The sequence below is a fragment of the Nocardia sp. NPDC003726 genome (assembly GCF_053586955.1).
Genome location: NZ_JBSFNF010000007.1, coordinates 57,672 through 114,113 on the forward strand (window position 1 = coordinate 57,672; position 56,442 = coordinate 114,113).

The following is a 56,442-nucleotide window of genomic DNA, read 5'->3' on the forward strand; positions in this document are numbered from 1 at the left end:
CCGCGACCGCCGCACCGGTGTCGTCGGCGCCTTCGACGGGCGAAACGCCGGTCTCGTCCGGTCCCGCGGCCGCGACCGCGCCGGTCTCGTCGAGCTACACCGCGAGTTCCGGCGAGAGCGCCGCCACGCCGCCGGTGCACGTCGTCGTGCTGGTGGTGCACCACATCAGCGCGGACGGGGCGTCGATGGCGCCGCTGGCCGCCGATCTGGTCGCCGCCTACTCCGAGCGGGCCGGAGGCGGGCACGCCGAGCGGGTACCGCTGCCGGTGCAGTACGCCGATTTCGCGCTGTGGCACCGCGAGGTGCTCGGCGACGAAGCGAACCCGGAATCGCTGGCGGCGCGGCAGATCGAATTCTGGCGCGCGACCCTCGCGGGCGCGCCCGACGTGCTGGAACTGCCCTCCGACCGGCCGCGCCCCGCGGTGCAGACCATGCACAGCGCCGACTTCCGTTTCACCGTCGACGCCCAGACGCACCGGGCGCTGGCCGACTTCGCCACCGCCCACCACGTCAGCCCGTTCATGGTGGTGCACGCGGCGCTCGCGGTGCTGCTGGCACGCCTGGCCGGCACCGATGACGTGCTGATCGGCACTCCGGTCGCGGGGCGCGGGGAGGAAGCGCTCGACCAGCTCGTCGGCATGTTCGTCAACACACTGGCGCTGCGCACCCCGGTCGACGCCGGCGCGGACTTCGCCGCGTTCCTGGACACCGTCCGGTCCGCGGACCTCGACGCCTTCGCCAACGCGGACGTCCCGTTCGAGCGGCTGGTCCAAGTGCTGGATCCGGCGCGCTCGACCGCGCACCACCCGCTGTTCCAGGTCTCGCTGTCGCTGCAGAACTTCCTCGAACCCGTGCTGGAGCTGCCCGGCCTGCGGTTCGAGGTGGAGGACTTCGAACGTGACGCTTCCCAGTTCGACCTGACCCTGGATCTGCGCGAACGCTTCGCCGACAGCGGCCCGGCGGGCATCGAGGCCGTGCTCACCTACGCCACCGATCTGTTCGACGAGGCGACGGTGGCCGCGTTCGCCACCCGGTGGCGGCGCGTGCTCGCGACGGTGCTGACGCGGCCCGAGGTCCGCATCGCCGATATCGACATCCTCGGCGACGCCGAACGGGCGACGCTCGTGCCGGTGCGCGGCCCCGCGTCCGCGGCGACCGTCACCCTGCCGGAGCTGCTGGCCGAGACCGTGCGGCGTTACCCGGATCGCATCGCTGTGGTGTGCGACGGACAGACCACCACGTATGCCGAGATCGACGCGCACGCCGCTCGCTTGGCCCGCGTCTTGCTCGAATCCGGTGGCGGACCGGAAACGGTTGTCGCGCTGGGCCTTCCGCGTTCCGCGGAACTGCTCATCGGCATGTGGGCCGCGGCGAAGGCGGGCGCGGCGTTCCTTCCGGTCGATCCCAAGCACCCAGTCGAGCGCATCGACCACATGCTCACCGACTCCGGCGCGACGCTCGGGCTGACCCTCGCCGCGTTCCGGCCCATGCTGCCCGACAGCGCGAACTGGCTGGTGCTCGACGACCTCGCGCTGGTCGAGCGGTGGAGCGCCGCGAGCAGTCGCCCGCTGAGCGAGCGGGAACTGCCCCGCCCCATCCGGCCGGACAACGCGGCGTGGATGATCTACACCTCCGGCTCGACGGGCACGCCGAAGGGCGTCGCGGTCTCCCATCGGGGCATCGCTGATCTGGTGGCGGCGCAGAAGGTTTCGCTCGGCCTGGACGAGCATTCCCGGGTGCTGCAGGTGGCGTCGCCGAGTTTCGACGCGTCGGTGTTCGAGGCGATCATGGCGTTCGGTTCCGGTGGCGCTTCGGTGGTCGCGCCGCCGGAGGTGTTCGGCGGCAGCGCGCTGGCGGAACTGATCGACACCGAACAGGTCACCCACATGGTGATCACTCCCTCCGCGCTGGCGACCCTCGACCCGGCCGAGGTGAGCAGCGTGCGGGTGCTCGCGGTGGCGGGCGAGGCGGTCGGCGCGGAGCTGGTCGAGCGCTGGGCCACCGGACGCACCATGGTCAACCTGTACGGCCCCACCGAATCGACCATCTGGGCGACGGGTTCGGCGCCGCTGACGGTGGGCGCCCCCGTGTCCATCGGCACGCCGGTGCAGGGCGCGCAGGTGCTGGTGCTCGACGACCGGCTGCGCCCGGTTCCGTTCGGCGTCGCGGGCGAGCTGTACCTCGCCGGACCTGCGCTGGCGCGCGGCTACCACGCGCGGGCGAGCCTGACCGCGGCCCGCTTCGTCGCCGGACCGTTCGGCGCGGCGGGTGAACGGATGTACCGCACCGGCGATCTGGTGCGCTGGATTCGCGGCGACGCCGGACCCGAGCTGGAGTACCTGGGCCGCACCGACTTCCAGGTCAAGGTGCGCGGCCAGCGCATCGAGCTGGGCGAGATCGACGCGGTGCTCGGCCGCGCCGACGGCGTGGACTTCGCGGTGACGCTCGGCGTGCCCGGCCCCACCGGGGCCACCGCGCTGGCCGCCTACCTGGTCCGCACGCCCGGCCGCGACCTCGACGTGGCGACGGTGCGCGCCTTCGCCGCCGACCTCCTGCCCGGCTACATGGTGCCGTCGGCGTTCGTCGTGCTGGAGGAGATCCCGCTCAACGCGGTCGGCAAGCTGGACCGCAAGGCGCTGCCCGCACCGGAGTTCGCCGGCGACCGCACCGAGTACCGCGCGCCGGTCACGCCGACCGAACAGCAGCTGGCCGCGATCTTCGGCGAGTTGCTGGGTGTGGGGCGGGTGGGCGCCGACGACTCGTTCTTCGCGCTGGGCGGCGACAGCATCCTGGCGATCCAGCTGGTGTCGCGCGCCAAGCAGCAGGGCATCACCTGTACCCCGCTGCAGGTGTTCGAGCACCGCACGGTGGCGGCGCTGGCCGCGGCCGTCGACGCGGCGGGCGCCGCGGTGACCTTGGACGAACTGCCCGGCGGCGGTGTGGGCGAGCTGCCGCTCACGCCGATCGTGCACTACATGCTCGAACGTGGCGGGAACTACGACCGCTTCGCCCAGACGGCGGTGCTCGAATTGCCCGTGGGCATCGAGCGCGCGCAGATCGTGGCGGTGCTCGCCGCCGCGGTGGACCGGCACGACATGCTGCGCGCCCGGCTGGTGACCGACGGCGCGGACGGGCCGCGCGTACTGGTCGGCCCGCCCGGATCGGTCGACGTGGACGCGCTGGTGCACCGGGTGGAGTTCACCGCCGTGGACCCGATCGAACTGCACGAGTTCGCCATGACCGAGCTGGACGCGGCGGCCGACCGGCTCGATCCAGCCGATGGCACTGTGCTGCAATTCATTTGGCTGGACCCGGTGGGCGACGCTGGGTCGCGCACCGGAGCGGGCCGGTTGATCGTGCTGGCCCACCACCTGGTGATCGACGGTGTGTCCTGGCGCATCCTGATCCCGGACCTGGTGGCCGCGTGGGCCCAGGTGTCGGCGGGCGCCACTGCGGTGCTCGCGGAGACCGGAACCTCGATGCGGCGATGGGCCCACGCGCTGACCGACGAAGCGCATTCCCAGAAGCGGGTCGCCGAACTGGCGTACTGGCACGACGTGCTCGCCGGTTCCGATCCGCCGCTCGGCGGCCGGGAACTCGATCCCGCCGTCGACCGGACCGGCACGCTGCGCATGGTCGAGCGGGAGCTGTCCGCCGAGGTCACCACCGCGCTGCTCACCACACTGCCCGGCCTGTTCCAGGGCAGCGTCAACGACACACTGCTGGCCACCTTGGCGCTGGCGCTGGTGCGCTGGCGTGGCGGTGACCCGTCGGCGCTGCTGCGCATGGAAGGGCACGGCCGTCAGGAAGAAGTGGCTCCCGGCGCCGACCTGTCCCGCACGGTCGGCTGGTTCACCAGCATCTACCCGGTGCGCCTGGACCTCGCGCAGATCGACATCGACGACGCGCTCGCCGGTGGACCGGCGTTGGGCGCCGCGATCCGCGCCGTCAAACACCAGTTGCTCGCGGTGCCGGACAAAGGTATCGGCTTCGGCTTGCTGCGCTACCTCAACGCCGAGACCGCGCGGCAGTTGCCGGAACGGCTGCCGGGCCGGATCGGCTTCAACTACCTCGGCCGCTACTCCACCGGGGACATCCCGGCCGGACTCGAGGGCCTGGGTTGGCTGCCGACCGACGAGCTGGGTGACGTGCACGTCGCCGAAGACCCCGGTGTGCCACTGCAATCGGCGATCGACGTGAACGCCGTCGTGATCGGCGACCGCTTGCGGGCGAGCTTCGGCTTCCCGTCCACCCTGCTCGACCACGACGAGGTCGCCGAACTGGCCGATCTGTGGATCGAGGCCCTGCACGCCGCGGCCCGGTTCGCCCACACCCCGGCGGCGCGGGACGCCGCCGAAGAGGAAGCGGCGGCCACGGCGTCTCCGGCCGTTCCCGCGGCGGGCGGCCTCGGACTCGACGTGGTGCTGCCGATCCGGCTCGGCGGCGAGCGACCCGCGCTGTTCTGCATCCACCCCTCGTCCGGGATGTCGTGGACCTACTTGGGATTCGCCGACGCGCTCGCGCCGGGCCGCCCGATCTACGGGCTGCAAGCGCCCGACCTCGGCGGTCACGAACCACCCGCGCGCTCGATCGACGAGTTCGCCGAGCGCTATGTGCGGGAGATCAGGGCCCTGCAACCCGAGGGGCCGTACCACCTGCTGGGCTGGTCGTTCGGCGGGCTGATCGCCCACGCGGCGGCGGCGAAGCTGAAGGCCGAAGGCGCCGAGGTGGGCGTGGTCGCGCTGCTGGACGCCGACACCGCCGACATCGACGGCGACAGCATCGAACCGCTCACCGCGGGCTCGTTCGTGCACACCTTCGGCGCGGTGTTCGGCATCGAGGACGTCCCCGCCGACGCGACCGCGCAGCAGGCGGCGGACCTGATCCGCGAACGGCTCGGCGGCGTCTCGCTGATCGACGCCGCGACCTTGGAGCGCATGGCCGCGTCCTACAACGCCGCCGCGCGCACCAGAACCGGGTACCGCCGTCCGGTGTTCGACGGCGACATCGTGTACTTCAGCGCGATCGTCGACACCTCCGACATCTTCGGTCCCGACGGCTGGGGGCCGTACGTGACCGGCGAGATCATCAACCACGACATCGAGGCGACCCACGACGAACTGACCGCGCCGCACGTGCTGCCGGTCATCGCGCGCGTGCTCGATGCACATCTGGGAGGCCGAGGATGAATTCCGACCAAGGAGTCGTCGTCGAGGGGATCGAGAAATCCTTCGGCGCGGTCAAGGCGTTGCGCGGAGTCGACTTCGCGGCCGAGCCGGGCGAGGTGCTCGGCATCCTGGGACCGAACGGCGCGGGCAAGACCACCACGGTGAACGTCCTGTCCACGCTGATCCGGCCGGACCGAGGCCGGGCGACGGTCGCGGGCCACGACGTGCTGGCCGATCCCGCCGCCGTCCGCCGCAGCATCATGCTGACCGGGCAGTACGCCGCGCTGGACGACATGCTCAGCGGCTACGAGAACCTGGTGATGTTCGGCAGGCTGATGGGCCTGCGCAAGCGGGCCGCCCGTGCCCGCGCGGACGAGCTGCTGGCCGAGTTCGACCTCGAACGCGCGGCGGGCCGCCGGGTCGGCACCTACTCCGGCGGCATGCGCAGGCGCATCGACATCGCCTGCGGCCTGGTGGTGCGGCCCGACGTGGTGTTCCTGGACGAGCCGACCACCGGGCTGGATCCGCGCAGCAGGCAAGGGGTCTGGGATCTGGTCGCCGGCTTCAAGAAGGCGGGCATCACCACCCTGCTCACCACCCAGTACCTGGAGGAAGCCGACGCGCTCAGCGACCGGATCATCGTCATCGATCACGGAAAGGTGATCGCCCACGGCACGGCCGACGAACTGAAGGCGCGCACCGGCGGCAGCTACTGCGAGGTGGTGCCGCTGAATCTGAAGGATCTGCCCGCCATCGCCGCCGCCCTCGGTTCGCTGCTGCCGCAGGAGAACAGGGACGCGCTCGGCCCCGATTCCGACCGGATCGCCGTCCCTGCTCCGGACGGCGCGAAGACCCTGCTGGAGGCCCTGCGCCGACTGGACAGCGCCGGCTTCGACCTGGTGGACGTCGCACTGCGCCGCCCATCGCTCGACGACGTGTTCCTCCAGCTGACCGGGCATCTGGCGACGACGGAGGAACGCGCGCGGCGGGAGGTCGTGTCGTGACGGCGGCGACCTGGCTCAGCCAGACCCGCGCCGCGCCGCTGCGGCCGCAGCAGTGGTGGGTGCTGACCACCCGGCTGATCGTGCCGTCGGTGCAGACCGGCGAGGTGCTCACCTCGGTGCTGGCGCCCGTGACGTTCACCGCCAGCTTCTACATCCCGCTGAAGACCATCATGACCGTCATCGGCACCGGCTTCAGCAGTTACGCGCAGTACATGATGCCGCTGGTGATCCTGCAGGCCGCCGCGTTCACCGCGGTCTCGGCGGCCTTCCGCGCCGCCACAGATTCGGTCGCCGGGCTCAACCGGCGCTTCGGCTCGATGCCGATCGGCCCGCTGGTGCCGGTGACGGCGCGCCTGTCCGGCAGCGTCTTCCGTCTGGTGATCGCGTTGATCACGGCCTTGATCTGCGGCCACGTCATCGGCTTCCGCTTCTATCTCGGCACGGCGCACACCCTCGGCTTCGTGCTGTTCTCGCTGCTCATCGGCGTCGCGCTGATCTGGGGCGGTGATGTGATCGGCACCGTGTCGCGCAACCCGGAAGCGACGGCGCAGGCGCTGGTGCTGCCGCCGCTGATCTTCGGCATGCTGTCCACCGGCATCGCGCCCGCCGACCAGTTCCCGGCATGGGTGCAGCCGTTCGTGCGCAATCAGCCGGTGTCGCAGTGGGCCATCGCCCTGCGGGCGTTCGCCGGGGACAGCGGGCCGAACGCCGGTCAGGTGACCTGGTCGCTGCTGGGTCCGCCGCTGGCCTGGGCGCTGGCCGTTCTGATCATCTGCGTCCCGCTGTCGATCCGGCTGAGCTCGAGGAGGGCGTGATGGCGCTGCTGACCGACCACCAGGATCGCTTCCGCACCGGCTCCGAGCTGTCGGTGTCGGCGCTGGTGCGGCACACGCTGATCCAGACCCAGCGGCTGCTGCTGCGCTGGGCGCGCAATCCGGTCACGCTGCTGGAGACGCTGATCATCCCGTGCCTGCTGCTGGTCATGCTGAACACCGTGATCGGCGGGCAGATCCAGAAGTTCACCGGCGAGAGCGCGCTGTACGGCTCGGTGCCCATGGTCGCCCTGGTCGGCGCGCTGTCCGGCGCCGTCGCGGGCGGTGTGCTGCTCGGCCGCGAACGCGACTCGGGCCTGCTCGCGCGCTTCTGGGTGCTGCCTGTGCACCGCGCCTCCGGCCTGGCCTCGCGGGTGCTCGCCGAGGGCTGCCGCATCTTCGCCTGCACCCTCGCCGTCGTGCTGGTCGGCTTCGTGCTCGGATTCCGCTTCCACGAGGGCGTCGCGGCGGCGATCGCCTTCCTGTTCCTCCCGGTGCTCTTCGGACTGGCCTTCGCCACCGTCGTCACCTCGATCGCGGTGTTCACCGCGAAAGCGACGCTCGTGGAGGGCATCACGATCCTGACCTCGCTGATGATGTTCTTCAGCACCGGTTTCGTGCCGCTGGTCGCCTTCCCGAAGTGGATCCAGCCGGTGGTGCGCAACCAGCCCATGTCGGCCGGGGTCGACGCCATGCGCGCGCTCGCCTTCGGCGGGCCGCTGGCGCGTCCGCTCACGCTCACCGTTCTGTGGTCGCTCGGCGCGATCGTCCTGTTCGCGGTGCCCGCGAGCATCGGCTACCGCAGGGCCAGCAGACGCTGAGCCACACAGCGAACTCCCAGCGGGAACCCAGCCGAACCCGAGGGCCCGTTCCTAACGTCGCGGAAGACGAACCGGCGAACGGAAGGACGGACAGTGAGCGCACGACGCGATGAGGTGCACGAGCACGATCTCGGCCTCGCACACGACATGAAAGTGCTGATGTCCCGGCGGCGCGCCCTGTTCTTCCTCGGGGCGAGCGCGGGCGCGGCGGCGGTCGCGGCCGGTTGCGCGTCGGCATCGAACGACACCGCGGCCACGGCGACCGCCACGGCCGCCGCGGAATCCGGCGGCATCACCGCCGCCCCGCAGGAGACCGAGGGGCCGTATCCGGCCGACGGGACGAACGGACCCAACATCCTCGTCGAGTCCGGCGTGGTGCGCAGCGACATCACCAGCTCGTTCGGCTCCTATTCCGGTGTCGCGCAGGGCGTCCCGATGACGCTCGAACTGACGCTGCGCGACTTGGCGAAAAACGGCGCCGCCGGAGCGGGCATGGCGGTGTACGTGTGGCACTGCGACCGCGACGGCAACTACTCGCTCTACAGCGGCGGTGTCACCGAGCAGAACTATCTCCGTGGCGTCCAGGTGGCCGGCGACGACGGCAAAGTGACCTTCACCTCGATCTTCCCGGCCTGCTATTCGGGCCGGTGGCCGCACATCCACTTCGAGGTCTACGACTCGCTCGAGACCGCGGTCGCGGGCCGGAATGCCCGCCTGACCTCGCAGATCGCTTTGCCGCAGGACACCTGCGATGCGGTGTTCGCTGACGATCCCGGCTACGCGCGCAGTGTCACCAACCTCTCGCAGGTCACGCTCGCCTCCGACGGCATCTTCGGCGACGGCTGGGACGCGGAACTGGCCACCGTGACCGGCACGCCGTCCTCCGGCCTGCGCGTCGCGCTCACCGTCGGCGTCGCCGAGAAGTCACAGAACACGCTGCCGGGAAACGGTTCCGGGCCGCTGCCGGGCGGGCGCCCGCCCGGCAGCGGCGCACCCGGCGGCCGACCGCAGCGGTAACCGGCGGCGCCCGCCGGGACCTACCGACCTACAGACAGACAGACGGATCGGCTTGCCCGCGGTGCTGCCGGTCCCATGGCCGCCGTGACGACGGTGCCGATGCGGTCCCCCACGCGCGCGTGCCGCACAATAAGGGCCGCGCGCGGCGTGTCCCTGCGGTCTCCCGCCGGTAGGACACCTGCCGCGGCGACACAAGGTGTTGTGCTGAGCGGACATGTCGGCCACAAGGAGTAGTGTTCCGAAGGTAGATATTCCGTGACGGCAGCGTGCTCGGGAAAGGCGTGGAGGCAGGATGAAGCTTATCGATCGGGTGTCGGCCATCAACTGGAATCGGGTGCCCGACGAAAAGGACGCCGAGGTCTGGGACCGGCTCACCGGCAACTTCTGGCTGCCGGAGAAGGTCCCGGTCTCCAACGACATTCCGTCGTGGAACACCTTGACCGCCGACGAGAAGCAGTTGACCATGCGGGTGTTCACCGGCCTGACCCTGCTGGACACCATCCAGGGCACGGTCGGCGCGGTCAGCCTGATCCCCGACGCGCTCACCCCGCACGAAGAGGCGGTGCTCACCAATATCGCCTTCATGGAGTCGGTGCACGCCAAGAGCTACAGCTCGATCTTCTCCACGCTGTGCTCCACCCGCGAGATCGACGAGGCGTTCCGCTGGTCGGAGGAGAACCGCAACCTCCAGCGCAAGGCCGAGATCGTGCTGGAGTACTACAAGGGCGACGATCCGCTCAAGCGCAAGGTCGCCTCGACGCTGCTGGAGAGCTTCCTGTTCTACTCCGGCTTCTACCTGCCCATGCACTGGTCGTCGCGGGCCAAGCTCACCAACACCGCCGACATGATTCGGCTGATCATCCGCGACGAAGCGGTCCACGGTTACTACATCGGCTACAAGTACCAGAAGGGCCTGGAACTGGTCACCCAGGCCGAGCGCGACGAACTCAAGAACTACACCTTCGAGCTGCTGTTCGAGCTCTACGACAACGAGGTCGACTACACCCAGGACCTCTACGACGAGGTCGGCCTCACCGAGGACGTCAAGAAGTTCCTGCGCTACAACGCCAACAAGGCGCTGATGAACCTCGGCTACGAGGGCCTGTTCCCGAAGGACGAGACCGAGGTGAACCCGGCCATCCTCTCGGCGCTGTCCCCCAACGCCGACGAGAACCACGACTTCTTCTCCGGTTCCGGCTCGAGCTACGTCATCGGCAAGGCCGTCAACACCGAGGACGAAGACTGGGAATTCTGAGCAGGTGAAACGCATCGGGGCCCGGCGGTAATGCCGGGCCCCTGCGCGTTCTCCGGCCGCAGGCCCGCCATCTCACCGGTACGGCTGCCATCGATGAATCCACGCTCCAGCGCGCACTCCACGCGGGCGAAATCGACCGCGATCGTCGCGCACACCGCACCTCAGATGCCGAGCACCAGTTTGGCCGTCGTGAAGTAGATGATCAGGCCGGTGGCGTCGACCAGGGTGGTGACCATCGGAGCGGAGACCACCGCGGGGTCGATGCGCAGCTTCTTGGCCAGCAGGGGCATGGTGCCGCCGATGGTGGCGGCCCAGCCGCAGATCAGCACCAGCGTGATGCCGACGACCAACGCGATGCGCGGACCGACGAACAGGGCGCCGATCGCCAGGCCGACCGACGCCAGCAACGACCCGAGCACCAGACCGACCCGGCATTCCCGCCAGATCACCCGGAACAGGTCCGACGCCCGCACCTCGCCGACCGCCACCGCGCGCACGCAGGCGGTGGCGGCCTGTGCGCCCGCGTTGCCGCCCGCGCCGATCAGCAGCGGGATGAACAGCGCCAGATGCGCCGCCTGCTGCAAGGTGCCCTCGAAGAAGTCGGTCACGCTCACCGTGAGGGTCGCCGCGAACAGCAACAGCAGCAGCCACAGCGCGCGGTAGCGGGCCAGCTGGAACACGCCGGCGGCCATGTAGTGGCCTTCCCACGGCGCTGACCCGGCCTGCAGCGCGACGTCCTCGCTGTCGGCGGCCTCGATCACCTCCACCGCGTCGTCGATGGTCAGCAGCCCGACCAACCGGTCCTCGCTGTCCACCACCGGCAGGTTGATGTCGTTGGTCTCGCGCATCAGACGGGCCGCCTTCTCCGCGGCATCGGTGGCGCGCGCGAACGCCGGCTCGGTGACCACCAGCTCCGACACCATCGTCTCCGGCTTGCTGAGCACCAGTTCGCGCAGCTCGACGATGCCGGTCAGCCGCCTGCCCGCGTCGACGACAGGCAATGTGTAGACCGTCTCGGCGTTGCCGCCCTTGGCCCGCACCATGCCGAGCGCCTCGGCCACCGTGAGGTCGCGCGGCAGCGCCACCACCTCCGGCGTCATGTACTGCCCCGCCGAGCCCTCCGGGTAGCCGAGCAGGCTCGCGGTCATCCGCCGCTCGCGCGGGCTGAGCCCGGCCAGCGCCTTCTTGGCGACCTTGGCGGGCGCCTCGCGCAGCATGCGCGCGCGATCGTCGGGCGCCATGCCCTCGACCAGGTCGCGGAAACTCTGATCGCGCAGCCCTTGCAGGATCTGCTGCTGGTCCACCGGCTCGAGTTCCTCGAAGACGGCCAGCGCCAGATCTTTGTCGAGCAGGCGGAACGCCATCCCGGCCCGCACGGCGTCCATCCGGGCGAGCTGGTCGGCGATGACATGCGGCGGGTGGTTGCCGAGCCAGTCCAGCGCGGCGTCCACGCGGCGGGTTTCGACGATGTCCTGCAGGGATTCGGACAGCGTCGGACGTACTTCGATGATGTCGGTCTGCGACATGAGAGGACCTCAGCACATGCGTGAGTGAACGGAGAACGCGAATTCACACCGCGGGCGCCGGCCCCTGCCGTCGCGACCTGACTAGGAATGCGAAGGGGCGGCGCCGCGCGGCCTTCGACTGGGAGGTTCGCTGCGCATCGCTACCCCACCTCCCTCTCGTCGTCGCCGCGGATCTCGGTATCCGCACCGTTCGGGTCAACATCACTGGAACGCGAAAACGTCCTCGTGCAGCTTACATCGCTTCGGAGACGATGATCACCATACGACGGTCCGCTGTGACCGACGCCGCTCCGCACCGGTGTCGGCGCGTCGCGAGCCACACCACGAAGCCCCGGCCCCGTTCATAGGCCATCGGCCGCGGTAAGACAGGGTTATACGCAGTCGGCGTCGAACTGTTGCTCCCATGCTTGGGAGCCGGGACAGTGTTTGCCAGGCAAGTGCCCCGAACCATCGGGCGCCCCCCACACCAGTTCAGCTCACGGAAGTTTCGAAGTGTCGACAGCCACCGCCTTGATCCGCCGACGCGCGGTCGACTTCATGCGCGTTTCGCACGGAATCTGTTGCCGCTGAAGCATCGCGGCCCGCATCTGCGACCGAATCCCGCACGGTCGTCCACCGCCGCATCGCTCCCGCTGTGGTGTCTCCGGACGCCGGGCGTCACATCGCACGGCGTCTTCTCGTCTTCGAAAGAACAACAATGCCTTTCCCCCCATCGTCCCGGCGCGTCGCCCGCGCTCTCTCCGCCGCCGTAGCGGTGCTCACCGGCCTGTCCGTGCTCACCGGCTGCGGCGAGTCCGCACCCGCCAAGACCGCCGACGGCAAGACCGTGCTGCGCTATCAGGGCGCCACCGGGCAGGTGAGCCCCGTCGAATTGGCCGACGACCTCGGCTATTTCACGAAGATCAGCTTGCACTGGGAAGGCGACACCACCAGTGGCCCGGCCAATATCCAGGCGGCGGCGACCAACCAGGTCGAATTCGGCAGCGCGTTCAACGGCGCGGTGGTCAAGCTGATCGCGGGAGGCGCGAAGGTTACCTCGGTGCTCAGTTCCTATGGCGCGGACGAGCAATCGTTCACCGGCTACTACGTGCGCGACGATTCCGGCATCACCTCGGCGCGTGATCTGATCGGCAAGAAGGTCGCGCTGAACACCCTCGGCGCGCACCACGAATTCATCACCAGGGAGTGGCTGCATCAGCAGGGCCTCACCGGGGACGAGATCAAGCAGGTGCAGCTGATCGTCGTGCCTCCGGCCAACACCGAGGAGGCGCTGCGCAAGGGACAGGTCGACGTCGCGGCCTTGGGCAGTGTCTTCCGCGACAACGCCCTGCAGCGCGGCGGCATCCACCCCCTCTACACCGACAAGGCCATCTTCGGCACGTTCGACTACGGCACCTACGTCTTCCGCAACGACTACATCGCCAAGAATCCCGAAGCGGTGGAGGACTTCGTGCAGGGCACCGCGCGCGCGATCCGCTGGCTTCAGGTGACACCGCGTGATCAGGTGCGCGAGCGGTTCGTCCAGATCATCGGCAAGCGCGGCCGCAACGAGAACACCAGCTTGGTGCCGTACTGGCACAGCTCAGGCATCCCGGCGCAGGGCGGGGTGGTCGCGGAGAAAGAACTGCAGATCTGGATCGACTGGCTGGTGCGCAACGGCGAACTGCCCAACGGCAAGTTGAAGGCCGCGGATCTGTTCACCAACAAGTTCAACCCCTACGCCAACGGCAAGTACAAGCCGGAGGCGGGACCGACCGGAGAGGTGGTGGCCGCGAAATGACCACAGCGACGAAACTATCGCTCACCGCGGTGGGCAAACAGTTCGCGGTGCGCGGGTCGCAGGAGCGGTTCACCGCGCTGCGGGACATCTCGCTGGAGCTGCGCGAGGGCGAGTTCCTGGTGCTGGTGGGCCCGAGCGGTTCGGGCAAGTCCACGCTACTGGACCTGCTCGGCGGCCTGAGCAAACCGACCTCCGGTGAGATCCTGCTGGACGGCAAGCCGATCACCGGCCCGGGCCTGGATCGCGGCATCGTCTTCCAGCAGTACGCGCTGCTGCCGTGGCGAACGGCCCGCGCCAACATCGAATTCGGGCTGGAAGCCAAGGGGTTGCGCCGCAAGGCGCGCCGCGAACTCGCCGAGCACTACTTGGAGCTGGTCGGGCTGTCCGGCTTCGGCGATCGCTACCCGCACGAACTGTCCGGCGGCATGAAGCAGCGCGTCGCGATCGCGCGCAGTCTGGCGTTCGATCCGGAGGTACTGCTGATGGACGAGCCGTTCGCCGCGCTCGACGCGCAGACGCGGGAGTCTTTGCAGGACGAGCTGTTACGCATCTGGCGGGCCACCGGCAAGACCGTCCTTTTCATCACCCACGGCATCGACGAGGCGGTGTACCTCGGTCAGCGAGTGGCCGTGCTGACCTCGCGGCCCGGCCGGATCAAGGCCATCGTCGACGTCGAGATCGACCGCGGCACCGACGACGACATCCGCTCCTCCCAGCGCTTCCGTGACTACCGCCACGAGATCTGGACGCTGCTGCACAGCGAGGTCCAGCGGGCCGCGAGCCTGGAACTGGAGTCCTTGTCCGCCCACACGGCCGAGATCGAATCCACCACCGAGAGGACGGCCGATGTCTAGTGCCATTCAGCTGAGCGAGCGGCCGGTACGGGGAAGTGCCGCCGCGCCGGCCCGGCCCGGCCCGGTGCGCACGGCCGAGGCAGCGCCCACCGCCACGACGCAGGCCCTCCGGGCGGTGCGCCGATTGGCCTGGCGGGTGTTCAAGCCGACCGTCGTCATCGCCCTGTTCCTACTGCTGTGGCAGCTGGCCCCGACGCTGGGACTGGTGGACGAGGTGTTCCTGCCGCCGTTCTCCGTGGTCGCCCAGGCGTTCGCCGACCTGGTGGCCAGCGGGGAGATGTGGACTCACCTCTCGGCGAGCCTGAGCCGTTCGCTGGCCGGGTACTCGCTCGCGTTGGTTGCCGGTATTCCGGTTGGCATCGCGATCGCCTGGTACAAGCCGGTCGCGGACTTCCTGAACCCGATCCTCGAACTGTTCCGCAACACCGCGGCGCTGGCGTTGCTGCCGGTGTTCCTGCTGATCCTCGGCATCGGCGAGACCTCGAAGGTCGCCATCGTCGTCTACGCGAGCTTCTTCCCGATCCTGCTGAACACCATCACCGGCGTGCGCACCGTCGATCCGCTGCTGGTCAAATCGGCGGCCTCCCTGGGTTTCTCGCCGATCCGGCTGTTCCAGAAGGTGATCCTGCCCGCGGCGCTGCCGTCCATCTTCACCGGTCTGCGGATGGCCGCGGCCAGTTCGATCCTCGTGCTGCTGGCCGCCGAGATGTTCGGGGCCAGGGCCGGGCTCGGCTATCTGATCACCGCCGCGCAGCAGAACTTCGCGATCCCGAACATGTACGCGGGCATCCTCGCGATCTCGCTGCTCGGTCTGGCCTTCAACGGCCTGCTGGTCGCCCTCGAACGCCGCCTGTCACGGTGGCGCGCCCCGGCCGGCTCCTGAGCCGTGGCCGCCCGCGTCGCGCCAGGAAGGCTGATCACCGAGCATCCGGTGGTCCGGGTGCACCCGGTGACCGGCGAGCGGGCGCTGTTCGTGAATCCCGGCTTCACCACCCGGATCGTCGGGCTCACCCCGAACCAGAGCGACGCGGTGTTGAAGCTGCTGTTCGACGAGGTCACCAATCCCGCCTACACGGTCCGCTTCCGCTGGCAGAAGGGCAGCCTCGCGTTCTGGGACAACCGGGTCACCGCGCACCTCGCCCCGAGCGATCTGGACCATCTCGATGTCACCCGGGTGCTGTACCGCACCACCCTCGAGGGCGACATCCCGGTCGGCGTCGACGGCCAGCCGTCGAAGTCCGTGGCCGGAGCAAGGTTCACCGGCGCATAGTCACCGATCGCGCGGAATCGGCCGGGCGCACACGCTCCCGGCCGATTCCGCGCTGTCACCGGATGATCGCCGCCGTGGCGATCGCCGAAGCGCTGCCGCTGTTCACGACGAACCCGGACGAGTTCCGAGGATTGGACTACCTATTGACCGTGGTCGCCGTGACACGCCCCGAAGTGCCGACCGACCGCGTCCCCCGCTGAGCGTCGGGCACGAACGCCTCCTGGCCGGTCGGGCATCATTCGCGGTCGGCGGCGGGCGCGGAATTCGGTGCGCCGAGCGCCGAACGGTTGCCAGACCGCGGTGGACTGGTAACAGTGAGGTACGGAAGCCGCGGCGCTCGCCGCGGCGGTTCGGGTACACACGAAGGAGATATTCGTGCGCTTCGGCATCTTCATCCCGCAGGGCTGGCGGCTCGATCTGGTGGGTATCGACCCCGCCGACCAGTGGAGGGTGATGCGAGACCTCGCCCAGCGCGCCGACGCCAACCCGGCGTGGGAGTCGCTGTGGGTGTACGACCACTTCCACACCGTCCCGGTGCCCACCGAGGAGGCCACGCACGAAGCGTGGACCCTGATGTCGGCGTTCGCCGCGACCACCTCGCGCGTGCGCCTCGGCCAGATGTGTACCGCGATCAGCTACCGCAACCCGGCCTACCTGGCGAAGGTGGCCGCGACGGTCGACCTGATCTCCGGCGGACGCGTCGAGATGGGCATCGGCGGTGGCTGGTACGAACACGAATGGCGCGCCTACGGCTACGGCTTCCCCTCCGCGGGCGAACGGCTGGGCCGCCTCGACGAAGGCGTGCAGATCCTCCGGCAGGCGTGGACCACGGGTTCGGCCACGCTCGACGGCAGGTACTACCAGGTGGACGGCGCCATCGTGCGCCCGCTCCCCTTGCAGCGGAACGGGATCCCGCTGTGGATCGCGGGCGGCGGCGAGAAGAAGACGCTGCGCATCGCGGCCGAGTACGCCCAGTACACCAACTTCAGCGGCAATCCCGACGAGTTCACCCACAAGTCCGAAGTGCTGCGCGCGCACTGCGCCGACGTCGGCACCGACTTCGACGCGATCGTCCGCAGTTCCAACTTCAACGTCGTCATCGGCGCCACCGAGGCCGAAGTCGAGGACCGCATCGCGGCGCTGAAAGCTCGCCTGACCCCCGTCATCGGCCCCGAGGCGACCGAGTCCTACTTCGAGCAGCTGTACAGCAGCGGCGCCACCACCGGCACCCCCGAACAGATCACCGAGAACCTGCTGCGCGTCCGCGACCTCGGCCTCGGCTACGCCATCTTCAACTTCCCCGAATCCGCCTACGACACCTCCGGCATCGAACTCTTCGAACGCGAAGTGCTCCCGGCCCTGAGTTGATCACCTTGGGCAGGGCGCCTTCGGCTCACCTGCCCGGCGCGGCCGGATTTCAGGCCACTTCGGCGAAAAACCGCCGGATGTCGCCGACGAGCAGTTCGGGCGCCTCGTGCGCGGCGAAGTGGCCTGCGGCATCATTCGGACCGCCGATCACCGAGCCCGCATCGTAGGAGTTCCAGCTGACGATGTTGCTGTGGTCACGCTCGGCGAACCGGCGGATCGACTGGAAATCGCCCTTGAACATGGCGAGTGCGGTGGGGGTCGTGGTCGGGCCGGTCGGGCGGTCGGTGCTGTGCGCCTCCTCGTAGTAGTACCGGACCGAGGAGGCCGCAGTGCCGGTCAGCCAGTAGAGGGCGACGTTGCCGATGATGAAATCGGCGTCCAGACTCGCACCGAAAAGCTGCGCGTTCCAACCCAGCAGGCCAATCGGCGAATCGGAGAGCGCGTAGGCCAGCGTCTGCGGCTGCTGGCTGCACAGGATGTTGAAGGCCATCTTGTTGTCCTGGAACCACTTCAGGTGCTCGAGCGCCGCCAGATCCTCCGCCGAGAGGTCGATGAACTCGGCCGGATCGCCGGACGGAAACGAGAACAGCTGGGTCACATGGACACCGACTACCCGGTCCGGCGCGAGGCGGCCGATCTCCGGGGAGACCATCGAGCCGCCGTCGTTGCCGATCGCACCGAAGCGCTGGTAACCGAGCCGATCCATCAGCTCGATCCAGGCCTTGGCGACACGCCGCATGGTCCAGCCGGCGCTGTGCGTCGGGCCGGAGAAGCCCATGCCGGGCAGCGCCGGGATCACCAGGTGGAAGGCGGGATCCTCAGCAGACTCCGGCGCGGTCAGCGACTCGATGACGTCGAGGAACTCGAGCACCGAGCCCGGCCAGCCGTGAGTGAGGACCACCGGCAGCGCGTCCGCGCGAGCTGACCGGATGTGCAGAAAGTAGATGTTCTCCCCCTCTATCTCGGTGGTGAACTGCGGGTAGGCGTTCAGCTTCGCCTCGAGCGCCCGCCAGTCGAAGGTCTCCAGCCAGTACTGCGCCAGGCCGCGCACCCGGTCCTCCTGCACCCCGTAGGAGTCGCCCACGCCGGGCAATTCGCCCGGCCACATGCAGCGGCGCAGACGATCGGCCAGATCGTCGAGCTGGGCCTGCGGGATGTCGACCTGGAAGGGCTCGATGGTGCTCATGGCGATCTCCTCTAGAAACGGAATGCTTCGTTCTGATCCAGAGTATCAGAACGGATCATTCCGTTTCAATTGCCGCAGCCGCACACGCTCGGATCGACATACCCTCGGCCCGACGCGGCCGGCGGATCAACCCAGCTTGCGGCCGACCGCGCTCCAGCAGTTCACTTGCGAGTCGAGCCACGACGGCGACTCGCCCTGCGGTCGCCATTGGTTGGTGACGACGATTCCGGGGTCCAGTAGTTCCAACCCGGTGAAGAACCGGGCGAACTCGTCGCGTGTGCGCGTCTGGGCATAGACACCGCTCTGCCGATACACCTCGAGCGCCTCGGTCATCATCTCGGGTTCGAGGTCGGCGGTGATGTGCGAGACCACCAGGAACGACCCCGGCGCGAGTGCATCCATCAACGTCTCGACGATTCCGTAGGGATCGTCCTCGTCGCTGAGGAAATGCAGCACGGCGACCAAGCTCAGCGCCACGGGACGCTCCAGATCCAGGGTCTCGAGGAGTTCGGACGCGGACAGGATCGCTTTCGGGTCCTTCAGGTCGGCGTCGACGTAGGCGGTGCGCCCCTCCGGGGTGCCGGTGAGCAGGGCGCGGGCATGGGACAACACGATCGGGTCGTTGTCCACGTAGACCACCCGCGCTTCTGGCGTCGGCGCCTGCGCCACCTGGTGCAGGTTCGGTTCGGTGGGAATACCGGTGCCGATGTCGAGGAACTGCGTCACGCCCAGCTCGGTGAGCGCGTTCACCGCGCGGTGCATGAACTGCCGGTTCTGCCGGGCCGCGACCCTGCTGGTGGGAAACGCCGCGATCACTTTCTCGGCCGCGTCCCGATCCACCTGATAGTGATCTTTCCCGCCGAGGACGTAGTCGTATATTCGAGCGCTGCTCGGCACGCTCGCGTCGTGAATCGGCCTGAGCGGCTTCCCGTTGCCGCCGAGATCGGTCATCATCGTTCCCATCACTACCGGATCGCTTCCGGCCCAGCATATTCCAGACGCGAACGACTCACCGCACGTTGACGGCGGCACCCGGTTGTGCCGGTTGCCCACCCGTCGGCTGTACCGCGAACCCGCTGTACCTGTCGACGGGCGCGGGTCGAACCCGGCAGCCGATGTCGGCTGTCGCCCCACAACACCGAAGGCGCCGACACATGGGCACGCGCTTTCACCGCCGTGCCGTGATCAGCGTCAGCGTCCCGGCTGCCGGATCCGCCACGCGCGCAGAGCCTGGTCCCGCAGCACATCACCGTGGCCGACGCAGACGACGTCGACATCAAGTTCGGTCAGCCTGTGGGCAGCCGCGTCGACGGCGGCACTGTCCACATTGAACACACCGGGCATGGTGACCCCACGAACGTTGGCCAAGGTATCACCGGAGAACAGCACCCGGTGACGCGGCAGATGCAACGCCAGACTGCCTTCGGTATGACCGGGGACAGCGATCACTTCAGCGCCGCCGCCGAAGTCGAGTACGTCGCCGCCGCTCAGCTCGCGGTGGACCGGGGCAGGGCGGGGACGTGGCCCCGGTTCCAGCGCGTCGGCGATCGGGCGTTCCCAGTCGCGCAGCACCGGAGCCGGCTGAGGACGTTCGCCGCGCACGACATCGGCGTCGGCATGATGGGCCCAGATCTCGGCTCCCCACTCGGCGAAGTCGGCGGCTGAGCCGATGTGATCGTCGTGGGCATGGGTGAGTATCACCCGCCGCACCTGGCCGGTGCCGAAACCCAGTGCGCGCAGCCCACTTTCGATGTCCGCCGCGCTTCCCGGCAGGCCGCTGTCGATCAGCGTGACCTCGGCGTCATCGTTCCACACGTAGACATTGAGGTCGTTCACCTCGGAAAACCGCAACGCCACCAGCTGCGGCAGGACAGATACCATCTCCACACCGGCGAACCTAGCCAGAACGAGCCCGTCGTGCCTACTCGATCTGCTCTGGGCAGCAGAAGACGGTGACGCTTCCCGCGGCACGGGACGCGTCACCGTCTTCGCTGTCGAACTACAGCATGCAGGAGACGCAACCCTCGACTTCGGTTCCCTCCAGTGCCATCTGGCGCAGCCGGATGTAGTAGAGGGTCTTGATGCCCTTGCGCCAGGCGTAGATCTGAGCGCGGTTGAGATCGCGGGTGGTGGCCGAGTCCTTGAAGAACAGCGTCAGCGACAGGCCCTGATCCACGTGCTGGGTGGCCGCGGCGTAGGTGTCGATGATCTTCTCGTAGCCGATCTCGTAAGCGTCCTCGTAGTACTCGAGGTTGTCGTTGGTCATGTAGGGCGCCGGGTAGTAGACGCGCCCGATCTTGCCTTCCTTGCGGATCTCGATCTTCGACGCCACCGGGTGGATGGAACTGGTGGAGTGATTGATGTAGGAGATCGACCCGGTCGGCGGCACCGCCTGCAGGTTCTGGTTGTAGATCCCGTGCTCCATGACCAAGGCCTTCAGCTCACGCCAGTCGTCCTGGGTCGGGATGTGCACGCCCGCGTCGGCGAACAACTGCCGGACGCGATCGGTCTTCGGCTCCCACACCTGATCGGTGTACTTGTCGAAGTACTCGCCGCTGGCGTACTTCGACTCCGGGAAGCCGCCGAAGTACGTGCCGCGCTCGATCGCGATCCGGTTCGAGGCCCGGAGCGCGTGGTAGACCACGGTGTAGAAGTAGATGTTGGTGAAGTCGATGCCCTCGTCGGACCCGTAGCGTATCCGTTCCCGCGCCAGGTAGCCGTGCAGGTTCATCTGCCCGAGGCCGATGGCGTGCGAAGAGTTGTTGCCCTGCTCGATGGACGGCACCGAGTAGATGTGGGTCTGGTCCGACACCGCCGTCAGCGCCCGGATGGCCACCTCGATGGTCTGCGCGAAATCGGGCGAGTCCATCGTCTTGGCGATGTTCAGCGAGCCGAGGTTGCAGGAGATGTCCTTGCCCACCTTGGCGTAGGACAGGTCGTCGTTGAACTCCGAGGGCGTGGAGACCTGGAGGATCTCCGAGCACAGGTTGGAGTGGGTGATCTTGCCCGCGATCGGGTTGGCCCGGTTCACCGTGTCCTCGAACATGATGTACGGGTAGCCCGACTCGAACTGCAGCTCGGCGATGGTCTGGAAGAACTCGCGCGCCTTGATCTTCGACTTGCGGATGCGCTTGTCGTCGACCATCTCGTAGTACTTCTCGGTGACGTCGATGTCGGCGAACGGCTTGCCGTAGATGCGCTCCACGTCGTAGGGCGAGAACAGGTACATGTCCTCGTTCTTCTTGGCCAGCTCGAAGGTGATGTCCGGGATGACCACGCCCAGCGAGAGCGTCTTGATCCGAATCTTCTCGTCCGCGTTCTCCCGCTTGGTGTCCAGGAACCGGTAGATGTCCGGGTGGTGCGCGTGCAGGTAGACCGCGCCCGCGCCTTGGCGCGCGCCGAGCTGGTTGGCGTAGGAGAACGAGTCCTCGAGCAGCTTCATGATCGGGATGACGCCCGAGCTCTGGTTCTCGATCTTCTTGATCGGCGCACCGTGCTCCCGGATGTTGCTCAGCAACAGGGCGACCCCGCCGCCGCGCTTGGACAGCTGCAGCGCGGAGTTGATCGAGCGCCCGATCGACTCCATGTTGTCCTCGATGCGAAGGAGGAAACATGACACCGGCTCGCCGCGCTGCTTCTTGCCCGAGTTCAGGAAGGTCGGGGTGGCCGGCTGGAAACGGCCGTCGATGATCTCGTCGACCAGCTTGCTCGCCAGCGCCTCGTCACCGGCGGCGAGCGTGAGCGCGACCATGCACACCCGGTCCTCGAACCGCTCCAGGTAACGCTTGCCGTCGAAGGTCTTCAGCGTGTACGAGGTGTAGTACTTGAACGCGCCGAGGAAGGTGGGGAACCGGAACTTCTTGGCGTAGGCCTGCTGGAACAGCTTCTTGATGAACTCGCGGCTGTACTGCTCCAGGACTTCGGCCTCGTAGTAGTTCTCGTCGATCAGGTAGTCCAGCTTCTCGTCCAGGTTGTGGAAGAAGACGGTGTTCTGATTGACGTGCTGCAAGAAGTACTGGTGGGCGGCCTCGCGGTCCTTGTCGAACTGGATCTCCCCGTTCGGACCGTACAGGTTCAGCATCGCGTTGAGGGCGTGGTAGTCGAGGACCTCGCCCGCGTCGCCGCCGCGCACCGGGGGCTGCTCTAAGCGAGCTGTCTTTCCGGCCGGTGCTGTCGTTGCTGTTGCCAAAACAATCCCAATCCCTCTCGGACGCGTTCGACGTCCTCAGCGGTTCCCATGAGTTCGAAGCGGTACAGGTACGGCACCCCGCACTTGCGCGCGATGAGTTCGCCCGCATAGCAGAAGGTGTCGCCGAAGTTCGTGTTGCCCGCCGCGATCACCCCGCGCAGCAACGCGCGGTTGTGCGGATCGTTGAGGAACTTGGCGACCTGCCTGGGCACGAAGTCCTTGTCGGAACGAGCGCCCCCCAGGACGTGCCGACCGCCCCCATAGGTGGGGACGATCAGCACGTACGGACGGTCTACGCGCAGTGAGTCAGCGGTGTGCAGTGGTATGCGAGTCGCCGGGAGACCCAGCTTCTCGACGAAGCGATGCGTGTTCTCCGAAGCGCTGGAGAAGTAGACCAGCGCCGTCGTCTCCGACATGGTGGCCTTCCCTTCCCAGGAGCGCCGCGGCGCTCGTCCCTCGGATGAACCGGATGCGGTGGAAGCGTCAGGCCGCCACGGTCGCGAGCGACTTGATCCGGTCGGGCCGGAAGCCCGACCAGTGATCGTCTCCGGCCACCACGACCGGCGCCTGCAGGTACCCGAGTGCCATGACGTAGTCACGCGCCTCGTCGTTCTCCGAGATGTCGATGACCTCGTAGTCCACCCCGGCCTTGTCGAGGGCCTTGTAGGTGGCGTTGCACTGGACGCAAGCGGGCTTGGTGTACACGGTGACGGTCATTGCTATCCCTCTCTCCTTGTGCCTGATCCACAGCCTGTGATCCGTATGCAATGCACGATCCGACGTATGCTGCGCAAACTCCTGGATCCGGGCCGGAATCCCCTGATCAGCCGCCTGTGCGGAGCGAGGTTCCCGGCCGTCTTCCAGTACCGAAGACACTACACCTAGTGGCCGACAGATTCCTACAACACGACATGTAGCGAGTCACATTGATGAAATTCCACGCGGAGAAGTACCAGCACGCTCGATTCGTCGCCGAACCAAACAGTGGCGCAGATCACTTTTCGGCGCGTCAGCTTACTTTCAGCAAACCGCCGGGACAACGAAGAGGGCCACCGCCGCGCCCCGCGGCGGTGGCCCTCGTTCAGACCGGAGGAGGAGCTTACACCGACGCCAATTCGCCGCGCGTGGCCTCCACCAGATCACGCACCGTGCCGGCCAGTTGGGTCAGCGCCTCGGCGTCGTCGCGCGGATGCGTGGCGGCGAACCGCTCGCCGATGACCCCGAAGTGCAGGTGCGCGGACTCGACCACCCGCGCGCCCGCCACGCCGAGCGCCTTCACCGCGTCGCCGTGCGCCCACTGCGCGGCGTTCGGGCTGATCGACGCGCTCACCACGGCGGCGGGCTTGCCCTTGATGGCGCCGGCGCCGTACGGGCGCGAGGCCCAGTCGATCGCGTTCTTCAGCACCGCCGAGAGCGTGCCGTTGTACTCCGGGGTCACCACCAGCAGGCCGTCGGCCTCGGCGACCGCGTCGCGCAGCGCCTGGGCGGCCGCGGGAACGGAGCCGGGGACGTCGATGTCCTCGTTGTAGAACGGGATGTCGGCGAGCCCTTCGTAGAGGGTGACCTCGACCCCCTCCGGCGCGGTGTGCGCCGCGGCCTCGGCGATCCGCCGGTTGACCGAGGCGGCGCGCAGGCTGCCGACGAGTGCGAGAATGCGGGTCTGGCTCATGACGACTCCTGGTGTACTGATGGGTGGTGTCCGTACGTTCACCACACACTAACCGGACCGTGGTCCGATTACTTCCCGCGGAGTCTGCGTGAGCGCTGTGAACTACCCCACACCGGACGTGTCCCCCGACGGCGCGCCCCGGCTGCTCGACGTCGGCGCGCCGTTGCCCGGCACCGCGGAACCCGCCGAACGCGCCGACGCGGCACGCAACCGCAGGCTCCTGCTGGACGCGGCGCAGCAGCTGGTGCGCGAGCACGGTGTCGACAGCCTCACCATGGACGCCCTGGCCAAACGCGCCGGGGTCGGCAAGGGCACGGTGTTCCGGCGGTTCGGCAGCAGATCCGGCCTGATGCTCGCGCTGCTGGACCACTCGGAGCGGAAGTACCAGGAGGCGTTCATCTTCGGGCCGCCTCCGCTCGGCCCCGGGGCGCCTCCGGTGGAACGGCTGATCGCCTTCGGGCGGGCCAGACTTCTCGACATCGAGGTGGAAGGCGAACTGCACCGCGCCGCCGAACTCGGCGAGGCCGGTGACCGCTATTCCGGTGCGCCCTACGGGTTGCTGCGCGCGCACGTCGCGATGCTGTTGCGGGAGGCCGAGATGCCCGGCGAGGTCGCTCTGGTGGCCGACTGGCTGCTGGCGATGCTGGGCGCGGCGCTGGTCATGCACCAGATGCAGGTGCTCGGCTATACCCGCGAGCAGATCGGGGACAACTGGGAGCGCGTCGTTCGGCGCGTTGTCGCCCGCTGAGTCATCAGTAGACTCGGGCGCCATGGGGAACCTGCGCGAACAGATCATCAGCGAATTGGGTGTCCGGCCCACGATCGAACCGAAGGACGAGATCCGCCGCCGGGTCGATTTCCTCAAGGACTATCTGAACGCCACGCCCGCACGAGGTTTCGTGCTCGGGATCAGCGGCGGGCAGGACAGCGCGCTCGCAGGCCGGTTGTGCCAGCTCGCGGCCGAGGAACTGCGCGCGGACGGCGGGGACGCGACCTTCCTCGCCGTCCGGCTGCCCTACGGCGTGCAGGCCGACGAGGCCGACGCGCTGACCGCGCTGACCTTCATCCGGCCCGACCGGCAGGTCGTGGTGAACGTCCGGCCCAGCGTGAACGCCGCGGCCGCGGAGACGGCGGCGGCATTGGGCACCGACTACCAGCTGCGTGACTTCGTGCGCGGCAACATCAAAGCGCGCGAACGCATGGTGATCCAGTACGCGCTGGCCGGGCAGGAGAACCTGCTCGTGGTCGGCACCGACCACGCGGCCGAGGCGGTCACCGGATTCTTCACCAAGTACGGCGACGGCGGCGTCGATCTGACTCCGCTCACCGGCCTGACCAAGCGCCAGGGCGCCGCCCTGCTCCAGGAACTCGGCGCGCCCCCCAGCATCTGGTCCAAGGTGCCCACCGCCGATCTGGAGGACGACCGGCCCGCGCTGCCCGACGAGGAAGCGCTCGGTCTTCGCTACAGCGAGATCGACGACTACCTGGAGGGCAAGGAGGTGACCCCCGAGGTCGCCGAACGGCTGGAGAGCATCTTCCGCAACACCCGGCACAAGCGCACCGTCCCGGTGTCGCCGCTGGACACCTGGTGGCGCTAGCGCCTCGGCGCGCGGCCTATCCGCCCGCGAAGGGTGGCAGGACGTCGACGCGCGGGCTCAGCGCGACCGCGGGGTCGCGGGTGAGCTCGTCGCCGACCAGGTAGGCGCACACCGACAACATCTTGTCCAGGTCGGGGCCGTAGGTCGCCGCGAGGGCGGCGCGCAGGTCGGCGACCGTCGCTCCGGCCGGGAGATCGAGAGTCTCGCCGTCCTTGCCGACGGCGTCGGCGATCGCGGCGAAATAGCGGATCTCAACCACCGATGGCTCCCATCGTCCGCTCCGGGGGGACGAAGCCCTCGGCGTCGATGCCGTGACCTGCCCACTTGTTCCACATCGCACCGCGCCACAGGGCCGCGACCTCGTCGTCGCCCGCGCCGGAGCGCAGCGCCTGGCGCAGGTCGAATTCCTGGTCGCTGAACAGGCAGGAGCGCAGCATGCCGTCCGCGGTGAGCCGGGTGCGATCGCAGGTGTCGCAGAACTTCCTGGTCACCGTGGCGATGATGCCGACGGTGCCGGGGCCGCCGTCGACCAGCCACTTCTCCGCGGGGGCCGACGGGTCGGGGCGGCCGACCTCGGCGAGGGAGAACCGCGTGCCGAGCACGCCGAGCAGTTCCGCGGCGGTGACCATGTTGGCGCGGGCCCACTCGTGGTCGGCGTCCAACGGCATCTCCTCGATGAAGCGCAGCTCACAGCTCTCGTCCAGACACCAGCGCAGCAGATCGGGCGCTCCGGAGAGAGTTTCGCGCATCAAGACGGCATTGACCTTGATCGGGGCCAGTCCGGCAGCACGAGCGGCGCGGATGCCCGCGAACACCGACTCCAGGCGGTCACGACGGGTCAGCCGGGCGAAACCGGCCCGGTCGACGGTGTCCAGCGAGACGTTCACCCGGTGCAGGCCGGCGGCGGCGAGCCCGAGGGCGCGGTGCTCGAGCCCGATGCCATTGGTCGTCATGGCCAGCGGGATGTCCGGCACCTCGGCGTGACAGCCCGCGATGATCTGTTCCAGGTCGCGGCGCATCAGCGGCTCACCGCCGGTGAAACGGACCTCGCGCACCCCCAGCTCGCGCACCGCGAGGCGCACCAACCGGACGATCTCGTCCACCGTGAGCAGCTCGTGCCGGGGAATCTCCGGCAGCCCCTCCTCCGGCATGCAATAGGTGCAGCGCAGCGAACACTTCTCGGTGATGGACACCCGGAGGTCGCGGGCGACGCGTCCGAAACGATCCAGCAAGTAGGGGGTGTCGGGACGGCCGGCGAGCGAGGGACGCCCGGAACGCACCGTGGGAATCCCGATCTCGACCAGAGTCACACGTCCATTATGACCGCCTGTCCCGATTCGTCTGTGGGCGGAATGCTCGACTCCGGCTCACCGCGGCCGCGAATCGGCGGTGAGGGCTCGCCCGGCGCCGGATGACCGCGGCGTGGCGGCGGAGGCGGAAACCCGCCCGGATCGGGCGTTAGGCTGACTCCCATGAACCCTCGGCCCGCCGGCGTCTCGGCCAGGCCCGTCGACGACTACCGCGACAGCATCGAACAGCTGCTGCGGCCGCTGGCCGCGCGCGCGGTCGAGTCCGTCGAGGTCGCGCGGGCGCTGGGCAGGCAGCTGGCCGAAGACGTGCGCTCGCCGATCGAGCTGCCGGTGTTCCGCAACTCCGCGATGGACGGGTACGCGGTGCGCGCCGAATCGGTGCTCGTCGCTCCGGTCACCCTGCCGTTGGCCGGCGTCGTCGCCGCGGGCGCCGCCGACCGGGCGCCGCTGCCGCAGGGCGCGGCGATGAAGGTGATGACCGGCGCGCCGATCCCGCCCGGCGCGGACTGCGTGGTGCCGGTGGAGGACACCAGCGCGGGCGACGGCATGGTGACCATCGAACGCGGCCGCGGCGCGGGGGAATTCGTGCGGGAACCGGGCACCGACGTCCGCACCGGCGACCTGCTGGCACGGGCGGGCACCACGCTCGCTCCCCGCCATGTCGCCGCCCTGGCCGCGGTGGGACTGTCGCAGGTGGCGGTCTTCCGTCCGGTGCGCGGCGCGGTGATCACCACCGGCGACGAACTGGTTGCGGCCGGAAAGCCGCTGCGTCCCGGCCAGATCTACAACTCCAACGGCGTCGCGCTCGCCGCGGCGCTCGCGGCGAACGGCGTCGAGGTCGTCTCCGTCGCGCACAGCAGCGACGATCCGGCGCGTTTCCGCGCGTTGCTGTCGGCCGCGCTGGAGCGTGCCGATGTGGTGTTCACCTCCGGTGGTGTGTCGAAGGGCGACTTCGAGGTGGTCAAGGACGTGCTCGAGCCGTTGGGCGGGCGGTTCGGCTCGGTCGCGATGCAACCGGGCGGCCCGCAGGGGCTGACCGTCGTCGACGGGGTGCCGGTGCTCAGTTTCCCCGGCAACCCGGTCAGCACGATGGTGTCGTTCGAGGTGTTCGCCCGCCCGATCCTGCGGCGTCTGGCCGGTCTTCCCGAGGTGGACGCCTACGAACTTCCCTTGGTCGACGCCGTGGCGCGCTCGCCGGAGGGCAAGCGTCAGTTCCTCCGGGGCAAGCTGATCCGCGAGCATCCGGACGGGTTGTCCGCGCACGGACGCCCGCGGGCGGTCGAGGTGGTGTCGGGTCCCGGCTCGCATCTCGTGGCGGCCATGGCGAACGCCGACGTGCTGATCGACGTGCCCGCCGAGGTCACCGCGCTGCCCGCGGGGGCGCTTGTGCGAGTGTGGTCCTTATGAGCGAGCTGTCCCATGTCGACCACGAAGGCCGCGCCCGCATGGTGGACGTGAGCGAGAAGAGCGAGACCACCCGGATCGCCGTCGCGGCAGGCGAGTTGCGCACCACGGCCGAGGTGGTCGCGCTGGTGCGGGCCGACGACATGCCGAAGGCCGACGTGCTGTCCACCGCCCGCATCGCGGGCATCGCGGGGGCGAAGAAGACCTCCGAACTGATCCCGCTGTGCCATCAGCTGGCGCTGTCGTCGGTGCGGGTGGAGTTCGGTTTCACCGAAACCGCCATCACCATCGAGGCCACCGCGAAGACCAAGGGCCCCACCGGCGTCGAGATGGAGGCGCTGACCGCGGTCGCGGTGGCGGGGCTCACCCTGCACGACATGGTGAAGGCGGTGGATCCCGCCGCGGTGCTCACCGGCGTGCGCCTGCTCGCCAAAGAAGGCGGCAAGCGCGGACATTGGGAGCGCCCGGACGACACGATCTCCGACGAGGGGGAGATCGAGCCGGTCATCGATGAGGACTTCGCTGCCGATGGGGACGAACAGGACACCTCCGGCTACGCCGAGCCCGAATTCGGCGCGGAGGAACGCTCGGCCGTGGTGCTGGTCGCCTCGACCGGGGTCGCGGCGGGCACGCGCGAGGACACCACCGGTCCGGTGCTCGTGGACTGGCTGTCCGGCCTCGGCTTCTCGGTGCGGGGCCCGCTGGTCTACGCCGACGCCGAGATCGAATTCGGCCTGGCCGACGCGCTGCGCTTCGAACCCGCCCTCGTCATCAGCACCGGCGGAACCGGCGCCTCCCCCACCGACGCGACCCCCGAAGCCACCCTCGCCCTGCTCGATCGCGAACTACCCGGTGTGGCGGAGGCGATCCGGCAGCGCGGCACCGCGAAGTTCCCGCTCGCGGCGCTGAGCCGCGGCGTGGCCGGCCTGGCGGGGCGCTCGGTGATCGTGAACCTGCCCGGCTCGCCGGGTGGCGTGAAGGACGGCATCGCGGTGCTGGAGCCGCTGCTGGATCATCTGCTCGCACAAGTCGCCGGAGGTGGAAGTCATGACAACGGCTGAGGCCACGGTCCGGCTCGCCCGGATCAGCGACCAGCCGCTGGACCCAGCGGAGGTCGAGGAAGCGGTCTCGGGACCACATTACGGCGGGGTCGTGGTGTTCACCGGGAAAGTCCGCGATCACGATGGCGGGCAGGCGGTCTCGGCCCTGGAATACTCCGCGCACCCGCAGGCGGAGCGTTTCCTGCGCGAGGTCTGCGCGGAACTCGCCGCCGCACACGGTGTGCCGGTCGCGGCCGTGCACCGCGTCGGCTCGCTCCGCATCGGTGACCGCGCGATCGTCGTCGCGGTGGCGGCGGCGCATCGCGGCGCGGCGTTCGCGGCGTGCGCGGAACTGGTGGACCGGATCAAACACGAAGTCCCGATCTGGAAGCGCCAGCTGTTCGCCGACGGACTGTCCGAATGGGTGAACGCCTGCGGGTGATCCGACCGTGACATGAATCTCATGACGAATCAACACAGCCGGTATAGCGTGTGCGCGCGGTATCGCTTCACTCGGAGACCGACGGCGCGCCGATCGGTCGCGGTGGCAGAAGGGAGCACGCGATGGGAACCGACCAGGTTCTGCTGCACCGGTTCGTCATCTCGCAACTCACCGCGGCCGGCGTCGACCGAGACCGGCTGCTGCGGGAAGCGGGATTGCCGGAGTGGACCATGGCGGGCGAGGACCTGCACCTGCCCAGCCAGACGTTCTCCCGGTTGTGGGAGATCGGGGAACTCGAACTCGGGGACCCGGACGTCGCGCTGAACGTGGCGAGCCGCTACCAGCTGACCTGCCTGGGCCTCTACGACTATCTGTTCTCCTCGGCGCCGACGCTGGGGGCCGGACTGGCGACTTGCGGGCCGTACGTCACCGCGGTGACCACCAACCACCGCTTCGACTTGGTCGCGGAGAACGACGACGAAGTCACCTTGTATCTCGACATCATCGACGGGGAAGGCCGCGGCCGCGATCTCACCCAGCTCTGGGGGCTGAGCGCGGTGCTCAGCCGCGCCCGGCGCGTGGTGCGTGAACCGCTCGCTCCGCTGCGGGTGGCGTTGCGCCAGCAGGCGCCCGCCAAGATCGGCGCCTTCATCGAGGTTTTCGGCACCACCGAGATCGAGTTCGACGCGCCGGTGGACGCCATGACTTTTCGCGCCTCGGACATGGATCTGCCGCTGACCACGAGCGATCCGGTCCTGGCCGGCATCCTGCAGCCCTTGGCCGCCGCGCTTCCGCCTCCGCCCCCGCTGGCCACCGCATGGCCCGAACGCGTCGCGACCGCCTTGGCGGAATGCCTGGACGACGGCGACGCGTCGTTGGAACGGGTGGCGCGCAGGCTGGCCACCAGCCCGCGCACGCTCCAGCGGCGGTTACGCGAGGCGGGCACCACCTGGCGCGCCGAGTTGGACCGGGCTCGCGGTGCGCGGCTGGTCGCCGCGACCGCCGCGGGGCCGCTGAGCCCATCGCGCCAGGCCGAGATCCTCGGCTACTCCGACCCGGGGTCGATGCGGCGCGCGGCGCGGCGCTGGTCGCTGGCCGGCCACGCCCCGCGCACGGAGCCGACCGTCACGGCCTGATGAAACGCGCGGCGATCGACCAGAACGTAGCGTCCTCGATCGCACGGAAATCCCAGCTGTTGGTGATGGCGTGGGTCTCGGCGACGATCGCGGGAACGTCGAAGTCGTCGCGGGTGGCGGTGCCCTTGGCCTCCAGCACCTCGATGACGTACGCGGTGGCGCTCTCCATGGAATCTGACACGGAAACTCCCATCGGTCGCGGAACGATTCGGTCGGTCACGGATCGGCTGCCGGGCGGCGCCGAACGCGGCAGTAAGCTCCCCGGTGCCCGCCCACCGGCGGCCACGCATTCAGTCTCATGAAAAGACCGTTCTGGCACCAGCACCGAACGCGACACGTCGCGACCAAACGCGCCAATCTGCGCGCTCAGCGCGGCGTATAGCGCCACACCCCGAGCATGCTCTGCGCGTCCAGCGGTTCGGCGGCGTCGTGCACGGTATCGCGAAGCCGGGCCAAGGCCGCGTCCGAGTGCAGGCCCGCGCCGATGAGCACCACTCGCGCTCCCCGCGACTCACCGCGTGACCAGCCCCCCGGCTCGAAGACGATGTGGCGGCCGACCATGTGCAGGACGAATTTCCTGCCTTCGCCCGCCACTCCGAACGCGGCGAAGCCCTTGGCCCGGAACAACCCCGCGGGCGGGTCCTCCAGGAAGCCGATCAATTTGCGCGGGTCCAGCTCCCGGTCGCTGGCGAAGGAGACGCTGGTGTAGTCGTCGTGCAGATGACGGTGGTCGTCGTGGTCTTCGTGATCGTGCTCGAGAAGCAGTTCGTCGAAGCTCAGTTGCTCGGCCACCAGCGGGCGCTCGCGCCGGGGACGGTCGAACAGCAGCCCCGGATCGATCCGGCCGTGCGCGGTCGCGTACACCGGGACCGAACCGGCCAGCGACGCGATATCCGCACGCAGGTGGTCGAGTTGCCCGGGCGTCACCCGATCGGCCTTGTTCAGCACCACCAGGTCGGCCAACCGCACATGCGTGCGCAGCTCCGGATGACGGGCACTGCTGGCCGGGAACTGTTCGGCGTCCACCACCTCGACCAGGCCGCCGTAGCGCAGGCGCGGATTGTCGCTGCCGAGCACCATCCGGATGAGGTTGCGCGGCTCGGCCAAGCCGCTGGCCTCCACCACGATGACATCGATCCCGGCGCGCGGCTGGGTGAGCCGGGTGAACAGCTCGTCCAGTTCGGTGACGTCCACCGCGCAGCACACGCAACCGTTGCCGAGCGAGACCATGGCATCGACCTGCCCCGCGACCAGCATCGAATCGATGTTGATCGCCCCGAAGTCGTTGACGACCACGCCGATCCGGGTGCCCCGGTTGTGCCGCAGCAAGTGATTGAGCAGCGTGGTCTTCCCGGAACCGAGAAACCCCGCGACGAGCACAACAGGAATCCGGTCAGCCATTCCGCTCACCCTAGTGCGCCGTGTGACCCGCGGGAAAAGCCGGACGCCACCCTCGGTGGTGCCGAGGATGGCGTCCGGCGGGTTCGGTGTGCGGACTATTTCGCTGGGCCCAGCAGCATGCCCGCCAGGCTGTAGCCGAGATTGATCAGTTCCGTGGTGATGGCGTTGTCGTCCAGGCCGAGCATCTTCGCCAGCGGCATCAGCAACTCCATGATCGAAGCGTTGCCCCCGGAGGCGCCGGGTGACTGCTGTGCGTTGGGCGTGCCCGGCGACTGCGTTGCGGAAGTGCCCGGCGACTTCGGCGCCGCGGACGTGCCAGGCGACTGCGGTGTCGCCGTGCCCGGCGCCGGCTTCGGTGTCGTGGTGCTCGGCGCCGACTGCGCCTGCGGCACCGCCGGAGCGGCGGGGCTCTGCGGCGCACCCGGAGTCGTGGAACTCTGCGGCACCGCGGGAATCGGCTGGGCCTGCGGCACCGCCGGATTCGTCTGCGCCTGGGGAGCGAACGGGTTCGTCTGCGCCTGGGGAGCGAACGGGTTCGTCTGCGCCTGCGGTGCGAACGGGTTCGTCTGCGCCTGCGGTGTTCCTGTCGTCTGAGCCTGCGGCGTTTCCTGCGCGGCCGCGGGATGGTCGAACGACGAGCCCTGGGCGCCCTGCTGATCCGGCGCCGCGCCGGGCTGCGGTGCGCCGAGCAGGTATCCGACCACGCCGGTGGTCAGCGCGATCGCGTGCTTGAGCTGCCCGTCCGGCGTCTCCAGCAACGCCGCGTCCTCGGGATTGGCGCCGTTGCCCATCTCGAGGAAGACCAGCGGAACGGTGGTGAGCGCGGGCCCGGCGATGTCCTTGCGGGTCTGCAGACCGTCCACCACGCCGCCGTAGTTGGCGGGCGGGAATCCCGCCTCGCGATACGCGTCGCGCACCGCCTTGGACGCGGCGAGTCCCGCGCCCGCCTGGACCTGATCGACGATCAGATCCGGGATGGGCAGCTCGGGGACGATCAGGTGGAACCCGCGATCTTGCGCGGGCGCGCTGTCGGCATGGATGCTCACGGCGACGTCGGCGCCGGACTGGCTCGCCGCGCGGGCGCGGTCGTCGACGCAGCCGCCCCAGTTCATGTCGTCCTGGCGGCTGAGCACGACACGCGCGCCGAGCGTCTCCAGCGACGTCTTGACGACCTGTGCGACGTTCCAGGTGATGGTGTGCTCGGGAACGCCGTTCATGGTGGTCATGCCGGTGGTCTGGCAGTCCTTGGTGCCGCCGCGACCGTCGCTGACCTGTCTGGCCAAGTCCTGGGAGTGGTTCGACCCCTGGTGGCCTGGGTCGAGGAACACGGTCTTGCCCGCGAGTTTCTTCGACATGTCCAGCGGCGACGGCGCCGCCTGCGCGCTGACCGGAAGCAATCCGGACAACGTCACCGTTACCGCGGCCGTCACCGCGGTGCAGATACCGGCTTTGACGATGCTTGGCTTCATAGTGCGGTCGGCGCCCCGGAACGGAGCACCCCTCCCTTCCCACTTGTAACACCAAACCCAATGGTCACTTTGGCAACGCATGTATCAGCAAAGCAAGAGGTGTAATCGAAGCGTTACAGCATGCGCGACGTCCGGCGGCCGGATCGACCTCGGAGATTTGCGCAGAGATAGCAGAGCGTAATACAGGCGGCTCGAAGCTGTCTCGCCCGGCACGCCGAAATCCGCGACTACCTCCCGATTGGTCGGGATCGCCGGAATTTCCCCGATGATTGCGCGGCCCGTGCGGGCCGAGCCGGAATCGCGGATTCGGGCACACCACCCGGTCGGTTCTGGTATTGGTTGCCGCGGAGATGCGGGGATCTCCCGAGTCGGCCGCGACGGCGGGCGTACGACGACGCGGCGGGAGTACAAGTCAAGGAGAACCGGTATGCGTGCTAGCGCGCTCCTACTCGCGGGAGCCATGGGCTGCGCCGTCACCCTGCTCGCCACGGCGACGGCGGCGGCCGAACCCGCGAACACCATCTCGCACGACGGCGTCTACTTGGTCGGCGTCGACATCGCGCCAGGACTCTGGGAAGCGCCCGGCACGTCCGACCCCGCCTACGCCTGCGATTGGCGCAGGCTGTGGAAGGCCGAGGGGGACAACACGAACATGCAGTACATCATCGCGAACAACTACACCCGGCTCGGTCCGGTCCGGGTGCAGATCAAGCCGACCGACGTGGGGTTCAAGACCGAGAACTGCGGGCCGTGGCGGTTGCTGGCCACCCCACCACCGACCGGCTCGTCCGGCGGCTGAGACGCGACCGCGTACCTCCGCTCCGGCCATGCGCAGGCTGCCGACGGACGAAGTCCGGCCGCGCCGTTAAGGTCGGCCGCATGACGCGGAAGAGAATCCTGATCACCGGGGCGAGCGCGGGCCTCGGGGCCGCCATGGCGCGCGATTTCGCCGCCAAGGGCCGCGATCTCGCACTGTGCGCCCGCAGACTGGACGCGCTCACGGCACTGCGCGACGAACTCGTGGCGACTCGTCCCGGGATCACCGTCGCGGTGCGCGCGCTCGACGTGGACGACCACGCGGCGGTGCCGGTCGTCTTCGGCGAACTGCGCGACGAGCTCGGTGGCCTGGACCGGGTGATCGTCAACGCCGGGATCGGCAAGGGAGCGCTGATCGGCAGCGGACGGGCCGACGCGAATCTCGCGACGGCCACCACGAATTTCGTCAGCGCGCTCGCGCAGACGGAAGCGGCGCTCGAGATCTTCCGCGCGCAGCGGGCGGGACACCTGGTCCTCGTCGCATCGATGAGCGCGGTGCGCGGACTGCCCGGCAAGAAGGCCGCCTATTCGGCGAGCAAGGCGGGACTCGCCGCGCTCGGCGCGGCACTGGCCACCGAATTGGCGCGCTCCCCGATCACGGTGACCACCCTGCTGCCGGGTTTCATCGCCACCGACATGGCGGCCAAGGCGGGCGACGCGCGCATGGTCGCGCCCCTGGACAAGGGCGTCGCGGCGATGGTGGCCGCCATCGAGCAGGAGCGGCGCCGGGCCTGCGTCCCGGGGTGGCCGTGGCGGCTGATCGACCTGGCACTCCCCCATCTGCCCGACGCTCTTGTCGCGCGGATGAGCTGAACCGCAGGAAGCGACGTCACCGGCACGGAATCGCGCAGACCAGTGACGCTTTCCGTGACGGAAGTCGTGCCGATCTCCACCGAGCGGCGCAGAGCGGCGATTACCCGCGAGGTAATCGACTCCGCGACCGGCGGCGGGCAGGATCGCGGCATGATCGATGAGATGGGCACCAAGCTGTTCCACCAGACCATGCCGTTCACCGAACGTCTCGGCGTCGAGGTGCTCGCGCACGGGCCCGATCTGGTGCGCAGCCGCTTGGCCTGGGACGAATCGCTGTGCACACTCGGCGGCGCGCTGCACGGCGGGGTGCTGATGTCGCTGGCCGACGCCACCGGCGCGGTCTGCGCGTTCCTCAACCTGCCGGAAGGCAAGCAGGGCACCACCACGGTGGAGTCGAAGACGAACTTCCTGCGCGCCGTCCGGTCCGGGCACGCGGTCGCGTCGTCGACGCCGTTGCACGCCGGACGCTCGTTCATCGTGGTGGAGACGGTGATCCGGGACGACGCGGACAAGCTCGTCGCGAAGGTCACCCAGACCCAAGCGGTGCTCTAACCGACGCCGCCCGCCAAGGGGACGCGCTCGCCCGCCGCCGCGCGGGCCGAGGGCCACACCGGGCGAGTTCGAGCAGTCCGCCTTGCCTGCGCGCCCGCGAGCAGGATCGCGGCGGTGGACCCGGCCGCAAGCACGCGGCAGGCGCGGTGCCCGCGCCGGGCCGCGGCCGGGTCCGCGTCGAACGCCCGGACCCGGACGATGCCTTGACACATCGATGCCATCACCGTGCAGCCGAGCGAGAGCTGGCGGGCCAGGCTCGCGATGCCGGGCGTCATGTCGCAGCGATACAGCAGCAGACTCAGCGCTCCCCAGCCGAACAGCGTATTCAGTAGCCGGTCGACGGTCGTGTCGCGCACAGCAACCACCGGCCCGCCGGCACGGCCGCGACGAACCCGATGACCGGCCAGGCGATGATTCCCGGAATCGATGTCGCCATCCGGCCGACCTCCCACCCACGAAACTGTCCCTTGCGAACGATAACGTTGCCCCGTGTTCGTGACCGCGCAGATCGAGAATCGGCAGCCGCCGATTACCGGGGTGTCCACCGGGCCGATGTCTTATTTGTCCAATTCGCGACATCACGGGCCCGGCTCCGAGCCGACGGTGATTGTCATCGGCTCCAGAACTCCGGCCGGAATGTCCTCCGATGTCACAACTGCGTGGCGCGCGACGAATTCGGATAGCGCGCAGAACATTTGGCGGAATGGCTGTGGATGTTACGCTGTATCACATAGAGTTTCAGTGACGACACTCACCTCCGACACGCACCTCCCGGCGGGTGCGCCTGCTCTTCGTAGCCCGCGAACGCGGCTCCACCTCATGCTCTGCCCGCCCGTTCGTGCGGCAAGAACGGAGATATCTGTGCGCGATGAACCACGATCAGCTTTCCGGACCGGGCGAATCGATGGTGCATCGGTCGAAGTCGACGTCGTTCCCCCCGCCCCGCGATCGGTGGTCCGCGCGGTGAGCAGGACCGGTGCGCCCGAGGTGAAGCGGCGATACCGCCTTCCCGAAGACAGCGCGTCAGTGCATCTATGCGCCACGGCGTGACCGCGCGGGGGAAGCGGAAGCGATGACCAAGCAGACTGCCGGAACAACCGAACTAGCCGTGCGCCCGGCCGCCGGGACGGACACGATGAACACCGCGCTGCGCGATCGCCTGATCGAGGCGACCGTCGAGGTGGTCTCGACCGAGGGGTTGCACGCGCTGACCGTCCGCCGCGTATCCCGCATGTGCGGGGTCTCCACGATGGCGGTGTACTCCAACTTCGGTGGGATGCCCGGCCTGATCCGGGCGGCGGGCTCCGCCGGCTTCGCCCAGCTGGCCGAGCGCATGACCGCGGCCGGAGTGACCGACGAGCCGATCACCGATCTGCTCGTGCTCGGCCTGGTGTTCCGCGACGAGGCCCAGCGCAGGCCGGAACTGTTCCAGCTGATGTTCGGCACCGGGACGCGCATCGACCTGAAGATCAACCGCGGCAACGTGCTCGTGGCCGGGCACGATTCGGAGTTCGAGCACTACGCGGAGACCTTCGACCACGTGGTGGGCGCGGTGCAGCGCGCACAGGACGCCGGACTGATCAACACCCCCGATGTCCGTTCCGCCGCGGCGCAGCTATGGATGGGACTGTTCGGCTTCATCCAATTGGAGATGGCCGGTCACCTGGGCGACGACGGTTTGCTCGAGGTGCTGGTGCCCGCGATCGTGAATCTGCTCGTGGGCATGGGCGCCGAGCTGGAATCCGTCGGCGCCTCGGTCCTACTCGCGGTGGAACGGTTCGCCACACTGTTCGGCGAGTGATTCCCCCGGGCCGGGTCAGAACGGCAGCTTGGACCTGAACCGCTGGGCGCGCGCCATCGCGCGCTCGGCGGCGCTGCCGCGCGGCGGCATGAGGCCCAGTTGCAGCAGCATCTCCGTCAGATCCCAGGTGGCCTGGCTGCGCCAGATCAACCCGGAGCGGAACTGCCACGCGTCGATGACCAGCAGATCGATCGTCTTGCCGGTCGGACCGAAACCGGGCGGGTCGATGGGGCCGAGATGGGTCCCGGTCATCCGCCACGGCACCAAGGCCAGCCGGTTGTCCGCGGCGAGCACCGGCGGGAACGGGTTGGTGTAGGCGACATCCGGGAACGAACGCACCGTGTCCGCGACGAACTTCTCCACACCCGCCGGGCCGTGCGCGGGCGCGTCCAGCGAAGGGTCGTGCCAGATCGTGTCCTGCGTGACGCATTTCGCGACCGCAGCGCCGTCGCCGCTGTTCCAGCCCGCGATGTATTGCTCGGTGAACGCCAGCAGCCAGTCCAGGCTTTCGATGGGTTCGGCCTCCGCCTCGATGCGGAACTGCCCGGTGTTGTACGAATCCACGCCATCGCCTTTCGCGCCACTGCGTTACGACGAGCCATCGTAGCCACGAATCGACGGCCTCCTCAACACCTTCCGGCGACCGGCGGAGGAACGACGCGGAATAACACCGGAATAACGATGTAATTCACACCGGTTCCACCCCGCGATAACTCTGTAATAACGCCAGAATAATCTCGTCATAAGCACTCTGAACTGCGTCGATGCCGAAGTTGTCATTACCTGCCCGGCAACGCTTTCCGGTTGCGGCGAGAACAATTCCGTATTGACCTTCGCGAATCGCCGCTCCTACCATGGGTGGACACTGACCTCCTACCGCGGAACCACTTCACCGCCGGACGACGCCAAGGCCGAACAGGTTTACCGGCGCCGCGATTCCGGCTGTCTCCACGCTGATTCGATGATGCGGACGTTCACCCGTCCGCGTTTTCGAATGCCCGAGCATCAGGGGATTTGCATGCCCAATGTAGCAATTGTCGGTATCGGCTGCCGTTTTCCGGGCGGCATCGACGGGCCGGACTCGTTCTGGGATCTCGTCGTGCGCAAGGGCGACGGAATCGTGGAGATACCGGCGGACCGCTGGAATATCGCCAAGTTCTACGATCCGGACCCGGACGCGCCGGGCCGGATGTACACCAGGCACGGCGGATTCCTCACCCAGTCGCTGTGGGAGTTCGACGCCGAGTTCTTCGGCATCTCCCAGCGCGAGGCGTCGATCATGGATCCGCAGCAGCGACTGCTGCTCGAGGTCGCCTGGGAGGCGCTCGACGACGCGGGGATGGCGGGCCGGGTCGGCGGACGCGAGGTCGGCGTGTTCGTCGGCGGCTTCATGAACGACAACGCGCTGGTGCGCAGCGGCTCGGTGGCGCGGGCCTCGATCAACAGCCACAGTCCGACCAGTTCGTCGCACACGCTGCTGTCGGCGCGCATCGCGTTCCTGCTGGATCTGCTCGGGCCGACCATGACCATCGATACCGCCTGCTCGTCCTCCCTGGTCGCGCTGCACCAAGCGGTGCTCGCGCTGGAGTCGGGCGAGTGCGAGACGGCGATCGTCGGCGGCGCCAACGCGATGCTGCGCCCCGAGGCGTTCATCTCCATGTGCAAGGGCCGCTTCCTCGCGGTCGACGGCCGGTGCAAGTCTTTCGACGCGGCGGCCGACGGCTACGGCCGTGGCGAGGGCGCGGGCGCCGTGGTGCTGAAGACGCTGGACGCGGCGGTGCGCGACCGCGACCGGATCTACGCGGTGGTGCGCGGCAGCGGCGTCAACCAGGACGGCCGCACACTGGCCATCCCGGTGCCGAACCCGGCCGCGCAGGAGGCGCTGGCCCGGCGGGTGCACCGGCTGGCGGGCATCGACGCCAGCGACATCCGCTATGTCGAGGCGCACGGCACCGGCACGCCGGTCGGCGACCCGCTCGAATTGGCCGCCCTCGGCGCGGTGTACGGCGCGGTCGACGGCCGCGACGAGCCGCTGCCGGTCGGCTCGGTGAAGAACAACATCGGCCACACCGAGGCCGCCGCTGGCGTCGCCGGTCTCATCAAGGCCGCGCTGACCCTGCGACACGGTGTCATCGCGCCGCAAATGCGGCTGGACAACCCGAATCCCGAGATCCGGTTCGACGAGCTGCGAGTTCGCATTCCGCTGGAGACCGAGCCGCTGCCCAACGACGACGGGCGAGCCGCGGTGGCGGTCAACAGCTTCGGATACGGCGGCACCAACGCCCACGCGATCCTCACCCGTGCGCCGGAAGCGCCCGCGCAGGCGCGGACGCGCGGGCCGATCACGGTGCTGCCGCTGTCGGCCCGCAACGAGACCGCGCTGCGCACGATGGCCACCCAGGTGCACGACCTGACCGAGACCACCCCGGTGGACGCGGTGACCGAGGCGGCATGGACGCAGCGCGCGCATCATCCGATCCGCGCGGCGTTCGCCTACCGCGACACCGACGACTTGCGTTCGCAGCTGGCCGATTTCGCCGCGGGCGCGGGCAAGTCCCCCGCCCGCGCGCTCACCGACGGCTCCACCCAGCCGGTGTTCGTGTTCAGCGGCATGGGCCCGCAGTGGTGGGGCATGGCCCGTGGCCTGCTCGAGGCCGACGGGCACTTCGCCGCCGCCGCGCGGTCGATCGACGAGGTCTTCCAGGAGATCGCGGGCTGGTCGATCGTCGAGGAACTGCTTCGGCCCGAGGCGGAGTCGCGGATCACCAGGACCGCGTACGCGCAGCCGGCCAACTTCCTGGTCCAGGCCGCGCTCGTGGCCGAGCTCGCCGAACTCGGCATCCGCCCCGCCGCGGTGGTCGGCCACAGCGTCGGCGAAGTGGCCTCGGCCTACGCCTCCGGCTCGCTGTCGCTGCGCGACGCGCTGCTGGTGAGCTATCACCGCGCACGGTTGCAGGCCACCACCGCTGGCACCGGCGGCATGCTCGCCGTCGGCCTGTCCGAAGAGCAACTGCGCGAGCGCCTCGCGGGCGTGCCGGGCGTCTGCGTCGCGGCGATCAACAGCCACTCCGCCGCGACGCTGTCCGGCGACCTGGCCGATTTGGACCGCATCCGCGAGGAGCTCACCGCCGAAGGCGTCTTCGCCAAGGCGCTGCGTGTGGAGGTGCCCTACCACAGCCATCTGATGGACCCCATCCTCGGCGAACTCACCACCGTGCTGGCCGGACTGGCGCCGCGGGCCGCGCGGGTGCCGATCTGGTCCACCGTCACCGGCGGCGAGCTGTCCGGTCCCGACTGGGATGCCGAGTACTGGTGCCGCAACGTGCGCGAGCCGGTGCGGTTCGGCGCGGCCGTGGACAGCCTGCTCGATGCCGGGCACCGGGTCTTCCTCGAGGTGGGGCCGCATCCGGTGCTCAGCGGCAACGTCAAGGAGGCGTTCGTGCGCCGCGGCCTGGAGGGCGCGGCGATCAGCACCCTGTCGCGCACCGCCGACGACCGCGACAACCTGCTGCGCGCGGTGGGCGAGCTGTACCAGGCGGGCGGGTTGGACACCGCGCACGCGCCGGGCGCACCGGACGCCCCGGTGGCGCACCTGGACCTGCCCCGCTACCCGTGGCAGCGCCGCACGCTGTGGACCGAGGACCCCGCGATCGAGGCCGACCGCGTCGGCGCCGTCGACGGCTACGTCATGCTCGGCCAGCGCACCGCGGCGTCCGCGCCGGAATGGGAAGTGGAACTGTCGGTGGCCGCGCTGCCGTGGCTGCCCGATCACGTGGTCGACGGCTCCGTCGTGCTGCCGGGCGCGGCCTATCTGGACGCCGCGCTCAGCGCCGTCGCGGTGCGGACCGGTCGCGCCACCTTCGGGCTGGAGTCGGTCCAGTTCGTCGCGCCGCTGGTGATCGGCCAGCACGACGTGCCGGTGCTGCGTCTCACCGTCGAGGAGACCACCCGCCGGTTCACCCTGCGTTCGCGCGCGGCCACCGCGACAACGTGGACGATCAACGCGCACGGCAGGCTGATCGAGGCGGACGTCGACCCGCACACCGTCGACCTCACCCCGGCGGCGGACGCGGTGGAGGTGTCCGCGGCGACGCTCTACGACGGCCTGGCCGCGCACGGCCTGGCCTATGGGCCCAGCTTCCGGCTGATCACCGCCGCCAGTGTCGGCGCCGACTCGGTGCTGGCCCGGCTCGATCTCACGCCGCTGGCCGGGAGCGCGCCGAGCCTGCCGCATCTGGCCCACCCCGCGGCGGTCGACGCCGCGTTGCAGTGCTTCGCCGCCTTGTACGCGCAGACCGCGCACGGCGCGAGCGTCGTGGTGCCGTCCTCGGTCGACGGGGTCCGCTGGACCGGGCCGCTGCCCGAGCAGGCGGTCGTGCTCGTCCGCCGCGTCGACGGCGACCCGCTGTGCGCCGACATCACTGTCGCTTCCCCCGAAGGTGCTGTGGCACTGACTCTTTCGAGGGTTCGGTTCGCCAGCCTTGCGGCCGAGCCCGATCTGCACGACCAGCTCGACGAGCTGTTCTACGAGCCGGTGTGGGCGATCGTCGACGACACCGCGCCCGCCGACGAACCCGTGGGCGGCGAGGAGTTCCTGCTCGTGGTCAGCCTGGGCAGCACCGTCTCCCAGCGCGCCAAGGAGATCGCCAGCGCGCGGGCGTCGGCGGAGATCCTCACCCTGGAACCGGAAGCGGCCGACGCCTCCGACCGTGTCCTAGCCGCATTGCGGGCCGCGCAGGCGCGGCCCGGCGTCACGCGCGGCCGCCTCGTCGTGGTCTCCGGCGCCGAACTGGACGCGGTGCCCAACGCCTACGGGCTGGCGCAGGTCGCCAAAGCGGTCGGCGAGCTGGTGGTCGGCGAGGAGGACGGCGAGGCCCCTGCCATCAAGGTGCGCGCGGTGGTGGTCACCGAGCAGGCGTTCTGCCTGCCGGTCGACGCCTTCGCCCATCCCGCGCAGGCCGCGCTCACCGGCGCCAGGCGCACGCTGCGCAACGAGCAACCCGCGGTGCACTGGCGACTGGTCGACACCGAGCCCGCCACGCGCGCCGCCGACGTCGTCGAGCAGGTGTTCGGCGACGGGCGAGCCGACGAGGTCGCGTTGCGTGCGGGCGCGTGCTGGGCGCTGCACCTGCGCAAGTCCCTGCGCGACCATCTGGCGGTCTGGGACGAGGCCGCGCCGCTGACCGACCCGGACAGCTCCTTCCGCCTGGAGATTCCGCGCTCGCGGCTGCTGTCGGACCTGACCTGGCGCGCGGTCGATCGCGTGCCGCCGGGGCCGGGCGAGGTCGAGATCCGGATGGACGCGGTGGGCCTCAACTACAAGGACGCGCTCAAGGTGCTCGGCGTGCTCACCGAAAAGGAGCTGGCGGGTACGTATTTCGGCACCGAACTGGGCATGGACGGTTTCGGCGTGGTCGAGCGGGTCGGTCCGGGAGTCACCGAGGTCGCCGTCGGGGACGAGATGTCGGTGTGCGCCAGGGATCTGCTTCGCAGACACGTCACCCTCCGGCCGGACGAGGGCGCCACGATGCCACTCGACTACCCGGACACCGTGCTCGACCCGTGCCACTCCAGCTCGGTCCTGCCCTTCCTCACCGCCGAATTCGCCTTCGGCGACCTCGCGCACCTGCGACCGGGTGAGACGGTGCTGGTGCACGGCGCCGCGGGCGGCATGGGCATGGCCGCGGTCCAGGTCGCGGTGCGTCTCGGCGCGCGGGTGATCGCGACGGCGGGCTCGGACGAGCGGCGCGCGGTGGCCGCGGCGGCGGGGGCGCACGAGGTGGTCAACTCGCGCTCGATCAGCTTCGTCGACGACGTGCTCGACCTGACCGAAGGGCGCGGCGTCGACGTGGTCTACAACTCGTCTCCCGGCGAGATCCTCCAGCAGAACCTGCGGGTGGCCGCCGAATTCGGGCGGATCATCGAGATCGGCAAGGCCGACATCTACGGCGGCGGCGCGATCGACCTGCGTCCGTTCGACCGGAACCTGTCGTTCTTCGCCGTGGACATGGACCGCGCGCTGGCCGTGCGGCCCGAGCTGGTCCGCCGCGCCGCACGCCGGGCGATGGACGCGCTGAACGACGGCACCTACGACTACCTGCCCTACACCGCGTTCCCGCTCACCGCGACGACCGAGGCGTTCGAAACCGTGGTGCGGTCCAAGCAGATCGGCCGGGTGGTGCTCGACCTGCGTGAACCGGAACCGTCCGTGCTGGTCAAGCGGCCGAGTCTGCCGATCGACCCCGCCGCGAGCTACCTGGTGACCGGCGGCTTCGGCGCGTTCGGTCTGGCGACCGCGCGCTGGCTGGTGCGGGTCGGCGCGCGGCGGCTGGTGCTGGCCGGACGCAGCGGCGCCACCGGCGACGCGGCCCGCGCCGCGGTCGCCGAGCTCACCGCCGCGGGTGCGGAGGTCGTCGAGGAGCGTCTCGACATGGCCGACTACGACGCCGTCGCCGCGCTGGTCGATCGCATCCAGGCCAGCGGACATCCGCTGCGTGGTGTGTTCCACGCGGCCGGCGTGGTGAACAACCTCGAGGTCCCGCAGATCACCGCCGAATCGCTGGCGGAGATCTTCGGGCCCAAGGTCGCGGGCGCGGTCAACCTGGACACCGCCGTCACCGCGGCCGGCATCGATCTGGACATGTTCGTGCTGTTCTCCTCTGCGAGCAGCATCGTCGGCATATCGCCCCAATTCGGGTATGCCGCAGCCAATTCCGTACTCGACATGATCGCGGCCGCCCGCCGGGCCCGCGGCGCCGCCGCACTCGCGGTGAACTGGGGCTTCATGAGCGGCGGCGGTGGCATGGCCGACTACGAGGCGGTCAGCCGATACGCGGAGATGACCGGGTACCGCTCGGTGGACATGGACGTGGCCACCGATCTGCTCGGCGAGTGCCTGCGGCTGAACCTGCCGCAGATCGTGCTGTTCGACGTCGACTGGAGCCAGTGGGCGCTGGCGCATCGCCCGTCCACCCGCACGCCGCGTTTCGCCGACCAGGTGGCGGCCGCGGGCGGCGGCGCGGCGGGCGCGGGCGCGCTGCGGGCGGAGATCCTCCAGCTGGGGCCCGAACAGCGCGGCGAGGTGGTGGCCTACCTGCTCGCCGAGCAGCTGGCGGCGGTGCTCGGGGTCGACGCCGAGACGATCGACCTGAACACCCCGCTGCCCGAACTCGGCATGGATTCGCTGATGGGCATGGAGTTCGGCGCGCGCGTGGTGCAGGTGCTCGGCACCCAGCTGTCGGTGCTGGCCGTGATCGGACTGACGTTGCGCGGGCTCGGCGCGCGGATTGCCGAGCAGATTGCCCAGGAAGAAGAGCGCGCGGCGAGGAGCGAGGACGAATGAGCGGCAACAACAGGGAACTGGCCCGCGCACTGCTGGCCAGGCACGCAGGCGGCGAGCACACCGCCACGGCGAACGGGAACGGCGCGCGAGCCGCCAACGGCGCCGCCGCCCCGGCCGCGGCCACCGGCAACGGCGGCGGCGCGGCGCGCGGGGCCGCGCACACGTCGTTCCGTGACCATCCCGGCGTGCTCGAGGCCGCGCAGCGGTTCGGGCGGTTCGACGCCTGGGTCAACGAGGTCGGTCTGGTCAACCCGTACTACCTGCCGCACGAGGGCATCAGCGGCGCGGTGACCAGGATGGCCGACCGGGACGTGGTGAACTTCAGCAGCTTCGGCTACCTGGACCTGGCCGCCGACCCGCGGGTGCGGCAGGCCGCCAAGGACGCGATCGATCGGTACGGCACCTCCGCCGCCGCGGTCCGGATCGTGGCGGGCGAGCTGCCGATCTATCGCGAACTGGAAGCCGAGATCGCGGGCATCTACGACACCGAGGCCGCGCTGGTGACCGCGAGCGGCTACCTCACCAACGCCGCCGCGGTCGGATTCCTGCTCGGCAAGCGCGATCTCGCGGTCTGCGACGCGCTCATCCACCACAGCGTGGTGTCCGGCACGGAGTGGTCGCGCTGCAAGCGAGTCTCCTTCCGGCACAACGATCCCGAGTCGCTCGAGACGATCCTCAAGATGTCGCGGCGCAGTTTCGACCGGGCCATGGTGATCATCGAGGGCCTCTACAGCATGGACGGCGATGTGGTCCGTCTGCCGGAGATCATCGAGGTGGCCCGGCGCTACGACTGCTCGATCATGATCGACGAGGCGCATTCGTTCGGCACCCTCGGCGCCACCGGGCACGGCGTGCGTGAGCTGTTCGACCTGCCCGGCGACGCCGTCGACGTCTGGATGGGCACCCTGTCCAAGGCGCTGGGCAGCGTCGGCGGCTATCTCGCGGGCAACCGGGAACTGGTCGACGGGTTCAAATACGTCGCAGGCGGTCTGAGCATGTACACCGCCGCGCCCGCTCCTTCGGCCATCGGCGCCGCGCTGGCCGGGCTCGAAGTGCTCCGCGACGAGCCGGAACGCGTGACGCGGCTGCGGCACAACAGCGAGTACTTCCACCGCCGCGCCAAGGAGTACGGCTTCGACATCGGCACGTCGGAGGACTCACCGATCATCCCGGTCATGACCGGCGCCGACGAACCGGCCGTGCTGGCGGCGCTGGCCATGCTGCAACGCGACTTCAGCGTCAACGCCATCACCCACCCGGTCGTCCCGGCCGGGGAGGCCAGGCTGCGGTTCTTCATCAACTGCAGGCACACCGAGCAGCAAATGGACCAGGCGCTGGCCACGCTGCGCGAGGTGCTCGACGGACTCGCGGACACCGCGGGACAGCAATTCACACTCGCCCATGAGGAGCAGCACTCGTGAAAATTCCCATCAACCGATCCCTCCTGCGAAAAGCGGTGGTGCCAGGGGTGGCGCTGCTGCTGATGGGCTCGCTGTTCATTCCCGCGCGGTCGGCGCTGCTGCCAACCTACGACGAGGCGGGCGGCCCCATCGCGAGCAAATTCGATTTCACCGCGATGCCGATCGCGCTGCCCAAGGGCCTGCCGACCGACCGCAAGATCCGCGAACTGCGCGAGCCGTACAAGCACCTGTCGGCCTGGATCTCCTCGGTCGGCGCGGCCATCGCGATGAACGACTTCGACGGCAACCGGCTGGCCGACGACCTGTGCGTGGTCGACCCGCGCTCCGACACCGCCTTCATCACCCCGACGCCGGACAGCAACACCGCCCGGTACGAGCCGTTCGTGCTCGATCCCAAGCCGCTGCCTGCCGACACCTCCACGGTGCCGTCGGGCTGCATCCCCGGCGACTTCAACGGTGACGGCCGCATGGACGCGCTGGTGTCGTACTACGGCCGCACCCCGATCCTGTACCTGCAGCGCGCCAACGCGACCCGCCTGGACGCCAAGGCGTTCCGCCCGATCGACCTGGTGCCGTCCCCGAACACCGCGGACGGGCACTACGAGGGTCAGCGCTGGATCACCGCCGCGGTCTCGGTCTCGGACTTCGACGGCGACGGCAAGCCCGACATCTACCTGGGCCAGTACTTCAACGACATGGACGTGCTGTCCAAGGACGGCCAGCTCGCGCTGTGGATGACCGACTCGCTGTCCAACGCGCGCAACGGCGGCAAGGACCGCATCTTCACCCTGGCCTCCGCCAAGTCGGGCGACGAGCCGACCGCCGAGTACCGCGAGGTGGCCAACCCGTTCCCGATCGGCATGGACACCGGATGGGCGCTTGCCGCCGCCGCGGCCGACCTGAACGGCGACCAGCTCCCGGAGTTGTACGTGGCCAACGACTTCGGACGCGACCGCCTGTTCGTCAACAAGTCGACGCCGGGCCAGATCCGCTTCGGCTTCGCCGAGGGCGAGCGCGGGATCACCGAGCCGAAGTCGTATGTGCTGGGCCATGATTCGGACAAGGGCATGGCCGCCGACTTCGGCGATCTGAACGGCGACGGCATGCCGGACCTGTTCGTCAGCAATATCGCCGTGCGCTTCGCGCTGATGGAAGGCCACTTCGCGTTCTACAACACGGCCGAGGACACCGCCGACGCGGCACGTCAGCTGGCCGAGGGCGTGGCTCCGTTCGAGAACCGCGCGACCGACGTCGGCCTGGCCTGGGAGACCTGGGGCTGGGACGCCAAGATCGACGACTTCGACAACGACGGCCGCAACGAGCTGATCCAGGCCACTGGCATGATCAAGGGCGAGACCAACCGGTGGCCGCAGATCCAGGAACTCGGCACCATGAACGACGATCTGACCAAGTACCCGTGGTCCTGGCCGATCATCGGCTCCGACGCCGATATCGCCGGCAGCGACCCGGTCGGATTCTTCAGCCGCGGTGACGACGGCAAGTTCGCCAACCTCACCCACGCGCTCGGCATGGACACCCCGGTGCCCTCGCGCGGCATCGCGGTCGGCGACACCTCCGGCAACGGCGCGCTCAGCTTCGCCGTCGCCCGGCAGTGGGGTGATCCGACCTTCTACCACAACAACAAGGCCAAGGGTGGCCAGTTCCTCGGCCTGAAGCTGTTCAAGCCGGCCTGGGAGGGCAACGCGGCCACGACCACCGTCGCCGGTCTTCCCCCGCAGGGCGTTCCCGCGGTGGACGCCCAGGTCGAGGTCCGCACGGCGGACGGCCGGTTGCTCAGCAGCCACCTCGACGGCGGCAGCGGGCACACCGGCAAGCGGGCCACCGAGGTGCACATCGGGCTCGGCGAGGTCGATCCGGCCGCCCCGGTGAACGTCACGCTCCGCTGGCGGGAGACCAACGGCACCCCGCACGAACAGTCCCTCCAGCTCGCGCCGGGCTGGCACACCGTGAACCTCGCCTCGGACGCGCAGGAGGTCAAGCAGCGATGAGCGACAACGACAACAAGGATCCGGGCGAGGCGAAAGCCGCCTCCAACGGCCATCACGAAACGCAGGCGGCCGAGGGCAACGGCAGCGCACCTGCCAACGGCAACGGCGCCGCTCACCAGGGCAATGGCGCCACGACCACCGCCGAACGCATCTCCTCCATGCAACGCTCGGGCACCGAGTTCGCCAAGGAATGGATGGAAAAGCCCGCGCCGACGAAGGATCCGCGCTACCTGGCGCTGCGCAACTTCGCCATCTCGATCACGATCTTCAACCTGATCGGGTTCCCGCTGCTCGGCTTCGAGCAGCCGTTCCTGTGGCCGTTCATCGCACTGGCCACGGCCTACACCACCGAGATCGGGCTGGAGGTCCTGGCGGCCTGGGCGTACAAGCGCCCGCCCGCCTTCCGTGGCCGCGGGCCGCGTGGGCTGTTCGAGTTCCTGCTGCCCGCGCACATCACCGGTCTGGCGTTCAACTTCCTGACCTTCGCGCACGACAAGCTGTGGCCGGTGATCTTCGGCATCGTGGTCGCGGTCGGCACGAAGTGGGTGCTGCGCGCGAAGATCAACGGCAAGATGCGCCACTTCATGAATCCGTCGAATTTCGGTGTGGTGGTGTGCTTCCTGGTGTTCCCGATGATCGCGGTGGCGCCGCCGTACCACTTCACCGAATACATCACCGGACCGGCGGACGCGCTCATCGTGCTCGGCCTGCTGACGACCGGCACCATGCTCAACGCCAAGCTGACGCTGAAGATGCCGCTGATCATGGCGTGGGTCGGCTCGTTCGCGCTGCAGGCCATCGTGCGCGGGCTCATCGAACCGAACATCTCGATCCTGGCCGGACTGAGCATGATGACCGGCCTTGCGTTCGTCCTGTTCACCAATTACATGGTCACCGACCCCGGCACCACCCCGTCGGGCAAGAAGCAGCAGATCATGTTCGGCGCCTCGGTCGGCATCATGTACGGCGTGGTCACGGCGCTGCACATCTCCTACGGGTTGTTCATCGCGCTGGTGATCGTCTGCGGCGCCCGCGGCGTCTACTGGTGGGCGCGCGGCATCGCCGAATGGTGGGGGCAGCGGGGCGCGGCGCCGGAGGCGGCGCAGCAGCCCGTGGTGGCCGACGACTTGGAGGCCGACATCACGGGCGAACCGGAACCGGAGAAGGAGGCTGCCCGCTCATGAGCGACCGCGCCGAGCTGCGCCGCGTGCTCGGCGCGTTCACCACCGGTGTCACCGTGGTCACCACCGGGTGGCCACGGCCGCACGGCATGACCGCCAACGCGTTCACGTCCGTCTCGCTGGATCCCCCGCTGATCCTGGTGTGCGTCGCCCACACGGCGCGCCTGCACCGGGCGATCCACGAGGCGGGCGCGTTCGCCGTTTCGGTGCTGTCGGCCGAGCAGGAGCCGGTGGCCCGGTATTTCGCCGACTCCGCGCGGCCCGACGGCAGCGCCCAATTCGACCAGGTCGAGTGGTTTCCCGGACCGCACACCGCGGCGCCGCTGCTGGCGAACGCGGCCGCGGGTCTGGAGTGCAAGCTCGACGCGGTATTCGACAGCGGCGACCACAGCATCGTGGTCGGCGAGGTCGTGCACGCCGAACGCGACGCCCGACTGGCCGCCACGGGAGCGCTGACTTTCTTCGACGGCGGCTTCCGTCGCTTGATCCTGTGACGATCCCCCGCTCCTCCGACGAATGGAGAACCCCATGCCCTCGCCGTTGGGTCCGCTGCGCGCGGCCCTTTTCGTCCCCAGTCCGGCCAGCGTCCGCGAGGTGCTCGGCAAATTCGAGCAGCCCGACCAGCACACCGCGCTCGAACTAGAGCAGGTGACCATGCACCTGGTCGGCGGCATCGACTCCGCGGTCCGCAGTTCGGACAACGACGAGCTGATCACCACTCTGTCGCAGGTGCCGCCGAAGTATCGCGGGTTCGCCTACGAAGGCGCCGCGGTAGGCCTCACCGCGATCGACTCGCTCTCGCCCGGCCGCCGCGCCGCCGACCTGATCGAGGGCCCGGCCAGTGAGTACGCGCTGACCATGTACGTCGGCGTCGGCCTGGCCATGGCGAAGATCCCCAAGGTGCGGTGGAAGAAACTGTTTCCGCAGCACCCGCTGTTCCGCTGGCTGGCCATCGACGGCTACGGCTTCTACAAGGCGTTCTTCCAGATGCAGCGCTATGTGCGCGACAAGCACGTCGAGACCCGCTACCCCGCCTGGCTCGGCGACCGCGACAACCTGAAGCGCATCGCCGACCAGGGCATGGGCCGCGCGCTGTGGTTCATCGGCGGCGGCAGCCCGGCCGGTGTCGTGCGGCTGATCGGCGAGTTCGAGCCGAAACGGCACGCGGATCTGTGGAGCGGCGTCGGCATCGCCGTCACCTTCGCGGGTGGTGTGGAACCCGCCGCGATGGAGGAACTCTGGGAGGTGGCCGGTGAGTTCCGGCCGCAGCTGTCGCTCGGCTCGGCCATGGTCGCCCGCATCCGGCAGCAGACCAACAGCGTCAACGAGCACAGCGAAGCGGCGGCGCAGGTCTTCTGCGGCACCACCGTGGCGAAGACCGACGCGCTGATCGAGAGTTCACTCGACGATCTGCCCGATGACGGCAGTTCCGCCACCTACCTGCTGTGGCGGGACCGGATCGCCGACATCGTCACCTCGAGCCGGGCCTGAGCCGCCGCGATGGCACGGGTCCGGGACTGGGTCGGCAAGCACGTCGTCGTCACCGGCGGGTCGGAAGGAATCGGCGCCGCGGTGGCGGCGGCCTTCGCGGGGCGCGGCGCGCGGGTGTCGATCATCGCGCGCCGGAAGCTGCCGCTGCGCGACACCGCGAAGCGATTGGGCGCGGACTGGGCCGCCGCCGACGTCACGCGCGCGGACGAACTGGCCGCTGCCATCACGGAACTGGAGCAGCGCAACGGGCCGTGTGAGGTCATCGCCTGCTGCGCCGGTCTCGCGCTGCCGGGCCGGTTCCTCGACGTGGACCCCGACGAGTTCGAGGCGCAGATGTCGGCGAACTACCTCGGTGCGGTGCACGCGGTGCGGCGGGTGCTGCCCGGCATGGTGGAGCGTGGTCAGGGAAAGATTCTGCTGGTCAGTTCCACGGCGGCGTTTCTCGGTATCACGGGGTACACCGCCTACGGACCGACCAAGGCGAGCGTCCGGCAGCTGGCGTTGTGCCTGCGCTACGAAGTCGAGCCGAAAGGCGTCGACGTCACGGTGATCTATCCGGCCGACACCGACACACCGGGGCTGGCCATGGAGAACACCCGCAAGCCGGTGGAGACCAAGGCGATCACCGGTTCGATCGAGCCGATGCCGGCCGAGCGCGTCGCCGAGGCCGCGGTGCGCGGCCTGGAACGCGGCCGCCACCACATCGCGCTCGACCCGCTCACGCGGTTCTTCCTGGCCTGGGCGAACCTGCCGGAGGACTTGGCGCGGCCGTTCATGCGCCGCACCATCGCGAAGGCGTTGCGCGGCAACTGAACGCAGACGCGTCGAAGGCCCGCTCACCCATCGAATCTCGAGGGGTGAGCGGGCCTTTCGTCGTCTTCAGCCGACGATGACGATGACACAGGCCGCGATGAACAGCACCTGAACCAGCGCCCGCAGGGGCAAGGGCATGGTCTTGATGCCCAGTTCGGCGCGGGCGGCGCGGACGTTCGCCGGAAACAGCGCAACCAGCAGCGCGATCAGGCAGGCCGCGGCCAGGTCCGCGGTCGCGGGAACGAGCACACCGGCCGCGCCCGCCAATTCCAGCACGCCGGTCAGCGTCACCAGCGCGGGAGCGTTCGGCAGCCGCGGCGGCACCATGGCGATCAGAGCGTCACGGCGCGGCTGGAGGAAGTGCGCGCTGGAGGTGAGCACGAGCATCGCGGCCAGCCCGAGCGCGGTCGCGTGCGCCCACGAATCGAGCCAGCCGTTGCCGGTCAGCCAGCCGATGAGCCGGACGACTGCGGTGACGGCGACGAGGACGACCAGCGGTGCCATCGGGATCTCCTGTAGATCGAAGAGCAAATCTTGACAGTGGAAAGATAGACTCGACGGCATGAACTTGTCAATGTCTAGATGATCGGTCACCATCGAGACATGGCGAAGGACGGCTACCACCACGGAGATCTCCGCGCGGCACTGCTCACCGCGGCCGCCGAGCGGATCGCCGCCGACGGCGTCGACGCCGTCTCGCTGCGCAACCTGGCCAGGCACACGGGCGTCTCGCATGCCGCGCCCGCCCACCACTTCGGCGACAAAGCGGGGCTGCTCACCGCGTTGGCCACCGAGGGCTTCGAACTGCTCGCCGCACAGCTCACACGGGCGGGGGATGATTTCCGCGAGGTGGCGGTGGCCTACATTCGTTTCGCCCGCGAGCACCCAGGGCACTTCGACGTCATGTTCCGGCACAGCCTGCTGCATGCGGAGGACGAGACATTGCGCTCCGCGCGCGAGCGGTCGGCGCTGGCGCTGCGCTCCGGCGTCTCCGGCATCCAGCCGGGCCACGGCAACGAGCACCGGAAGGCGACCCAACTGGCCGCGTGGTCGCTGGTGCACGGCTTCGCTTCGCTGTGGCGCGAAGGCGCACTGCATAATTCGACACTGGCCGACGATCCCGATCCGGAGGCCCTCGCCCGCAAGATGCTGTCCACCATCCGCTTCGACTGACCGGAAACCGGCTTGCGACCAGCCGCCATCGTGCTATCCACAGACCCGGAAGGAGCAGGCGGCCACCTCTCAGCTGCCATCGACACATGGACATCCACGCCTATCCCACGGACGCGACCACACCGGTGGACCCGGCCGAGGCACACCGGATCGCCGACCGGCATCTCATCACCGACGACTACGCCGAACGCGGGATCACCTATCAGCTGTCCGAATTCGACAGCTGCTTCGTCGCCGTCGCCACCTTCCCCCGCCCGCCGCACGCCGACCCGGACAGCCCGCCGGTGATCGTCGGCGGCTCCGTCTGCGTCATCGACAAGCCCACCGGCGCGGTGTCCTACTGGCCGACCTATCCGGCCGATCTGGTCGCCGACCAGTACGCGACCGCGTTGCGGGACGGGACCCTCGTCGTGGAGGACGGCTGGCCGGAAGACGACGACTCACCCGCGTGATCGAAGGCCCTGTCGCCATTGACAATTCGAGAGCGGCGCACGACCATGATCACCGGCGCCGACCATCGTCCGAGTTCGAGCAGGCGTCGAGCCGGCGGAACCGACGCAGCCACAGGAGACAGGTTTCTTCATGGGGGACAACGAGCCCGGCGAGGACGCGCCCGAGACACAGCAGCCCCGGCAGCAGGACAACGCCGAGCGGAAGAGCTGGATGCGGCGTCATTCCGGGACGATCCTCACCACGCTGCTGTTCCCGATCATCTCCGGGTTGATCGTCTTGGCGGTGGAGAAGTCCACCGATGACGACAAGGACGATTCGGCCACGGGAACCTCCACGTCGGCTCAGCCGACCACGCGCAGCGATACGCCGGCCGACCGCGCGCCCTCCTCGGCCGTCCCCGCGACTTCGGCGAACGCTTCCCCGGACGACGTCCGATGGTCCGGCACGCTCAACCTGACCTACTTCGACCTGGACTCCGTCCCGCCCCGCGTCCTGTCCAGCAACACTGGCGCCAGCGCTTGGGTCAGCTACGACCGTGAGGCCTCCGGCGGATTTTCCGCCGCCACCCTCTACGGCGTCGGCGGCGGCTTCTTCACGACGAAGCCGACCCTGGCCCGGTGGACCACCCCGGCCGAACCCACCCGGAAACAGTGCTCGGACCTCGTCGCCACCCAGGGCGCCGAAACCCTGCCGGTCACCACCGACAGCGCCTACTGCGTGCGAACCGCGGCGGGCCGTACCGCGTTCATCACCGGAATAGCGCTCGACAACGCGGTCAAGGCCTACACCGCCAAGGTCGTCGTCTGGTCCGCCACGCAGTAGCGCTTCTCCTCGCCGAGCACCGCGCCGCCCCGAGTCAGAACGCGGGTTGGGCGGGGAGGCCGGGCTTCGGGTCGGGGGCGGGCTCCCCCGCGTCGGGGACTTCGATGCCGCGCAGCGATGCGCCCGCGGTTTCGCGCAGGTGGTTCCAGGCGAGCAGACCGATCAGGGACGCGCCGACCATGTAGATGGCGGGGAACAGCGCCCAGCCGGTCGCCTCGATGACGGCCTCGTTGATCAGCGGGGCGGTGCCGCCGAAGATCGCGGTGGAGACGTTGTAGGCCAGCGCGAAACCCGCGTACCGCACATGGGTCGGGAAGATGGCGGGGAACGTGGAACTGATGGTGGACAACTGCGGCACGTACAACAGTCCGAGCACGATGAAGCCGAGGATCGCCCAGGCCGTGCCCTGACCCATCAGCCAGTACAGCGGCACCGCGAGCACGCTCAGACCCGCCAGCGAGAACAGCCACATCGGGCGGCGGCCGACGTCGTCGGACAGTCGGCCGAACAACGGCAGCACCAGCATCATCACCACCTGACCGAGCAGCATCATCGCGGTGGTGGCCGACTCGCCCATGCCGATGGTTTTCTGCAGATAGGTGGGCTGATAGGTCAGCAGCGTGTAGTTGACCACGTTGAGCGCGACCACGAGTCCGGCCAGCGTGAGGGTCTCGCGCCGGTAGGTGGTCAGCACCTCGCGCAGCCCGCCCGGCGGACGCTCGCGCTCGGCGACCTCGGTGAACACCGGACTCTCGTCCAGCTTGGCGCGCAGGTACCAGCCGGTCAGGCCGAGCGGGACGGCGATAAGGAACGGGATGCGCCAGCCCCAGTCGTGCATGGTGTCCGAACCGAGCGCGAGCTGGCAGACCAGTACCGTCGCGGAGCCGCCGACGAAACCGGCCATCGTGCCGAATTCCAGGAAGCTGCCCAGGAATCCGCGTTTGCGATCGGTCGCGCATTCGGCGAGATATGTTGCCGCGCCGCCGTATTCGCCGCCCGTGGAGAAGCCCTGCACCACACGCAGCAGGATGAGCAGGATCGGGGCCAGCACGCCGACGGACGCGTGGGTGGGCAGCAGGCCGATGGCGCCGGTGGCGGCGGCCATGAGCAGGATCGTGGTGGCCAGCACGGCTTTGCGGCCGATCCGGTCACCGAGCGGACCCCACACCATGCCGCCGAGCGGCCGCAGGACGAACGAGATGGCGAAGCCGAGCATGGTGCCGAGCGTGCCGAGTTCCCCGGGGAAGAAGGCATCGGTCAGGTACGTCGCGGTGGCGGCGTAGACGCCGTAGTCGAACCATTCGGTCGCGTTGCCCATGGCGGAGGCCGCCACGGAACGCCGCAGCGGGAAATTCCTGGATGCTCGATCGGTCACGTGCACGTCCTCTCCAGTCCGTCACGGACCTCGGTTCGTTCCGCCTCCGATCTCGGCGACCGAAGGCGTGGCACGAAACAGACCGATACCCAGGATTCGGCGGCGGCAAACAGTCACGGAGCAGGAAGACCCCGCGCCCACCTGCTCTGACCTGCTACTCGACCGGATATTGTGATGCCGGTCACATAGCCACAACGGCCACGATTACCGCGTCCACGAGAGACGCGATGCGGGAAGCCCCTCGGTCACCTCCGCCCGAGCATGGCGGCGACACCGGCGGCGACTTCCCGCGCCAGCGCCCCGTCCACCGGGGCGTGCCGGCTCAGCAGCCGGTACCACATGGCCCCGAAGGCGAAATCCACCACCAGATCCAGCGGCACCGTCCCGGCGAACTCGCCACTGTCCACACCGCGCGCCAGCAGGGCGCGCAACGCGGCACGACGCGGGCCGATCACCGTGCTCTGCAACCGCTCCGACAGCGCGGGGTCACGTTGCGCGTCGGCCATCAGGCCGACCAGCGCCTGGCCGGTCAGCTTGCGCGTGAGTTCGTAGGTCACGGTGAGCAGGCCCTCGACCTCGGCGAGCACGTCGGTGGACTCGGCGCGCACGCGCAGCGCCGGATCCTGCGCCAGCCCGGCGAGCGCCTCCATGAGCACCGATG

At 69.2% G+C, this 56,442-nt stretch carries 50 protein-coding genes and 1 pseudogene (2 of these 51 running past the window's edge); 32 read left to right on the plus strand and 19 right to left on the minus strand.

The window, feature by feature from the left end; translation table 11 throughout:
• The 6 genes from ACWDMM_RS11705 to nrdF form a co-directional block, all read left to right on the plus strand.
• Positions 1 to 5,189 carry the 3' portion of an amino acid adenylation domain-containing protein gene (locus ACWDMM_RS11705; protein ID WP_449937227.1) on the plus strand. The gene continues 8,113 nt to the left of window position 1, outside the view, so the window shows 5,189 of its 13,302 coding nt (coding positions 8,114-13,302); its start codon lies beyond the left edge, outside the window; it ends in the stop codon at positions 5,187 to 5,189.
• On the plus strand, positions 5,186 to 6,172 hold the full coding sequence (locus tag ACWDMM_RS11710; protein ID WP_195078568.1) for an ATP-binding cassette domain-containing protein: 987 nt from the start codon (positions 5,186 to 5,188) through the stop codon (positions 6,170 to 6,172). The genes ACWDMM_RS11705 and ACWDMM_RS11710 overlap by 4 nt, the downstream gene beginning before the upstream one ends.
• Positions 6,169 to 6,987, plus strand: a complete 819-nt coding sequence (locus tag ACWDMM_RS11715) for an ABC-2 transporter permease (RefSeq protein WP_195078567.1) — start codon at positions 6,169 to 6,171, stop codon at positions 6,985 to 6,987. The genes ACWDMM_RS11710 and ACWDMM_RS11715 overlap by 4 nt, the downstream gene beginning before the upstream one ends.
• Positions 6,987 to 7,805, plus strand: coding sequence for an ABC transporter permease (locus ACWDMM_RS11720; protein WP_195078566.1), 819 nt, complete (start codon positions 6,987 to 6,989; stop codon positions 7,803 to 7,805). Before ACWDMM_RS11715 ends, ACWDMM_RS11720 begins: the two co-directional genes overlap by 1 nt.
• Positions 7,806 to 7,952: 147 nt before the next feature.
• Positions 7,953 to 8,822, plus strand: a complete 870-nt coding sequence (locus ACWDMM_RS11725; RefSeq protein ID WP_449937407.1) for an intradiol ring-cleavage dioxygenase — start codon at positions 7,953 to 7,955, stop codon at positions 8,820 to 8,822.
• Positions 8,823 to 9,114: 292 nt separating this feature from the next.
• Positions 9,115 to 10,077, plus strand: a complete 963-nt coding sequence (gene nrdF, locus ACWDMM_RS11730) for a class 1b ribonucleoside-diphosphate reductase subunit beta (RefSeq protein WP_159838446.1) — start codon at positions 9,115 to 9,117, stop codon at positions 10,075 to 10,077.
• 161 nt (positions 10,078 to 10,238) lie between these two features.
• Here nrdF and mgtE read toward each other — a convergent pair whose 3' ends face one another.
• Positions 10,239 to 11,603: a magnesium transporter gene (gene mgtE, locus ACWDMM_RS11735; protein WP_195078565.1), complete on the minus strand. Its 1,365-nt coding sequence runs from the start codon at positions 11,601 to 11,603 to the stop codon at positions 10,239 to 10,241.
• Positions 11,604 to 12,300: 697 nt separating this feature from the next.
• Between mgtE and ACWDMM_RS11740 the strand changes: the two genes are divergently transcribed.
• The 6 genes and pseudogenes from ACWDMM_RS11740 to ACWDMM_RS11765 all read left to right on the plus strand — a co-directional run bounded on the left by ACWDMM_RS11740 (position 12,301) and on the right by ACWDMM_RS11765 (position 16,875).
• Positions 12,301 to 13,383: an ABC transporter substrate-binding protein gene (locus tag ACWDMM_RS11740; protein ID WP_357108455.1), complete on the plus strand. Its 1,083-nt coding sequence runs from the start codon at positions 12,301 to 12,303 to the stop codon at positions 13,381 to 13,383.
• Positions 13,380 to 14,237 (plus strand): ABC transporter ATP-binding protein, encoded by an 858-nt coding sequence (locus tag ACWDMM_RS11745; RefSeq protein WP_357108452.1) that lies wholly within the window; start codon positions 13,380 to 13,382, stop codon positions 14,235 to 14,237. Before ACWDMM_RS11740 ends, ACWDMM_RS11745 begins: the two co-directional genes overlap by 4 nt.
• Complete coding sequence (locus ACWDMM_RS11750) at positions 14,230 to 15,120, plus strand: ABC transporter permease (protein WP_195078562.1); 891 nt, start codon at positions 14,230 to 14,232, stop codon at positions 15,118 to 15,120. The genes ACWDMM_RS11745 and ACWDMM_RS11750 overlap by 8 nt, the downstream gene beginning before the upstream one ends.
• Before the next feature lie 30 nt (positions 15,121 to 15,150).
• A pseudogene (locus ACWDMM_RS11755) lies at positions 15,151 to 15,507 on the plus strand (TauD/TfdA dioxygenase family protein); the annotation flags it as partial.
• 74 nt (positions 15,508 to 15,581) lie between these two features.
• Positions 15,582 to 15,707 carry a PIN domain-containing protein gene (locus ACWDMM_RS11760; protein ID WP_357108448.1) on the plus strand — a complete coding sequence of 42 codons (126 nt, stop codon included), beginning with the start codon at positions 15,582 to 15,584 and terminating at the stop codon, positions 15,705 to 15,707.
• A gap of 175 nt (positions 15,708 to 15,882) precedes the next feature.
• Positions 15,883 to 16,875 carry an LLM class F420-dependent oxidoreductase gene (locus ACWDMM_RS11765; protein ID WP_357108445.1) on the plus strand — a complete coding sequence of 331 codons (993 nt, stop codon included), beginning with the start codon at positions 15,883 to 15,885 and terminating at the stop codon, positions 16,873 to 16,875.
• A gap of 49 nt (positions 16,876 to 16,924) precedes the next feature.
• On the opposite strand, the gene ACWDMM_RS11770 is transcribed toward ACWDMM_RS11765, so the two are convergent.
• The 7 genes from ACWDMM_RS11770 to ACWDMM_RS11800 form a co-directional block, all read right to left on the minus strand.
• Positions 16,925 to 18,061, minus strand: coding sequence for an epoxide hydrolase family protein (locus tag ACWDMM_RS11770; protein ID WP_195078559.1), 1,137 nt, complete (start codon positions 18,059 to 18,061; stop codon positions 16,925 to 16,927).
• A 126-nt stretch (positions 18,062 to 18,187) separates the two neighbouring features.
• Positions 18,188 to 19,114 carry an SAM-dependent methyltransferase gene (locus tag ACWDMM_RS11775; RefSeq protein WP_323124186.1) on the minus strand — a complete coding sequence of 309 codons (927 nt, stop codon included), beginning with the start codon at positions 19,112 to 19,114 and terminating at the stop codon, positions 18,188 to 18,190.
• A gap of 138 nt (positions 19,115 to 19,252) precedes the next feature.
• The gene (locus ACWDMM_RS11780) at positions 19,253 to 19,942 is read right to left on the minus strand and encodes an MBL fold metallo-hydrolase (protein WP_195078908.1); all 690 of its coding nucleotides are present in this window, start codon (positions 19,940 to 19,942) and stop codon (positions 19,253 to 19,255) included.
• 118 nt (positions 19,943 to 20,060) lie between these two features.
• Positions 20,061 to 22,142 carry a class 1b ribonucleoside-diphosphate reductase subunit alpha gene (gene nrdE / locus ACWDMM_RS11785; RefSeq protein WP_449937411.1) on the minus strand — a complete coding sequence of 694 codons (2,082 nt, stop codon included), beginning with the start codon at positions 22,140 to 22,142 and terminating at the stop codon, positions 20,061 to 20,063.
• Positions 22,143 to 22,204: 62 nt separating this feature from the next.
• Positions 22,205 to 22,666, minus strand: coding sequence for a class Ib ribonucleoside-diphosphate reductase assembly flavoprotein NrdI (gene nrdI / locus ACWDMM_RS11790; protein ID WP_195078557.1), 462 nt, complete (start codon positions 22,664 to 22,666; stop codon positions 22,205 to 22,207).
• A gap of 67 nt (positions 22,667 to 22,733) precedes the next feature.
• The gene (locus tag ACWDMM_RS11795; protein WP_039799742.1) at positions 22,734 to 22,967 is read right to left on the minus strand and encodes a redoxin NrdH; all 234 of its coding nucleotides are present in this window, start codon (positions 22,965 to 22,967) and stop codon (positions 22,734 to 22,736) included.
• 382 nt (positions 22,968 to 23,349) lie between these two features.
• On the minus strand, positions 23,350 to 23,919 hold the full coding sequence (locus ACWDMM_RS11800) for an NAD(P)H-dependent oxidoreductase (protein ID WP_067797830.1): 570 nt from the start codon (positions 23,917 to 23,919) through the stop codon (positions 23,350 to 23,352).
• A gap of 142 nt (positions 23,920 to 24,061) precedes the next feature.
• Here ACWDMM_RS11800 and ACWDMM_RS11805 point away from each other — a divergent pair, with 142 nt between their 5' ends.
• Complete coding sequence (locus ACWDMM_RS11805; protein WP_195078907.1) at positions 24,062 to 24,667, plus strand: TetR/AcrR family transcriptional regulator; 606 nt, start codon at positions 24,062 to 24,064, stop codon at positions 24,665 to 24,667.
• 22 nt (positions 24,668 to 24,689) lie between these two features.
• Complete coding sequence (gene nadE / locus ACWDMM_RS11810) at positions 24,690 to 25,517, plus strand: ammonia-dependent NAD(+) synthetase (protein WP_357208204.1); 828 nt, start codon at positions 24,690 to 24,692, stop codon at positions 25,515 to 25,517.
• 16 nt (positions 25,518 to 25,533) lie between these two features.
• On the opposite strand, the gene ACWDMM_RS11815 is transcribed toward nadE, so the two are convergent.
• Positions 25,534 to 25,776 (minus strand): MoaD/ThiS family protein, encoded by a 243-nt coding sequence (locus ACWDMM_RS11815; RefSeq protein ID WP_195078555.1) that lies wholly within the window; start codon positions 25,774 to 25,776, stop codon positions 25,534 to 25,536.
• Complete coding sequence (gene moaA / locus ACWDMM_RS11820) at positions 25,769 to 26,827, minus strand: GTP 3',8-cyclase MoaA (protein WP_357208201.1); 1,059 nt, start codon at positions 26,825 to 26,827, stop codon at positions 25,769 to 25,771. Before moaA ends, ACWDMM_RS11815 begins: the two co-directional genes overlap by 8 nt.
• Positions 26,828 to 26,989: 162 nt before the next feature.
• On the opposite strand from moaA, the gene ACWDMM_RS11825 reads away from it, so the two are divergent.
• The 4 genes from ACWDMM_RS11825 to ACWDMM_RS11840 all read left to right on the plus strand — a co-directional run bounded on the left by ACWDMM_RS11825 (position 26,990) and on the right by ACWDMM_RS11840 (position 30,849).
• Positions 26,990 to 28,234 (plus strand): molybdopterin molybdotransferase MoeA, encoded by a 1,245-nt coding sequence (locus ACWDMM_RS11825; protein ID WP_449937234.1) that lies wholly within the window; start codon positions 26,990 to 26,992, stop codon positions 28,232 to 28,234.
• Positions 28,231 to 29,292 carry a bifunctional molybdenum cofactor biosynthesis protein MoaC/MoaB gene (gene moaCB, locus ACWDMM_RS11830; protein ID WP_357208197.1) on the plus strand — a complete coding sequence of 354 codons (1,062 nt, stop codon included), beginning with the start codon at positions 28,231 to 28,233 and terminating at the stop codon, positions 29,290 to 29,292. Before ACWDMM_RS11825 ends, moaCB begins: the two co-directional genes overlap by 4 nt.
• A complete protein-coding gene (locus ACWDMM_RS11835) occupies positions 29,279 to 29,713 on the plus strand; it encodes a molybdenum cofactor biosynthesis protein MoaE (protein WP_449937236.1) in 435 nt (144 codons plus the stop codon). Before moaCB ends, ACWDMM_RS11835 begins: the two co-directional genes overlap by 14 nt.
• A gap of 122 nt (positions 29,714 to 29,835) precedes the next feature.
• The gene (locus ACWDMM_RS11840; RefSeq protein ID WP_195078550.1) at positions 29,836 to 30,849 is read left to right on the plus strand and encodes an AraC family transcriptional regulator; all 1,014 of its coding nucleotides are present in this window, start codon (positions 29,836 to 29,838) and stop codon (positions 30,847 to 30,849) included.
• Here the strand turns inward: ACWDMM_RS11840 and ACWDMM_RS11845 are convergent.
• From ACWDMM_RS11845 to ACWDMM_RS11855, 3 genes are all read right to left on the minus strand, one after another.
• Positions 30,839 to 31,030 carry a hypothetical protein gene (locus tag ACWDMM_RS11845; protein WP_195078549.1) on the minus strand — a complete coding sequence of 64 codons (192 nt, stop codon included), beginning with the start codon at positions 31,028 to 31,030 and terminating at the stop codon, positions 30,839 to 30,841. The two genes, ACWDMM_RS11840 and ACWDMM_RS11845, sit on opposite strands and share 11 nt — an antisense overlap.
• A gap of 185 nt (positions 31,031 to 31,215) precedes the next feature.
• Positions 31,216 to 32,250: a CobW family GTP-binding protein gene (locus tag ACWDMM_RS11850; RefSeq protein WP_357108429.1), complete on the minus strand. Its 1,035-nt coding sequence runs from the start codon at positions 32,248 to 32,250 to the stop codon at positions 31,216 to 31,218.
• 95 nt (positions 32,251 to 32,345) lie between these two features.
• Positions 32,346 to 33,719, minus strand: a complete 1,374-nt coding sequence (locus ACWDMM_RS11855; RefSeq protein ID WP_449937241.1) for an N-acetylmuramoyl-L-alanine amidase — start codon at positions 33,717 to 33,719, stop codon at positions 32,346 to 32,348.
• A gap of 427 nt (positions 33,720 to 34,146) precedes the next feature.
• On the opposite strand from ACWDMM_RS11855, the gene ACWDMM_RS11860 reads away from it, so the two are divergent.
• The 3 genes from ACWDMM_RS11860 (at position 34,147) to ACWDMM_RS11870 (ending at position 35,900) form a co-directional block, all read left to right on the plus strand.
• Entirely contained in the window at positions 34,147 to 34,518 is a 372-nt protein-coding gene (locus ACWDMM_RS11860) for a hypothetical protein (protein ID WP_357108426.1), read from the plus strand.
• A gap of 80 nt (positions 34,519 to 34,598) precedes the next feature.
• Positions 34,599 to 35,348: an SDR family oxidoreductase gene (locus ACWDMM_RS11865; protein WP_195078545.1), complete on the plus strand. Its 750-nt coding sequence runs from the start codon at positions 34,599 to 34,601 to the stop codon at positions 35,346 to 35,348.
• 150 nt (positions 35,349 to 35,498) lie between these two features.
• On the plus strand, positions 35,499 to 35,900 hold the full coding sequence (locus tag ACWDMM_RS11870) for a PaaI family thioesterase (RefSeq protein ID WP_195078906.1): 402 nt from the start codon (positions 35,499 to 35,501) through the stop codon (positions 35,898 to 35,900).
• Here ACWDMM_RS11870 and ACWDMM_RS11875 read toward each other — a convergent pair.
• Positions 35,897 to 36,256: a hypothetical protein gene (locus ACWDMM_RS11875; RefSeq protein WP_195078544.1), complete on the minus strand. Its 360-nt coding sequence runs from the start codon at positions 36,254 to 36,256 to the stop codon at positions 35,897 to 35,899. The two genes, ACWDMM_RS11870 and ACWDMM_RS11875, sit on opposite strands and share 4 nt — an antisense overlap.
• A gap of 716 nt (positions 36,257 to 36,972) precedes the next feature.
• Between ACWDMM_RS11875 and ACWDMM_RS11880 the strand changes: the two genes are divergently transcribed.
• Positions 36,973 to 37,701 (plus strand): TetR/AcrR family transcriptional regulator, encoded by a 729-nt coding sequence (locus ACWDMM_RS11880; protein WP_195078543.1) that lies wholly within the window; start codon positions 36,973 to 36,975, stop codon positions 37,699 to 37,701.
• A gap of 15 nt (positions 37,702 to 37,716) precedes the next feature.
• Here the strand turns inward: ACWDMM_RS11880 and ACWDMM_RS11885 are convergent, their stop codons facing one another.
• Entirely contained in the window at positions 37,717 to 38,265 is a 549-nt protein-coding gene (locus ACWDMM_RS11885) for an ester cyclase (RefSeq protein WP_195078542.1), read from the minus strand.
• Positions 38,266 to 38,389: 124 nt separating this feature from the next.
• The gene (locus tag ACWDMM_RS11890; protein ID WP_357108421.1) at positions 38,390 to 38,557 is read right to left on the minus strand and encodes a hypothetical protein; all 168 of its coding nucleotides are present in this window, start codon (positions 38,555 to 38,557) and stop codon (positions 38,390 to 38,392) included.
• Positions 38,558 to 38,719: 162 nt separating this feature from the next.
• Here ACWDMM_RS11890 and ACWDMM_RS11895 point away from each other — a divergent pair, with 162 nt between their 5' ends.
• Genes ACWDMM_RS11895 through ACWDMM_RS11925 form a run of 7 tightly spaced genes read left to right on the plus strand, consistent with a single transcriptional unit; the run spans position 38,720 to position 51,958 of the window.
• The gene (locus ACWDMM_RS11895) at positions 38,720 to 45,043 is read left to right on the plus strand and encodes a type I polyketide synthase (RefSeq protein WP_449937249.1); all 6,324 of its coding nucleotides are present in this window, start codon (positions 38,720 to 38,722) and stop codon (positions 45,041 to 45,043) included.
• Positions 45,040 to 46,464: an aminotransferase class I/II-fold pyridoxal phosphate-dependent enzyme gene (locus ACWDMM_RS11900; RefSeq protein WP_195078540.1), complete on the plus strand. Its 1,425-nt coding sequence runs from the start codon at positions 45,040 to 45,042 to the stop codon at positions 46,462 to 46,464. The genes ACWDMM_RS11895 and ACWDMM_RS11900 overlap by 4 nt, the downstream gene beginning before the upstream one ends.
• Positions 46,461 to 48,473, plus strand: coding sequence for a CRTAC1 family protein (locus ACWDMM_RS11905; protein ID WP_323124185.1), 2,013 nt, complete (start codon positions 46,461 to 46,463; stop codon positions 48,471 to 48,473). Before ACWDMM_RS11900 ends, ACWDMM_RS11905 begins: the two co-directional genes overlap by 4 nt.
• Positions 48,470 to 49,657, plus strand: coding sequence for an enediyne biosynthesis protein (locus tag ACWDMM_RS11910; protein ID WP_195078539.1), 1,188 nt, complete (start codon positions 48,470 to 48,472; stop codon positions 49,655 to 49,657). Before ACWDMM_RS11905 ends, ACWDMM_RS11910 begins: the two co-directional genes overlap by 4 nt.
• Positions 49,654 to 50,148, plus strand: coding sequence for a flavin reductase family protein (locus ACWDMM_RS11915; protein ID WP_449937253.1), 495 nt, complete (start codon positions 49,654 to 49,656; stop codon positions 50,146 to 50,148). Before ACWDMM_RS11910 ends, ACWDMM_RS11915 begins: the two co-directional genes overlap by 4 nt.
• A gap of 34 nt (positions 50,149 to 50,182) precedes the next feature.
• Complete coding sequence (locus ACWDMM_RS11920) at positions 50,183 to 51,145, plus strand: DUF1702 family protein (RefSeq protein WP_195078537.1); 963 nt, start codon at positions 50,183 to 50,185, stop codon at positions 51,143 to 51,145.
• Positions 51,146 to 51,154: 9 nt separating this feature from the next.
• The gene (locus ACWDMM_RS11925) at positions 51,155 to 51,958 is read left to right on the plus strand and encodes an SDR family NAD(P)-dependent oxidoreductase (RefSeq protein ID WP_195078536.1); all 804 of its coding nucleotides are present in this window, start codon (positions 51,155 to 51,157) and stop codon (positions 51,956 to 51,958) included.
• Positions 51,959 to 52,024: 66 nt separating this feature from the next.
• Here ACWDMM_RS11925 and ACWDMM_RS11930 read toward each other — a convergent pair whose 3' ends face one another.
• A complete protein-coding gene (locus ACWDMM_RS11930) occupies positions 52,025 to 52,462 on the minus strand; it encodes a DoxX family protein (protein ID WP_195078535.1) in 438 nt (145 codons plus the stop codon).
• Between the two features lie 99 nt (positions 52,463 to 52,561).
• Here ACWDMM_RS11930 and ACWDMM_RS11935 point away from each other — a divergent pair, with 99 nt between their 5' ends.
• The 3 genes from ACWDMM_RS11935 to ACWDMM_RS11945 all read left to right on the plus strand — a co-directional run bounded on the left by ACWDMM_RS11935 (position 52,562) and on the right by ACWDMM_RS11945 (position 54,406).
• Complete coding sequence (locus ACWDMM_RS11935; RefSeq protein WP_195078534.1) at positions 52,562 to 53,131, plus strand: TetR/AcrR family transcriptional regulator; 570 nt, start codon at positions 52,562 to 52,564, stop codon at positions 53,129 to 53,131.
• An 86-nt stretch (positions 53,132 to 53,217) separates the two neighbouring features.
• Positions 53,218 to 53,583 carry a hypothetical protein gene (locus ACWDMM_RS11940; RefSeq protein WP_195078533.1) on the plus strand — a complete coding sequence of 122 codons (366 nt, stop codon included), beginning with the start codon at positions 53,218 to 53,220 and terminating at the stop codon, positions 53,581 to 53,583.
• A gap of 130 nt (positions 53,584 to 53,713) precedes the next feature.
• The gene (locus ACWDMM_RS11945) at positions 53,714 to 54,406 is read left to right on the plus strand and encodes a hypothetical protein (RefSeq protein ID WP_195078532.1); all 693 of its coding nucleotides are present in this window, start codon (positions 53,714 to 53,716) and stop codon (positions 54,404 to 54,406) included.
• Between the two features lie 34 nt (positions 54,407 to 54,440).
• Here ACWDMM_RS11945 and ACWDMM_RS11950 read toward each other — a convergent pair whose 3' ends face one another.
• Both ACWDMM_RS11950 and ACWDMM_RS11955 read right to left on the minus strand, forming a co-directional pair.
• Positions 54,441 to 55,724: an MFS transporter gene (locus ACWDMM_RS11950; RefSeq protein WP_357108470.1), complete on the minus strand. Its 1,284-nt coding sequence runs from the start codon at positions 55,722 to 55,724 to the stop codon at positions 54,441 to 54,443.
• 302 nt (positions 55,725 to 56,026) lie between these two features.
• A protein-coding gene (locus tag ACWDMM_RS11955) for a TetR/AcrR family transcriptional regulator (protein WP_357108409.1) crosses the window boundary here: on the minus strand, positions 56,027 to 56,442 show its 3' portion. 169 nt of this gene lie beyond the right edge of the window; only the last 416 of its 585 coding nucleotides appear in the window; the start codon falls outside the window, past its right edge; it ends in the stop codon at positions 56,027 to 56,029.

Bases quoted from the DNA above. Each gene is read 5' to 3' on its own strand.
- ACWDMM_RS11950 (WP_357108470.1), bottom strand. From the start codon at position 55,724: ATGGGCAACGCGACCGAATGGTTCGACTACGGCGTCTACGCCGCCACC.
- ACWDMM_RS11900 (WP_195078540.1), top strand. From the start codon at position 45,040: ATGAGCGGCAACAACAGGGAACTGGCCCGCGCACTGCTGGCCAGGCAC.
- ACWDMM_RS11720 (WP_195078566.1), top strand. From the start codon at position 6,987: ATGGCGCTGCTGACCGACCACCAGGATCGCTTCCGCACCGGCTCCGAG.
- ACWDMM_RS11840 (WP_195078550.1), top strand. From the start codon at position 29,836: ATGGGAACCGACCAGGTTCTGCTGCACCGGTTCGTCATCTCGCAACTC.
- nrdI (WP_195078557.1), bottom strand. From the start codon at position 22,666: ATGTCGGAGACGACGGCGCTGGTCTACTTCTCCAGCGCTTCGGAGAAC.
- ACWDMM_RS11865 (WP_195078545.1), top strand. From the start codon at position 34,599: ATGACGCGGAAGAGAATCCTGATCACCGGGGCGAGCGCGGGCCTCGGG.
- nadE (WP_357208204.1), top strand. From the start codon at position 24,690: ATGGGGAACCTGCGCGAACAGATCATCAGCGAATTGGGTGTCCGGCCC.
- moaCB (WP_357208197.1), top strand. From the start codon at position 28,231: ATGAGCGAGCTGTCCCATGTCGACCACGAAGGCCGCGCCCGCATGGTG.
- ACWDMM_RS11750 (WP_195078562.1), top strand. From the start codon at position 14,230: ATGTCTAGTGCCATTCAGCTGAGCGAGCGGCCGGTACGGGGAAGTGCC.
- ACWDMM_RS11880 (WP_195078543.1), top strand. From the start codon at position 36,973: ATGACCAAGCAGACTGCCGGAACAACCGAACTAGCCGTGCGCCCGGCC.
- ACWDMM_RS11910 (WP_195078539.1), top strand. From the start codon at position 48,470: ATGAGCGACAACGACAACAAGGATCCGGGCGAGGCGAAAGCCGCCTCC.
- ACWDMM_RS11890 (WP_357108421.1), bottom strand. From the start codon at position 38,557: ATGGTAGGAGCGGCGATTCGCGAAGGTCAATACGGAATTGTTCTCGCC.
- ACWDMM_RS11825 (WP_449937234.1), top strand. From the start codon at position 26,990: ATGAACCCTCGGCCCGCCGGCGTCTCGGCCAGGCCCGTCGACGACTAC.
- ACWDMM_RS11940 (WP_195078533.1), top strand. From the start codon at position 53,218: ATGGACATCCACGCCTATCCCACGGACGCGACCACACCGGTGGACCCG.
- ACWDMM_RS11895 (WP_449937249.1), top strand. From the start codon at position 38,720: ATGCCCAATGTAGCAATTGTCGGTATCGGCTGCCGTTTTCCGGGCGGC.
- ACWDMM_RS11795 (WP_039799742.1), bottom strand. From the start codon at position 22,967: ATGACCGTCACCGTGTACACCAAGCCCGCTTGCGTCCAGTGCAACGCC.
- ACWDMM_RS11745 (WP_357108452.1), top strand. From the start codon at position 13,380: ATGACCACAGCGACGAAACTATCGCTCACCGCGGTGGGCAAACAGTTC.
- ACWDMM_RS11725 (WP_449937407.1), top strand. From the start codon at position 7,953: ATGAAAGTGCTGATGTCCCGGCGGCGCGCCCTGTTCTTCCTCGGGGCG.
- ACWDMM_RS11770 (WP_195078559.1), bottom strand. From the start codon at position 18,061: ATGAGCACCATCGAGCCCTTCCAGGTCGACATCCCGCAGGCCCAGCTC.
- ACWDMM_RS11925 (WP_195078536.1), top strand. From the start codon at position 51,155: ATGGCACGGGTCCGGGACTGGGTCGGCAAGCACGTCGTCGTCACCGGC.
- ACWDMM_RS11835 (WP_449937236.1), top strand. From the start codon at position 29,279: ATGACAACGGCTGAGGCCACGGTCCGGCTCGCCCGGATCAGCGACCAG.
- nrdE (WP_449937411.1), bottom strand. From the start codon at position 22,142: ATGCTGAACCTGTACGGTCCGAACGGGGAGATCCAGTTCGACAAGGAC.
- ACWDMM_RS11850 (WP_357108429.1), bottom strand. From the start codon at position 32,250: ATGGCTGACCGGATTCCTGTTGTGCTCGTCGCGGGGTTTCTCGGTTCC.
- ACWDMM_RS11710 (WP_195078568.1), top strand. From the start codon at position 5,186: ATGAATTCCGACCAAGGAGTCGTCGTCGAGGGGATCGAGAAATCCTTC.
- ACWDMM_RS11920 (WP_195078537.1), top strand. From the start codon at position 50,183: ATGCCCTCGCCGTTGGGTCCGCTGCGCGCGGCCCTTTTCGTCCCCAGT.
- ACWDMM_RS11780 (WP_195078908.1), bottom strand. From the start codon at position 19,942: ATGGTATCTGTCCTGCCGCAGCTGGTGGCGTTGCGGTTTTCCGAGGTG.
- ACWDMM_RS11930 (WP_195078535.1), bottom strand. From the start codon at position 52,462: ATGGCACCGCTGGTCGTCCTCGTCGCCGTCACCGCAGTCGTCCGGCTC.
- ACWDMM_RS11860 (WP_357108426.1), top strand. From the start codon at position 34,147: ATGCGTGCTAGCGCGCTCCTACTCGCGGGAGCCATGGGCTGCGCCGTC.
- ACWDMM_RS11800 (WP_067797830.1), bottom strand. From the start codon at position 23,919: ATGAGCCAGACCCGCATTCTCGCACTCGTCGGCAGCCTGCGCGCCGCC.
- ACWDMM_RS11855 (WP_449937241.1), bottom strand. From the start codon at position 33,719: ATGAAGCCAAGCATCGTCAAAGCCGGTATCTGCACCGCGGTGACGGCC.
- mgtE (WP_195078565.1), bottom strand. From the start codon at position 11,603: ATGTCGCAGACCGACATCATCGAAGTACGTCCGACGCTGTCCGAATCC.
- ACWDMM_RS11915 (WP_449937253.1), top strand. From the start codon at position 49,654: ATGAGCGACCGCGCCGAGCTGCGCCGCGTGCTCGGCGCGTTCACCACC.
- ACWDMM_RS11870 (WP_195078906.1), top strand. From the start codon at position 35,499: ATGATCGATGAGATGGGCACCAAGCTGTTCCACCAGACCATGCCGTTC.
- ACWDMM_RS11935 (WP_195078534.1), top strand. From the start codon at position 52,562: ATGGCGAAGGACGGCTACCACCACGGAGATCTCCGCGCGGCACTGCTC.
- ACWDMM_RS11740 (WP_357108455.1), top strand. From the start codon at position 12,301: ATGCCTTTCCCCCCATCGTCCCGGCGCGTCGCCCGCGCTCTCTCCGCC.
- ACWDMM_RS11945 (WP_195078532.1), top strand. From the start codon at position 53,714: ATGGGGGACAACGAGCCCGGCGAGGACGCGCCCGAGACACAGCAGCCC.
- nrdF (WP_159838446.1), top strand. From the start codon at position 9,115: ATGAAGCTTATCGATCGGGTGTCGGCCATCAACTGGAATCGGGTGCCC.